Annotated in this window: 48 protein-coding genes and 2 pseudogenes (1 of these 50 running past the window's edge); 20 read left to right on the forward strand and 30 right to left on the reverse strand. The window is 74.4% G+C overall.

The features are described 5' to 3' along the window. Nucleotides 1–1,107: 1,107 nt before the first annotated feature. The 3 genes from gcl (at nt 1,108) to AB0J08_RS28505 (ending at nt 4,256) form a co-directional block, all read left to right on the forward strand. Complete coding sequence (gene gcl / locus AB0J08_RS28495; RefSeq protein WP_360640563.1) at nt 1,108–2,886, forward strand: glyoxylate carboligase; 1,779 nt, start codon at nt 1,108–1,110, stop codon at nt 2,884–2,886. Nucleotides 2,887–3,191: 305 nt separating this feature from the next. Continuing rightward, the gene (locus AB0J08_RS28500) at nt 3,192–3,698 is read left to right on the forward strand and encodes a pyridoxamine 5'-phosphate oxidase family protein (protein ID WP_360640408.1); all 507 of its coding nucleotides are present in this window, start codon (nt 3,192–3,194) and stop codon (nt 3,696–3,698) included. 69 nt (nt 3,699–3,767) lie between these two features. Continuing rightward, nucleotides 3,768–4,256, forward strand: coding sequence for a glutathione peroxidase (locus AB0J08_RS28505; protein ID WP_360640411.1), 489 nt, complete (start codon nt 3,768–3,770; stop codon nt 4,254–4,256). Between the two features lie 155 nt (nt 4,257–4,411). On the opposite strand, the gene AB0J08_RS28510 is transcribed toward AB0J08_RS28505, so the two are convergent. The 4 genes from AB0J08_RS28510 to AB0J08_RS28525 form a co-directional block, all read right to left on the reverse strand. Then, entirely contained in the window at nt 4,412–5,638 is a 1,227-nt protein-coding gene (locus AB0J08_RS28510; protein WP_360640414.1) for a SpoIIE family protein phosphatase, read from the reverse strand. A gap of 158 nt (nt 5,639–5,796) precedes the next feature. Further along, nucleotides 5,797–6,636 carry a hypothetical protein gene (locus AB0J08_RS28515; protein ID WP_360640417.1) on the reverse strand — a complete coding sequence of 280 codons (840 nt, stop codon included), beginning with the start codon at nt 6,634–6,636 and terminating at the stop codon, nt 5,797–5,799. A gap of 57 nt (nt 6,637–6,693) precedes the next feature. Continuing rightward, the gene (locus tag AB0J08_RS28520; RefSeq protein WP_360640420.1) at nt 6,694–8,658 is read right to left on the reverse strand and encodes a serine/threonine-protein kinase; all 1,965 of its coding nucleotides are present in this window, start codon (nt 8,656–8,658) and stop codon (nt 6,694–6,696) included. Between the two features lie 185 nt (nt 8,659–8,843). Further along, nucleotides 8,844–9,776: a LysR substrate-binding domain-containing protein gene (locus AB0J08_RS28525; protein WP_360640423.1), complete on the reverse strand. Its 933-nt coding sequence runs from the start codon at nt 9,774–9,776 to the stop codon at nt 8,844–8,846. A 120-nt stretch (nt 9,777–9,896) separates the two neighbouring features. On the opposite strand from AB0J08_RS28525, the gene AB0J08_RS28530 reads away from it, so the two are divergent. Genes AB0J08_RS28530 through AB0J08_RS28540 form a run of 3 tightly spaced genes read left to right on the forward strand, consistent with a single transcriptional unit; the run spans nt 9,897 to nt 13,278 of the window. After that, entirely contained in the window at nt 9,897–10,601 is a 705-nt protein-coding gene (locus tag AB0J08_RS28530) for a succinate dehydrogenase cytochrome b subunit (RefSeq protein WP_360640426.1), read from the forward strand. Next, nucleotides 10,598–12,544 carry a fumarate reductase/succinate dehydrogenase flavoprotein subunit gene (locus AB0J08_RS28535; protein ID WP_360640429.1) on the forward strand — a complete coding sequence of 649 codons (1,947 nt, stop codon included), beginning with the start codon at nt 10,598–10,600 and terminating at the stop codon, nt 12,542–12,544. The genes AB0J08_RS28530 and AB0J08_RS28535 overlap by 4 nt, the downstream gene beginning before the upstream one ends. After that, a complete protein-coding gene (locus AB0J08_RS28540) occupies nt 12,541–13,278 on the forward strand; it encodes a succinate dehydrogenase/fumarate reductase iron-sulfur subunit (RefSeq protein WP_360640432.1) in 738 nt (245 codons plus the stop codon). Before AB0J08_RS28535 ends, AB0J08_RS28540 begins: the two co-directional genes overlap by 4 nt. Before the next feature lie 8 nt (nt 13,279–13,286). Here the strand turns inward: AB0J08_RS28540 and AB0J08_RS28545 are convergent, their stop codons facing one another. After that, nucleotides 13,287–14,135 (reverse strand): restriction endonuclease, encoded by an 849-nt coding sequence (locus AB0J08_RS28545; RefSeq protein WP_360640435.1) that lies wholly within the window; start codon nt 14,133–14,135, stop codon nt 13,287–13,289. 464 nt (nt 14,136–14,599) lie between these two features. Between AB0J08_RS28545 and AB0J08_RS28550 the strand changes: the two genes are divergently transcribed. Beyond that, on the forward strand, nt 14,600–14,902 hold the full coding sequence (locus AB0J08_RS28550) for a hypothetical protein (protein WP_360640438.1): 303 nt from the start codon (nt 14,600–14,602) through the stop codon (nt 14,900–14,902). Between the two features lie 128 nt (nt 14,903–15,030). Here AB0J08_RS28550 and AB0J08_RS28555 read toward each other — a convergent pair whose 3' ends face one another. Then, complete coding sequence (locus AB0J08_RS28555) at nt 15,031–15,963, reverse strand: DUF2797 domain-containing protein (protein WP_360640441.1); 933 nt, start codon at nt 15,961–15,963, stop codon at nt 15,031–15,033. Nucleotides 15,964–16,218: 255 nt separating this feature from the next. Here AB0J08_RS28555 and AB0J08_RS28560 point away from each other — a divergent pair, with 255 nt between their 5' ends. The 4 genes from AB0J08_RS28560 (at nt 16,219) to AB0J08_RS28575 (ending at nt 20,714) form a co-directional block, all read left to right on the forward strand. Beyond that, nucleotides 16,219–16,437, forward strand: a complete 219-nt coding sequence (locus tag AB0J08_RS28560) for a hypothetical protein (RefSeq protein ID WP_360640443.1) — start codon at nt 16,219–16,221, stop codon at nt 16,435–16,437. Between the two features lie 61 nt (nt 16,438–16,498). Next, on the forward strand, nt 16,499–17,185 hold the full coding sequence (locus AB0J08_RS28565; RefSeq protein WP_360640446.1) for a maleylpyruvate isomerase N-terminal domain-containing protein: 687 nt from the start codon (nt 16,499–16,501) through the stop codon (nt 17,183–17,185). 141 nt (nt 17,186–17,326) lie between these two features. Continuing rightward, complete coding sequence (locus tag AB0J08_RS28570) at nt 17,327–18,346, forward strand: NAD(P)-dependent alcohol dehydrogenase (RefSeq protein WP_360640449.1); 1,020 nt, start codon at nt 17,327–17,329, stop codon at nt 18,344–18,346. A 142-nt stretch (nt 18,347–18,488) separates the two neighbouring features. Beyond that, the gene (locus AB0J08_RS28575; protein WP_360640452.1) at nt 18,489–20,714 is read left to right on the forward strand and encodes a restriction endonuclease; all 2,226 of its coding nucleotides are present in this window, start codon (nt 18,489–18,491) and stop codon (nt 20,712–20,714) included. A gap of 218 nt (nt 20,715–20,932) precedes the next feature. Here the strand turns inward: AB0J08_RS28575 and AB0J08_RS28580 are convergent, their stop codons facing one another. Next, the gene (locus tag AB0J08_RS28580; protein WP_360640455.1) at nt 20,933–21,580 is read right to left on the reverse strand and encodes an HNH endonuclease family protein; all 648 of its coding nucleotides are present in this window, start codon (nt 21,578–21,580) and stop codon (nt 20,933–20,935) included. 306 nt (nt 21,581–21,886) lie between these two features. On the opposite strand from AB0J08_RS28580, the gene AB0J08_RS28585 reads away from it, so the two are divergent. After that, entirely contained in the window at nt 21,887–22,165 is a 279-nt protein-coding gene (locus tag AB0J08_RS28585; RefSeq protein ID WP_360640458.1) for a hypothetical protein, read from the forward strand. Nucleotides 22,166–22,276: 111 nt separating this feature from the next. Here AB0J08_RS28585 and efeU read toward each other — a convergent pair whose 3' ends face one another. The 4 genes from efeU to AB0J08_RS28605 form a co-directional block, all read right to left on the reverse strand. After that, nucleotides 22,277–23,128, reverse strand: coding sequence for an iron uptake transporter permease EfeU (gene efeU, locus AB0J08_RS28590; protein ID WP_360640461.1), 852 nt, complete (start codon nt 23,126–23,128; stop codon nt 22,277–22,279). A 51-nt stretch (nt 23,129–23,179) separates the two neighbouring features. Continuing rightward, on the reverse strand, nt 23,180–24,505 hold the full coding sequence (efeB, locus tag AB0J08_RS28595; protein ID WP_360640464.1) for an iron uptake transporter deferrochelatase/peroxidase subunit: 1,326 nt from the start codon (nt 24,503–24,505) through the stop codon (nt 23,180–23,182). 109 nt (nt 24,506–24,614) lie between these two features. Next, nucleotides 24,615–25,760, reverse strand: coding sequence for an iron uptake system protein EfeO (gene efeO, locus AB0J08_RS28600; protein ID WP_360640468.1), 1,146 nt, complete (start codon nt 25,758–25,760; stop codon nt 24,615–24,617). A 288-nt stretch (nt 25,761–26,048) separates the two neighbouring features. Then, nucleotides 26,049–26,873, reverse strand: coding sequence for an ATP-binding cassette domain-containing protein (locus AB0J08_RS28605; RefSeq protein ID WP_360640471.1), 825 nt, complete (start codon nt 26,871–26,873; stop codon nt 26,049–26,051). Nucleotides 26,874–27,150: 277 nt separating this feature from the next. Between AB0J08_RS28605 and AB0J08_RS28610 the strand changes: the two genes are divergently transcribed. Beyond that, nucleotides 27,151–29,283, forward strand: coding sequence for an amino acid adenylation domain-containing protein (locus tag AB0J08_RS28610; protein WP_360640474.1), 2,133 nt, complete (start codon nt 27,151–27,153; stop codon nt 29,281–29,283). A gap of 127 nt (nt 29,284–29,410) precedes the next feature. On the opposite strand, the gene AB0J08_RS28615 is transcribed toward AB0J08_RS28610, so the two are convergent. Together AB0J08_RS28615 and AB0J08_RS28620 are read right to left on the reverse strand one after the other, a co-directional pair. After that, complete coding sequence (locus AB0J08_RS28615) at nt 29,411–30,739, reverse strand: hypothetical protein (RefSeq protein ID WP_360640477.1); 1,329 nt, start codon at nt 30,737–30,739, stop codon at nt 29,411–29,413. A 199-nt stretch (nt 30,740–30,938) separates the two neighbouring features. Further along, the gene (locus AB0J08_RS28620; protein ID WP_360640480.1) at nt 30,939–31,337 is read right to left on the reverse strand and encodes a GNAT family N-acetyltransferase; all 399 of its coding nucleotides are present in this window, start codon (nt 31,335–31,337) and stop codon (nt 30,939–30,941) included. A 155-nt stretch (nt 31,338–31,492) separates the two neighbouring features. Between AB0J08_RS28620 and AB0J08_RS28625 the strand changes: the two genes are divergently transcribed. Next, the gene (locus tag AB0J08_RS28625) at nt 31,493–33,085 is read left to right on the forward strand and encodes a M4 family metallopeptidase (protein ID WP_360640483.1); all 1,593 of its coding nucleotides are present in this window, start codon (nt 31,493–31,495) and stop codon (nt 33,083–33,085) included. 125 nt (nt 33,086–33,210) lie between these two features. Here the strand turns inward: AB0J08_RS28625 and AB0J08_RS28630 are convergent, their stop codons facing one another. The 5 genes and pseudogenes from AB0J08_RS28630 to AB0J08_RS28650 all read right to left on the reverse strand — a co-directional run bounded on the left by AB0J08_RS28630 (nt 33,211) and on the right by AB0J08_RS28650 (nt 37,813). Continuing rightward, a complete protein-coding gene (locus tag AB0J08_RS28630) occupies nt 33,211–34,170 on the reverse strand; it encodes a D-2-hydroxyacid dehydrogenase family protein (RefSeq protein ID WP_360640486.1) in 960 nt (319 codons plus the stop codon). A 140-nt stretch (nt 34,171–34,310) separates the two neighbouring features. Then, nucleotides 34,311–35,354 (reverse strand): annotated as a pseudogene (locus AB0J08_RS28635) (alcohol dehydrogenase catalytic domain-containing protein). Continuing rightward, nucleotides 35,347–35,493 carry a hypothetical protein gene (locus AB0J08_RS28640; RefSeq protein ID WP_360640489.1) on the reverse strand — a complete coding sequence of 49 codons (147 nt, stop codon included), beginning with the start codon at nt 35,491–35,493 and terminating at the stop codon, nt 35,347–35,349. The pseudogene AB0J08_RS28635 and the gene AB0J08_RS28640 overlap by 8 nt, the downstream one beginning before the upstream one ends. Nucleotides 35,494–35,508: 15 nt before the next feature. Continuing rightward, entirely contained in the window at nt 35,509–37,203 is a 1,695-nt protein-coding gene (locus tag AB0J08_RS28645) for a glycerophosphodiester phosphodiesterase family protein (protein ID WP_360640492.1), read from the reverse strand. Between the two features lie 217 nt (nt 37,204–37,420). Next, nucleotides 37,421–37,813, reverse strand: a complete 393-nt coding sequence (locus AB0J08_RS28650; RefSeq protein ID WP_360640495.1) for a hypothetical protein — start codon at nt 37,811–37,813, stop codon at nt 37,421–37,423. A gap of 333 nt (nt 37,814–38,146) precedes the next feature. On the opposite strand from AB0J08_RS28650, the gene AB0J08_RS28655 reads away from it, so the two are divergent. Both AB0J08_RS28655 and AB0J08_RS28660 read left to right on the forward strand, forming a co-directional pair. After that, nucleotides 38,147–38,728: a TetR/AcrR family transcriptional regulator gene (locus AB0J08_RS28655; protein WP_360640498.1), complete on the forward strand. Its 582-nt coding sequence runs from the start codon at nt 38,147–38,149 to the stop codon at nt 38,726–38,728. Nucleotides 38,729–39,059: 331 nt separating this feature from the next. Beyond that, nucleotides 39,060–40,253, forward strand: a complete 1,194-nt coding sequence (locus tag AB0J08_RS28660; RefSeq protein WP_360640501.1) for an SDR family oxidoreductase — start codon at nt 39,060–39,062, stop codon at nt 40,251–40,253. A gap of 247 nt (nt 40,254–40,500) precedes the next feature. On the opposite strand, the pseudogene AB0J08_RS28665 reads toward AB0J08_RS28660, so the two are convergent. The 4 genes and pseudogenes from AB0J08_RS28665 to AB0J08_RS28680 form a co-directional block, all read right to left on the reverse strand. Then, nucleotides 40,501–40,626, reverse strand: a pseudogene (locus AB0J08_RS28665) (aminoglycoside phosphotransferase family protein); the annotation flags it as partial. A 203-nt stretch (nt 40,627–40,829) separates the two neighbouring features. Then, nucleotides 40,830–41,261: a DUF5959 family protein gene (locus AB0J08_RS28670; RefSeq protein WP_360640566.1), complete on the reverse strand. Its 432-nt coding sequence runs from the start codon at nt 41,259–41,261 to the stop codon at nt 40,830–40,832. 278 nt (nt 41,262–41,539) lie between these two features. Continuing rightward, nucleotides 41,540–42,157: a class I SAM-dependent methyltransferase gene (locus AB0J08_RS28675; RefSeq protein WP_360640504.1), complete on the reverse strand. Its 618-nt coding sequence runs from the start codon at nt 42,155–42,157 to the stop codon at nt 41,540–41,542. A gap of 435 nt (nt 42,158–42,592) precedes the next feature. Then, complete coding sequence (locus tag AB0J08_RS28680) at nt 42,593–42,823, reverse strand: hypothetical protein (RefSeq protein WP_360640507.1); 231 nt, start codon at nt 42,821–42,823, stop codon at nt 42,593–42,595. Nucleotides 42,824–43,099: 276 nt separating this feature from the next. Between AB0J08_RS28680 and AB0J08_RS28685 the strand changes: the two genes are divergently transcribed. After that, complete coding sequence (locus tag AB0J08_RS28685) at nt 43,100–43,804, forward strand: hypothetical protein (RefSeq protein WP_360640509.1); 705 nt, start codon at nt 43,100–43,102, stop codon at nt 43,802–43,804. Nucleotides 43,805–43,861: 57 nt separating this feature from the next. Here the strand turns inward: AB0J08_RS28685 and AB0J08_RS28690 are convergent, their stop codons facing one another. The 4 genes from AB0J08_RS28690 to AB0J08_RS28705 form a co-directional block, all read right to left on the reverse strand. Next, entirely contained in the window at nt 43,862–46,111 is a 2,250-nt protein-coding gene (locus AB0J08_RS28690; protein WP_360640512.1) for an acyltransferase family protein, read from the reverse strand. A 172-nt stretch (nt 46,112–46,283) separates the two neighbouring features. After that, complete coding sequence (locus tag AB0J08_RS28695; RefSeq protein WP_360640515.1) at nt 46,284–48,071, reverse strand: glycosyltransferase family 2 protein; 1,788 nt, start codon at nt 48,069–48,071, stop codon at nt 46,284–46,286. 155 nt (nt 48,072–48,226) lie between these two features. Next, entirely contained in the window at nt 48,227–48,796 is a 570-nt protein-coding gene (locus AB0J08_RS28700; protein ID WP_360640518.1) for a GNAT family N-acetyltransferase, read from the reverse strand. Between the two features lie 116 nt (nt 48,797–48,912). Beyond that, the gene (locus AB0J08_RS28705; protein ID WP_360640521.1) at nt 48,913–50,328 is read right to left on the reverse strand and encodes an NAD(P)/FAD-dependent oxidoreductase; all 1,416 of its coding nucleotides are present in this window, start codon (nt 50,326–50,328) and stop codon (nt 48,913–48,915) included. Nucleotides 50,329–50,618: 290 nt separating this feature from the next. Here AB0J08_RS28705 and AB0J08_RS28710 point away from each other — a divergent pair, with 290 nt between their 5' ends. The 3 genes from AB0J08_RS28710 to AB0J08_RS28720 all read left to right on the forward strand — a co-directional run bounded on the left by AB0J08_RS28710 (nt 50,619) and on the right by AB0J08_RS28720 (nt 53,222). Then, complete coding sequence (locus tag AB0J08_RS28710; protein WP_360640524.1) at nt 50,619–51,560, forward strand: lysozyme; 942 nt, start codon at nt 50,619–50,621, stop codon at nt 51,558–51,560. Between the two features lie 446 nt (nt 51,561–52,006). Beyond that, nucleotides 52,007–52,375: a PRC-barrel domain-containing protein gene (locus AB0J08_RS28715; RefSeq protein ID WP_360640527.1), complete on the forward strand. Its 369-nt coding sequence runs from the start codon at nt 52,007–52,009 to the stop codon at nt 52,373–52,375. A 256-nt stretch (nt 52,376–52,631) separates the two neighbouring features. Next, a complete protein-coding gene (locus tag AB0J08_RS28720) occupies nt 52,632–53,222 on the forward strand; it encodes a hypothetical protein (RefSeq protein WP_360640530.1) in 591 nt (196 codons plus the stop codon). Between the two features lie 143 nt (nt 53,223–53,365). On the opposite strand, the gene AB0J08_RS28725 is transcribed toward AB0J08_RS28720, so the two are convergent. The 4 genes from AB0J08_RS28725 to AB0J08_RS28740 all read right to left on the reverse strand — a co-directional run. Next, complete coding sequence (locus AB0J08_RS28725) at nt 53,366–53,584, reverse strand: hypothetical protein (RefSeq protein WP_360640533.1); 219 nt, start codon at nt 53,582–53,584, stop codon at nt 53,366–53,368. A gap of 87 nt (nt 53,585–53,671) precedes the next feature. Further along, nucleotides 53,672–54,085: a hypothetical protein gene (locus AB0J08_RS28730; protein ID WP_360640536.1), complete on the reverse strand. Its 414-nt coding sequence runs from the start codon at nt 54,083–54,085 to the stop codon at nt 53,672–53,674. Between the two features lie 154 nt (nt 54,086–54,239). Beyond that, complete coding sequence (locus AB0J08_RS28735; protein ID WP_360640539.1) at nt 54,240–55,517, reverse strand: VWA-like domain-containing protein; 1,278 nt, start codon at nt 55,515–55,517, stop codon at nt 54,240–54,242. Continuing rightward, on the reverse strand, nt 55,514–56,501 hold the 3' portion of the coding sequence (locus tag AB0J08_RS28740) for a MoxR family ATPase (RefSeq protein ID WP_360640569.1). Its footprint extends 269 nt past the window's final position; 988 of the gene's 1,257 nt are visible here — the last part of the coding sequence; the start codon falls outside the window, past its right edge; its stop codon occupies nt 55,514–55,516. The genes AB0J08_RS28735 and AB0J08_RS28740 overlap by 4 nt, the downstream gene beginning before the upstream one ends.

The following is a 56,501-nucleotide window of genomic DNA, read 5'->3' on the forward strand; positions in this document are numbered from 1 at the left end:
TCGACGTGCTGTGGGCGATGCTGCGTGACAAGAGGCTGTTCACCTCCGCCCCGCCGGTCACGCAGACGGCTTGACACGGTCATTGAGATTCCTTCCGCGCACCCGCCGACGGGGCGGACGCGCTGCTGGGGGTGGACGGCCGACCGGACCGGACACGGCTCGGCCGACCGAGCGGGCGGGCGGGCGGGGCAGCGACGGGCAGCAGGGACAGCGACGGGCCAGCGGGCGGGCCAGTGGGCGACAGGCAGCAGAGACAGCGACGGGCGGGCAAGCGGCGACAGGCGCGGCGGTGGGTGATTCGCCGCGTCGCGGACCGCGGGTGATACCTCGGTGGGGCACCCGACGGCGTCCGCGGCTCGCACGGCGCGGCGGCGTCGGTACGGCGGCCGCCGCCCAGGTTGGCCGGGTGGCGGCGGTGGGTGTCGGGGCGGGGCGGGTGCGAGTCAGGGGCTGTTCGTCGATCGGCTGCGTGCGGACCGGGCGGACCGGTCCTGGACGGGACCCGACGGCCGGAACTCCCCCGCTCCCGGTCGATCCCAAATCCCCCTGCTGCGGCCCGAGTTGAACATGGCAACCATGACGGGTCCGGCGTGCCTCCGACGGTACCCGGGGGCCCAGGCGAGGCCTACCTCGCACACCGTCCCTTCACCCAAGCGGCACACGAGGGTCACTTTCAGCCCCGGACCTGGGCTCCCGTCGGGTACGCACGTGCGAATGGCGAACCTGCACACGAACTAGGCCGGCCCGGGAGGCAGCCGTTCCACCGGCTTCCGCGGGGCGTGCCGCCGGACGCCTTGCACGAAGGGACGACCGCGGGGCCCGTCCGACCCCGGCGGCCTGGAGGAACGGGCGATGGATCGGCGGCAGCCGCCGTGACAGCCTGGCCCGACAGCCGGCCGGCCTCTTTCCGCGCCCGCCACCTGCGGTTTCCCGCCACTCCCCACCGCACAGCTGCTTCCACATTCTGTTGAAACCCCCCTTGACGCCCCGAAGGGCGCCGCCTTACTTTGTTTCCGCATACAGAAACCGTTCTTCCGTATGGTGGAATTCTGGAGATGAGCCCTCCGACCCACTGCGGGCCGACGCAGGAGAAACCCGATGCCTCGTATGACAGCCGCCCGCGCGGCAGTGGAGATCCTCAAGCTCGAAGGCGTTGAGGTCGCGTTCGGCGTGCCGGGCGCAGCGATCAACCCCTTCTACAAGGCCCTCAAGGAGGGCGGCGGCATCCGCCACACGCTGGCCCGACACGTCGAGGGCGCCTCCCACATGGCGGAGGGCTACACGCGCGCCAAGGCCGGCAACATCGGCGTCTGCATCGGCACCTCCGGCCCGGCCGGCACCGACATGATCACGGGCCTCTACTCGGCGATCGCCGACTCGATCCCGATCCTGTGCATCACCGGCCAGGCCCCGGTCTCCAAGCTGCACAAGGAGGACTTCCAGGCGGTCGACATCTCCTCGATCGCCAAGCCGGTCACCAAGAAGGCCACCACCGTGCTGGAGGCCGCGCAGGTCCCGGGCGTGTTCCAGGAGGCCTTCCACCTGATGCGCTCCGGCCGTCCGGGCCCGGTCCTCATCGACCTGCCGATCGACGTCCAGCTGACCGAGATCGAGTTCGACCCCGAGACCTACCAGCCGCTGCCGGTCTACAAGCCGCAGGCCAGCCGGGCCCAGGCCGAGAAGGCGATCCGGTTCCTGCTGGAGTCCGAGCGTCCGCTGATCGTCGCCGGCGGCGGCATCATCAACGCCGACGCCTCCGACCTGCTGGTCGAGTTCGCCGAGCTGACCGGCGTGCCGGTCATCTCCACCCTGATGGGCTGGGGCACCATCCCCGACGACCACGCGCTGAGCGCCGGCATGGTCGGCGTCCAGACCTCGCACCGCTACGGGAACGCGACGTTCCTGGAGTCGGACTTCGTCCTCGGCATCGGCAACCGCTGGGCCAACCGCCACACCGGGTACAACCTGGAGGCGTACACCAAGGGCCGCACGTTCGTCCACGTCGACATCGAGCCCACCCAGATCGGCAAGATCTTCGCTCCGGACTTCGGCATCGCCTCCGATGCCAAGGCCGCGCTGGAGCTCTTCATCGAGGTCGCCGAGGAGCTCAAGGCCGAGGGCCGGCTGCCCGATTTCACCGCCTGGGCCGCCTCCGCCCAGGAGCGCAAGGCCACCCTGCTGCGCCGCACGCACTTCGACGACATCCCGATGAAGCCGCAGCGCGTCTACGAGGAGATGAACAAGGCCTTCGGCCCGGAGACCCGCTACGTCACCACGATCGGCCTCTCCCAGATCGCCGGCGCGCAGATGCTCCACGTCTACAAGCCGCGCCACTGGATCAACTGCGGCCAGGCCGGCCCGCTCGGCTGGACCATCCCGGCCGCGATCGGTGCCGCCGTCGCCGACCCGCAGACCCCGATCGTCGCGCTGTCCGGCGACTACGACTTCCAGTTCATGATCGAGGAGCTGGCGGTCGCCGCCCAGCACAAGGTCCCCTACGTCCACGTCCTCGTGAACAACGCGTACCTGGGCCTGATCCGCCAGGCGCAGGGCGGCCTGGACATCAACTTCCAGGTCAACCTGGAGTTCGAGAACATCAACACCCCGGAGCTCGGCGTCTACGGCGTCGACCACGTCAAGGTCGCCGAGGGCCTGGGCGTCAAGGCCATCCGCGTCACCGACCCGAACGAGCTGGGCGCCGCCTTCGAGGAGGCCAAGAAGCTCGCCGCCGAGCACAGCGTCCCGGTCGTGGTCGAGGCCATCCTGGAGCGCATCACCAACATCTCGATGAGCAAGACCGTCGACATGAGCGACGTCACCGAGTTCGAGGAGCTCGCCACGCTGCCGGAGCACGCCCCCACGGCGATCAAGCCGCTGGCGCTCTGAGCCGCGCGGGTCCGGCGCCCCGGCGGGCGCCGGACCGCCGCCGCCCGCCGCGAGCCCTCGGGCGGTTGGGCCCGGGCCGTTGGGCGCGGCGGTCGGCCCGGCGGTCGGCCCGGCGGTCGGCCCGGCGGTCGGCCCGGCGGTCGGGCGCGGGTCGCGCGCCGGTCGCGTTGCCGGCTCGCGACCGGCGCGCGCACCCGTCCGTCCCGGGTGACCGCGTTCGACACCGGGACCGTGCGGGTACGTACCGGCGGACCGCCCGCGCGCGACCGCAGCACGCGGGCCTCCGTACCCCGGGAGGCCACTCCGTGCCCTTCACCATGAGCATCGCCGAGCGCGAGACCTTTCTGGCCGGCCCGCACGTCGGCGTCCTGGCCGTCCGCGACGACGGCGGCCGGTCGGCCGGGAGCCTGCTGGCCGTCCCGATCTGGTACTCCTACCGGCCCGGCGGCGTCCTCACCGTCCTCACCGGCCGCGACTCCGCCAAGGCCCACCGGATCCGCGCCGCCCGCCGCTTCGCGCTCTGCGCCCAGCAGGAGGAACCGCCCTGCCGGTACGTGAGCGTGGAGGGCCCGGTGGTGGCGATCGAGGACGAGATCGACCCCGCCGAACGGGCCGCGATGGCCCACCGCTACATGCCGCCGGCCACCGCCCGCGCCTACCTCGCCGCCACCGCCGAGCAGCTGACCGCCGACATCGCCATCCGGATGCGCCCCGAGCGCTGGCACAGCGCCGACTTCGCCGCCGTCGCCGCCCGCTTCGACGCCGGGTCCACCCGAACGGGGACGGAACACCCGGAGCCCGGTCGTGGTTGACCCCGGCGGGGCGACTACCGTTCCGTGACGAGTCCTGTCCCGACACCCGACCATCCGAAGGGGACTTCCGTGAGCCTGTACGACATCCCGCTGCGCACCCTGTCCGGCGAGGCCACCTCGCTGGGCGACTACAAGGGCAAGGCGCTGCTGATCGTCAACGTCGCCTCCAAGTGCGGCCTGACGCCCCAGTACGCCGGCCTGGAGCGCCTCCAGGAGCGCTACGCCGCGCGCGGCTTCACCGTGCTGGGCTTCCCGTCGAACCAGTTCGCCGGGCAGGAGCCGGGCAGCGCCGAGGAGATCCAGACCTTCTGCTCCACCACCTACGGCGTCTCCTTCCCGCTGTTCGAGAAGGCGGACGTCAACGGCGACGACCAGCACCCGCTCTACGCACAGCTGACCCGGACCGCCGACGCCGAGGGCCAGGCCGGGGACGTGGCCTGGAACTTCGAGAAGTTCCTCGTCTCGCCCGACGGCACCGTGGCCGCCCGGATCCGGCCCCGCACCGAGCCGGAGTCGGCCGAGGTCATCGCCGCGATCGAGGCCGTTCTGCCGGCCTGACCCACACCGCCGCACCGCGCGGGCCCGGGACACCCCGTCCCGGGCCCGCGCGCGGTTGCGGACGCTCGACCGGGTGCCCGGGGGCGGGCCCTCATGACGGCGTGGCCGGGGTGGGCCGTCGGCGCCGGACGACTGAGGGCGTGGCCGGGGGGCCGTCAGAGCCGGACGACGACCAGGGCCGTGTCGTCGGTGGCGCCGCCGTGCGGCAGCAGGTCGTGCAGGAGGGCGTCGGCCAGGGGTTCGGGGGCGGTGCCGCGGTGGAGGGCGAGGGAGTCGGCGAGGCGGGCGAGGCCGGTGTCGATGTCCTCACGACGGCGCTCGACCAGCCCGTCGGTGTACAGCACGAGCGTGTCGCCCTCATCGAACGTGACGGTCGCCTCCGGGCGGGGCACGGGTTCGGGGCGGGCACCGAGCGGCGGGTCGGTGGCCCGGTCCAGGAACTCGATGGTGCCGTCGGTGTGCAGCAGGGCGGGCGGGGGGTGGCCCGCACTGCTGTAGGTGATCGTGTGCGTGCCCCAGTCGATGTGGGTCTCCACCGCCGTGGCGCTCTCGGCACCGTCGACCGAGCGCGCGTACAGGCCGAGAACCTCCAGCGCCTGGGCGGGCCCCTCGGCCACCAGTACGGCCGCGCTCAACGCGCTGCGGAGCAGTCCCATCACGCCGGCCGCCCTGAGGCCGTGGCCGACGACGTCACCGACGGCCACCCCGATGCGGTCGCCGGGCAGGTCGACCAGGTCGTACCAGTCCCCGCACACGTTCAACGCGCCCACCGCGGGTCGGTACCGCACGGCAGCCGGATGGTGGCCCACCGGTCGCGGGGCGGGCAGCATCGCCTCCTGCAGCGCGAGAGCCACTTCGCGCTCCCTGGAGTGGGCCTGCCGCAGCCGCTCGTTGACGTCCTGCAGCTCGCGGGCCCGCGTGTAGAGCTCCGCCTCCAGTACCCGGGCCCGGCCGCCGCCCTGGCCACCACGGGCCGTGATGAGCTCGGTCACCTCCTCCACCCGGTGCACGAGCAGGACCACCCGGCCGTCGGGCCCGAGCACCGGAGCGTTCACCGGACTCCAGTACCGCTCCGTCCAACTGCCCGGCCGTTCCGGGGACTCGACGTCGTAGCGCTGCAGCGCCATGGCGTCGCGCTCCCCGGTGGCCAGCACCCGCATCAGCGACGCGCGCAGATTCCGCGCGCCGGTCGCCGCGGCGTCGTTCGGGTTGTCGGGGAAGACGTCGAAGAGGTACCGGCCGATCAACGCGGCACGCGGACGGCCCGACATCCGCACGAACTCCTCGTTCACCTCCGCGTACACCAGGTCGGGGGTCAGCAGCGCCACCATGCCGGGAAGCGCCTGGAACACGGCCGCATAGTCGATGTCCGCGCCGTTCATGCTCAGCCCACCTCACCGTGCGCCGGAGTCGTCCGGTTCAACGATAGGAGCAGAAGCGGGGAGGCCGCCGGACGAGCCCTGCCCTGGCGGACGGGCCCTGCCCCGGCGGACGGCAGGTGCGCGGGGTTCTCGCCCCGGTCCGGGCCGGTCCCGAGCGCTCAGGGGCAGCGGTAGGCGAACGAGGCGGTCGCGGTGCGGGGGGCCGGGGAGAGGATCTCCAGGGTCGCGGCGGCCTGGAGCGAGCCTTGGCCCTCGAAGCTCCAGCGGAGCACCAGGTCGGTACGGTGCGCGCCGGAGCCGACCTCCTGGGTGATCTCGCCAGAGGTGGTGCCGTCGCTCCGCAGCCAGTGGTAGCGGACGGTGCCGGCGCCGCCGTCGGTCTCCACCGCGGCCGTGATCACCGCCGTGCCGCCGCAGCCGGGGCCCGCCGGATCGGTGGTCACGCCGACGCCGGTGACCGCCAGGGCGGGCGTGGTGAAGCGCCAGAACAGGAAGGCCAGGACGGCCAGGACCGCCGACAGCACCGCCACCGGGACCAGCCACCGCCACACCCGACGCGGGCGGGGCTGCTGCGGTGCCCGCGGCACGGCGGTGCCGTGCCAGACCGCGGCGGCCTGCGGCGGGACACCGGGGCCGAACCGCCGCAACTCGCCCGGGGCGAGCGGCTGTTCGCTCGGCGGCTGTTCACCCGGCGGCGGCTCGACGAGCGTGGTGGTCCCGGTCGGCTCCGGTGCGCCGCCCCAGACCCCGGGGTCCAGGAACGTCGCACTCGCGGCCTCGGCGTCGTCGCGCCGAACGGTCGCCTCGGCCTCGTTGAGCCGAACGGTGACCTCGGCCCCGTTGAGCCGAACGGTCCCCTCGGCCCCGTTGAGCCGAACGGTCGCCTCGGCGGCGGGTCGCGCCGTCCGGTCTGCGCCGTCCGGACCGGTGGCGAGCCGAACGGTCCGGTCTGCGGCCGCTCCCGGTGCCGGGGCGGAGTCGGGGCGGGGCGTGGACATGGCTGCTCCAGGAGACGCGACGGGGAGGGGTCGTTGGGGCCGGGGACCGGTACGGCGTCAGCGGGGCGGGTCGCAGAGGTAGGCCGCCATCGTGGCCGACGTCCTGCCCGGCTTCGCCGCCGCCGGCGTGGTGCCGACGCTCACGCCCCAGGTCGGGAAGGTGTCGGTCGAGCCGAAGTCGTGCGGCCGGGTGACGGTGGCGCGGCCGTCTCGGACCGCCACCGTGTCGGTCGCGACAATGATCGTCCCCCGGCCCGAGGTGTGGAACCAGCTCAGCGTCAAGGTGCCGGTACCGGCGCCCTGGGCGACCACGGTGACGGTCGCGGTCAGGCTCCACCGGCCGCTGCAGGTCAGCGAGTCCAGGTTCACCGTGGTAACGGCGACGGCCGCCGGGGCGACGGTCGCCGTCGAGGTCGGGGTCGGGGCGGCGGTCGCGGTCGGTACGGGGGCGGTCGAGGTGGGCGGGGCCGACGGGGGCGCGGCCGTCGGAGCCCCGCCACCGGACGGGGCCGACGGCGGGGCGGAGGTGGGGGCGACCGTCGCGGGCGAGGTCCCCTTGGTGCTGGGCGTCTTACCGGTCGGCGTGGCCGTGGGCGAGGTGCTCGGGCTGCCGGGGATCACCGACGGCGACACCGACGGGCCGGACGGCTCGCCGCTCGGAAGGTCCGCGGCGCTGCTCGCGGCGGGCGGGGGAGCTTCCGTCGGGTCGGGCCCGCCAAGCGTGGTGGTGGCCTCCGGGGAGGCGCCGCCAACCACCGTGCGGGCACCGCCGTCGGCGGCCCCCGCCATCGCCATGCCGGCCAGCGTGGCCAGGGTCAGAGTGCCGGCCACGACCCCGGCGAGCGCCTTGCCCCGGCTGCCGAGGCGCGCCCCGCGACGGGCCGGCGCGGTCCGGCTCAGCGTCTGCCGGACCAGCGTCTCCCGGACTGTGGCGGCGGCCGGGGCGGTGCCGCCCGCCAGGACGGTGTGGGCCAGTGAGGTGCCGCCGGCCGCACCGCCGGCGCCGGGCAGCAGCAGCGCGAGCAGCGCCACCAGCGCCGTCAGGTCGAGGCGGCCCCGCTCCTCCCACTGCGGCCCGTACCCGGCCGACGCGACGGCCTCCAGCTCCTCGACCAGTTCGGCCGCGCTCCCGGGCCGGGCCTGCGGATCCTTGGCCAGGCCCGCGAGGATCAGCGGCCTGACCGGGTCGGGCGCCAGCTCGGCCGGGATCGGGGCCTCGGTGTGCTGGACGGCGAGCTCGGCGATCGTGGCGCCCTCGTACGGGCGGGTGCCGGTGAGGCATTCGAAGAAGGTGACGGTGGCGGCGTAGACGTCACCGGCCGGGGAGGCCGGCCGCCCCGCCCACTGCTCGGGCGGCATGTAGGCGGGGGTACCGGACACGTCGCGGTCGTCGCCGCTCGGGACGGCGATGCCGAAGTCGACGAGCTTGGAGGTGCCGTGGACGTCGACAAGGACGTTGGCGGGCTTGTAGTCGCGGTGCACCACACCGGCCTCGTGGGCGGCCGCCAGGCCCAGCAGCGAGCCCTTCAGGACGACCAGCGCGGCCTCCGGGGTGGTGGCGCCCTCCGCCCGGAGCAGGTCGCGCAGCGCGATCCCGTCCACCAGCTCCATCACGATGGCCGCGCCCCGCTCACCCTCGACGTACTCGTAGAGCCGGGTGACGTGCGGGGAGTCGATGGCCGCGAGGACCTCGGCCTCCTCCCGCAGGGCGGGGGTGCCGACCGAGCTGTGCAGGTACTTGATCGCGACGGGGTGGCCGGTCGCGCGGTGGCGGGCGAGCACGACCCGACCGCTCGCGCCGGAGCCGAGCTCCCGCTCGTGGAGGTAGTCGGGGATCTCCCAGGGGCGCTCGTCCTCGATCGCCGGAGCCCGGTCCTGCGGAGCCCCGTCCTGCGGCGCCCCGTCCTGCAGCGCCCCGTCGTGCGGACTGTCGGTCGGGCGGGCGCCGGCCGGGGAAGCCCCGCCGGTGGGAGCGTCGCCGCTCCCGGTCCGTCTGCCGTCCTGCTGCTTCCCGTCGTCCATCGCGTCGCACTCTCCCCGTGACTGCCTTCTCGGCCCTGCGGCGTCGCACCCTACGACACCGTGGCCACTCCCTGGGACGCGGCCCGTGAACAGCGGGTTCCGGGGTCGCGCAGCCGTCAGGTCACGATTCGGGTGATTCGCACACCGTGCCAACCGTTCGCCCGTGCCACCCGCCTCCGGCCCGGTCACGGCTCCAGCAGCAGCCGGGTGCCCGGCGGCAGCTCGCCCGCCCGGGCCGCGTCGCGCAGGTGGCGCAGCAGGGTCTCGCGCAGCGCGTCCGCCGCCCGGGTGAGCGGCACCTCGTGCCCGTGCGCGACGGCGATCGTCCGCCCCAGCCCCGGCCCGGCGAACGGGGTCACGGCCAGCCCCGAGCGGGCCGCCACCATGCCGGGCACCACGGCCGGCCCGAGCCCGGCCCGGACGAAGCCCAGCACCGCGTCCATCTCCCCGCCCTCCACCGCGAACTCCGGCTCGAAGCCGGCCTCCCGGCAGGCGGCCAGCGTCGCCTCCCGCACGTCGTAGCCCTCCCGGAACATCACCAGCGGCCGGCCGCGCAGCTCCGCCACCCTGACCCGGCGGCGCCGTCCGGCCGTGGCGGCCCGGGCCACCAGGACCAGTTCCTCGTGCAGCAGCTCGGTGACGGCGAGCGCCGGCGCCGCCTCCCCGCTCGGCGGGGTGATGATCAGCGCGACGTCCAGCTCCCCCGCCGCCAGCGTCCGGACCAGGTCGCGCGAGCCGCCCTCGCGGACCACCAGCGCCACCCCCGGGTAGCGGTCGCGGAAGACCCGCAGGACGTCGGGCACCAGGCTGGTGCACAGGCTCGGCGGTGCTCCCAGCCGGACCCGGCCGCGGCGCAGCTGCACCGTCTCCTGGACGGCCAGCCGGGCGCTCTCGGTGTCCGCGAGGATGCGCCGGGCCAGCGGCAGCAGGGCGTCCCCGGCGTCGGTGAGGGCGATGTTGCCCCGGGTACGGTGGAACAGCTCAGCACCCAACTCCCGCTCCAGGGAACGGATCTGCTGGGAGAGGGAGGGCTGCGCCACATGCGCCGCCTCGGCCGCGCGGGTGAAGTGGCGGGTCTCGGCGACGGCGAGGAAGTAGCGGAGTTGCTGCAGCTGCACCCGCCCAGGATAGGCGCGCGCCCCACGCACCCCCAGCGCACCCGCCATAGGCCCCGGCTATCGCGGTGAGCCGCAGCATGTCTTGGACGTACCGTCGGGCCCGTCCCTACCGTTGTCGCCATGACAACCGCGACTCGGACGGCCCGGCATCCGTCCACCCTGGCGACCCTGTGGCGGTCGACCGTCGGCAAGAAGGCGGTCATGGCCGTCAGCGGACTGGTCATGCTGCTCTACCTGGTCGCGCACATGCTGGGCAACCTCAAGGTGTTCTTCGGCCCGGACGACCTCAACGGCTACGCGCACTGGCTGCGCACCCTCGGTCAGCCGGTCCTGCACCACGAGTGGTTCCTGTGGATCGCCCGGGTCGGCCTGCTGGCGGCCGTCGGGCTGCACGGCGTGGCCGCGTACCAGCTCAGCCGGCGTGACCTCGCGGCCCGGCCCGGCAAGTACGTGCACCGGCGGCGGCGGAGCAGCTACGCGACCCGGACGATGCGCTGGGGCGGGGTGATCCTGGCGCTGTTCATCGTCTGGCACATCCTGGACCTCACCACGCTCACCGTGAACCCGGCCGCCGAGCACGGCCACCCGTACCAGAACATCGTGGCCTCCTTCTCGCACTGGTACAGCTGCGTGATCTACATCGTCGCGATGCTCGCCGTCGGCCTGCACATCCGGCACGGCTTCTGGAGCGCCGCACAGACCCTCGGCGCCAACAACGCCCGCCGGGACCGCGCGTTGAAACTGACCGCCAACGGCCTGGCGCTGGTGCTGACCGTCGGCTTCCTGTCCGTCCCCGTGGCCGTGATGACCGGAGTGGTGAGTTGACCCCCTACAGCGAGTACACCGTGGGCGACCCGGTCGCCGACACCAGGGCTCCCGCCGGGCCGATCGAACAGCGCTGGGACCAACGGCGGTTCGACGCCAAGCTGGTCAACCCGGCCAACCGGCGCAAGCACACCGTGATCGTGGTCGGTACCGGCCTGGCCGGCGGCGCGGCCGGCGCCACCCTGGCCGAACAGGGCTACCACGTGGTCCAGTTCTGCTTCCAGGACTCCCCCCGGCGGGCCCACTCGATCGCCGCCCAGGGCGGCATCAACGCCGCCAAGAACTACCGCAACGACGGCGACTCCGTCCGCCGGCTCTTCTACGACACCGTCAAGGGCGGCGACTTCCGGGCCCGCGAGTCCAACGTGCACCGGCTGGCCCAGGTGTCGGTGGAGATCATCGACCAGTGCGTGGCCCAGGGCGTCCCCTTCGCCCGCGAGTACGGCGGCCTGCTCGACACCCGCTCCTTCGGCGGCGTCCAGGTCTCCCGCACCTTCTACGCCCGCGGCCAGACCGGCCAGCAGCTGCTGCTCGGCGCGTACCAGGCGCTGTCGCGCCAGATCGCCGCCGGCAACGTGGAGATGCACGCGCGCACCGAGATGCTCGACCTCCTGGTGGTCGACGGGCGGGCGCGCGGCATCGTCGCGCGCGACCTGGTGACCGGCGCGATCACCACCCACACCGCCGACGCGGTGGTGCTGGCCAGCGGCGGCTACGGCAACGTCTTCTACCTGTCCACCAACGCCAAGAACTCCAACGCCACGGCGGTCTGGCGCGCCCACCGGCGCGGCGCCTGGTTCGCCAACCCCTGCTTCACCCAGATCCACCCGACGTGCATCCCGCGCTCCGGCGAGCACCAGTCCAAGCTGACCCTGATGAGCGAGTCGCTGCGCAACGACGGCCGGATCTGGGTGCCGAAGGCCAAGGGCGACACCCGGCCGCCGGCCGAGATCCCCGAGGCCGAGCGGGACTACTACCTGGAGCGGATCTACCCCGCCTTCGGCAACCTGGTGCCGCGCGACATCGCCTCCCGGGCCGCCAAGAACGTCTGCGACGAGGGCCGCGGCGTCGGCCCGGGAGGCCAGGGCGTCTACCTGGACTTCGCCGACGCCATCCGGCGGCTCGGCCGCGACGCGGTGGCCGCCAAGTACGGCAACCTGTTCGAGATGTACGAGCGGATCACCGCCGAGGACCCGTACCGGGTGCCGATGCGGATCTACCCGGCGATCCACTACACGATGGGCGGGCTCTGGGTCGACTACGACCTGCAGACCACCGTCCCGGGCCTGTTCGCCATCGGCGAGGCCAACTTCTCCGACCACGGCGCCAACCGGCTCGGCGCCAGCGCCCTGATGCAGGGCCTCGCCGACGGCTACTTCGTCCTCCCGCCGACCCTCAACGACTACCTGGCCCGCAACCCGCTGCCCGCCGTCCCGGCCGACCACGCCGAGATCGCCTCGGTCGAGGCCGAGGTGACGGACCGGCTGAACCTGATCCTGGCGGTCGGCGGCGACCGGACGCCGGACTCCTTCCACCGCGAACTCGGCGAACTCCTCTGGGACGAGTGCGGGATGGCCCGGGACGAGGCCGGCCTGCGCCGCGCCCTCGCCCGGATCCCCGAGCTGCGCGAGGAGTTCTGGCGCCGGATCCGGGTGCCCGGCACCGGGGAGGAGTTCAACCAGTCGCTGGAGAAGGCCAACCGGCTGGTCGACTACTTCGAACTGGCCGAGCTCATGTGCCTGGACGCCCTGCACCGCGCCGAGTCCTGCGGTGGCCACTTCCGGACCGAGAGCCAGACCGAGGACGGCGAGGCGGCCCGGCGCGACGACACCTTCTCCTACGCCGCGGCCTGGGAGTTCACCGACACCGGCAGCGCCCCCGTCCTCCACCGCGAGCACCTCGACTTCGAGCACGTCCACCCCACCCAGCGGAGCTACGCGTGAACCTCACCCTTCGGATCTGGCGCCAGGCGGGCCCGGACGCCCCCGGCTCGATGACCACCTACCAGGTCGACGGGATCAGCCCGGACATGTCCTTCCTGGAGATGCTCGACACCCTCAACGAGGAGCTGATCACCCGCGGCGACACGCCGGTGGCCTTCGACCACGACTGCCGCGAGGGCATCTGCGGCGCCTGCGGCATGGTCATCAACGGCGAGGCCCACGGCCCCGAGCGGACCACCACCTGCCAGCTGCACATGCGGCACTTCACCGACGGCGACACGATCGACATCGAGCCCTGGCGGGCCGCCGCCTTCCCGGTCGTCAGGGACCTGGTGGTGGACCGCTCCGCGTTCGACCGCATCATCGGCTCCGGCGGCTACATCACCGCCCCCACCGGCAGCGCCCCCGACGCCCATGCCACGCCGGTGCCCAAGGAGACCGCCGACACGGCCTTCGAACACGCCGAGTGCATCGGCTGCGGGGCCTGCGTCGCCGCCTGCCCCAACGGCTCGGCGATGCTCTTCACCTCCGCCAAGGTCGTCCACCTCAACGTGCTCCCCCAGGGCGCGCCCGAGCGCAGGTCCCGGGTGCGCGACATGGTCGCCACGATGGACGCCGAGGGGTTCGGCGGCTGCACCAACACCGGCGAGTGCGCCACCGCCTGCCCCAAGGGCATCCCGCTGCCCAGCATCGCGGCGATGAACCGGGAGTTCCTCCGCAGCGCGGCGGGCTGAGCGTACGGTCACCGGGCCTCCGGGCGTGCGGGCTCCTCCGGACGTGCGGGCTCCTCCGGGCGGGAGGGGCCCGCACTGCCCGGCCGGTCGCCCGGCGACCCTCCGGACGGTATGGCGAGGTCCACGGTCCGGTAGAGGTGGTCCGCGTCCTCCGACCACCTGCGCAGGGCGTCACGGTCGATGAGCCCGATGCCGTGCCTGGCTCCCCACTGGACCGCGTCCCGGGTGAAGGAACCGTTGGTCACGACCAGGGACTCCTTGGCTCCGTAGACCGCCTCGGCGGTGCCCTTGATCTGGTAGAGCACCCGTGCCGAGACCTTCGCACCCGTCGTCGTGTGCTTGCACTGGACCGCGATCGCGCCTGCGCCGGTGCGGGCCAGTACGTCGACGGCCTGGTCCCCCTTGCCGCCGATCACCTCGGCCCGCAGGCCGTCGCGTGCCATCAGGCGGCGGACCAGCTCCTCGAAGCCGGCGGGCGACACCGCGTCGATCTCGGCCATCGACGGGCCGTAGGCCGACCTCCGCTCCTCGCGGCTCAGCTCCAGGCCGGCGATCCAGGCCGCCTTGCGGTCCGCCTCGTACCGGAGCTCACGCCGCCGCAGCTCCCGGTTCTCCTCGACGAGCCTGCGGACCTCCTCCTGGTGGCTCCGCAGCCTGCGCCGGTACGCGGCATTCGCCATGATCTCGACCGGCAGGGCGACCAGCAGGCCCACCGTCAGCGCGGCCGAGACGTCCTGGATCCTCATGAACCCGCTACCGGGCTCCGCCGAGGCCGGCGGGAGCCCGTGGGAGAGGTTGTTGAGGACCGGCACCGCGAGCGTGCCCAGGACGATCAGGGCGAGCTTCCACCCGCTCACCCTCCGGTAGGGAAACTCCGGCCTCTGCCGCATGTGCCGCACCCCGCTCGTTCGCCGTTCCGACCCCTTCCGGGGAGCATGCCGCACGGTTCTGACAATCCGGCCGGCCGCCGCCCCCGGTGCCTTGGCGCGTGCTGCCCGGTGCTCCCTGGCCGGCCTCGTCCGAACATCCGTCGGGGCAGTGCCGGGACGGACGGGGCGCACGGGCCGGCGTGTGCGCCCCGCGCGGGTGATGGTTCCCCCGGACCAGTGCTGTACCCCGGGAATTCGCGCTACGGTGGTCCCCGCGCCAAGGAGGGTCATATGCCCGAGGTTCAGTCCTGTGCAGGGTGCGGGGGGTCCGGGGGGACCGAGAAGACCGAGGCGACGGTCGAACTGGACGAGGAAGGCAGCATGGTGGCGAAGCTCAACACCTTCTGGTCGCCGTGCGGTCGGTGCCACGGATCCGGAACGGTGATCGTCGGATGAGGCTGGTCCTGGAGTGCGTCGAGTGCGGCGGCCACTATCTGCCGCCGGAGAGCCTGGTGTACCCGGACGGGCCCGCCTCGGCGATCTGGTGCACGGCCTGCCAGACGGCGAAGCGGACGGCGGGCGTCCGTGAGGACCCGCTGCTGGCGCGGGTCGCGCTGGCCGCCGCCCGGGCCGCACTGGCCCATCGCGCCGCCGACGACGCCGGGCCCGCGCGGGCCGACGTCCGGCCGTCCCGGCCGCCGCTGTCGCGCCGGGCGCGGTCCGGGCCGGGCGGGGTGCGCAGCAAGCTGGGCTGAGCCCGGTCACCGGCCGGGGCGGCGGGGCCCTCCCTTCGGCTTCGGCGACCACCGGCTTCGGCGACCACCGGCTGCCGAGCGCCGTCAGCCGCCCGTCACCCCGTCGCCCGTGGCCAGCCGCCCGTCGATCAGAACAGCGCCTCCTGGGTGTCCGGCTCCGCCGGGCGGACCCGGGGGCTGACGATCAGGCCCGACGCCGGGCGGCCGGCCGCCGGGACGAGCGTCCAGCCGGTGAGCCGGCGGGTGTCGAGCAGCAGCGGTTCGGCGCCGTCGGGCTGGTCGAGCAGCAGGTACCGCCCGATCGGCGGGCGCAGCCGCCCGGCGACCACCGCGCCGGGGGCGAGGGCGTCGATCTGCCCGTACGCCGCGGGCGCGCCGTCGGCCAGTCCGAAGATCTCGACCTGGTCGACGACCGGGTGGCCGGGAAGCAGCTCCACCGCGTGCCCGTCCAGCAGTCGGTGGGCCCGGACGCGGGCCTCTTCGAGGAGGGCGCGGCGCCCTTCGGCATCGCCGTGCCGCCACCAGTGCGCCGTCTTCGCCCGGCCGGTGAACCGCTCGCGGGCCATCCCCGAGGCGGCGACGGTGAGCTCGGCCCGGCGGACGGCGGGCAGGGCCCCGCGGGCGGCGAACGTCCAGGCGAGCGCGCCCTGTTCGAGCAGCCGGGCGGTGCCGCGCTGCTCGGCGGTCAGGCCGACCTTCAGCAGCCCCTCGCCGAACCAGGCGAGGTACAGCCGGTAGGTGCGGCCGTCGTCGAGGATCTGGTCCCGGGCGAGCGCCAGCCCGCGGTCGACGCTCTGGCAGGCGGCGCACTGGACCGCTCCGCCGTCCGGCTCGATGGCGGCGTGGTGCGGGCACGGCGTGCGCTCGCTCGCCCCCACCAGCCAGGCCCCGGTGCAGCGGCGCGGCCCGCCGAGCAGCCAGCCGATCCGCGCCCCCGCCGCCGCCACCCGCTCGTGCACCCGGTGCCCCTGGACGGCGCCGAGCACCGGCCGCCCGTCGCGCCAGTGCAGCCCGGTGGAGATCCACCCGCCGCCCGCCTGCTGCGGTACTTTCACGCTCACCGGCCCGTCACCCGTCCGTCCGCCCGTCCGAACCAGCGAGGCTACCCGCTCCCTCCGACAGTGCGCCCGTGAGCTGCCCCGACGATGGGAACGGACGGCCTCCGAGCGGGCCCGCCGCCGGCACTCGAACCGGTGATCACCCGTACGCGCGGCATCCGGCCGGGCCCTGCCGTCGTTGCTCCGGGCATGAGCCATACGAACCCGCCCCGTGTCCTGCACATCGTCTCCGCCGGCCCCGAAGGAACGCCCCGGGCCGTGGAATTGACGCAGTCGTGGGACAGCAGCGCCGCCGAGCGGGCCGCCGACGCGCTGGACGCGCTGCGCACCGTCGAGGTCCCCGTGGGCGCCGTGCGGGCCGCTCTGCTGATCCTGGCCGACCTCGTGCGCCGGCCCGGCGAGAGCGAGGAGATGCGGGCCGCGGCACGCGATGTGTGCGCCGTCCTGGCCGGGCTGACCGACGCCCTGACGGCCTGAGGGGAGCACACCCGCAGGGTATCGAGGGACGACCCGCCGTCTGGCGGGGTACCGTCACGCCATGATCGACAGCACTCACGGGCCGAACCCCGCTCCCGATCCCGCTCCCGGGCCGGTCACCGCCGACGACCTCGCGCTCACCCTGCGGCTCGCCGCCGCCACCCTGCGCGGCGCGCCCGCCGACGCCGACTGGTCCCGCCCGGCCGGGACGCTCGCCTGGGACTGCTGGGCCACCGTCGAGCACCTGGCCGACGACCTGCTCGCCTACGCGGCCCAGCTCGGCCCGCAGGCCCCGCCGACGGACCGCTACGTGCCGTTCCGGTCGGTCCGGCTGTCCCCGGGCGCGCCGAACAGTTTCGTCTACGCCCTGCGCGAGACCGGCCCGGACGGATTGGTCGAGGTCCTGGAGGCGAGCGGCGCGCTGATGGTCGCGATCGCGCGCACCGCCTCGCCGGACACCCGCGCCTACCACCCGTGGGGCCTCGCCGACCCGGCCGGGTTCACCGCGATGAGCCTGGTGGAGACGCTGGTCCACCTGTACGACGTCACCCAGGGGCTGGGGCTGCCGTGGGAGCCTCCGGCGGACGTCTGCCGGCGCACGCTCGCCCGGCTCTTCCCCGACGTCCGGCCCGACCCGGTCGCCGGTCCGTGGCCGACCCTGCTCTGGGCCACCGGCCGCGGCGAGCTCCCCGGCCGCCCCCCGCGCACCGACTGGCGCTGGTACGCGGGGGTCCGCACCGCCGGGTAGGTCCGGCCCGGTCGATCCCGGCGGATCGGCGCGGCCGGTCCATCTCGTCATTCCCCGCCGGGAATTGGCGCGGCGCACGGTAACGGCCAGGATCGGCCGGGGCCGGGGAGCCCCGGCCGAGCCCGACGGAAGAGGACCAGCATGCGCGCGTACCGTCTCGACGAACCCGGCCGGCCCGACGGCCTGGTCCTGCACCACGGCGAGCCGGCCGACCCGGGGCCCACCGGCGTGCTGGTGAGGGTGCACGCCGCCGCGCTCAACCGCCGCGACGCCCTGATCCTCTCCGGCCGCTACCCGCTGCCCGCCCGGCCCGGGGTGATCGCCCTCAGCGACGGAGCGGGCGAGGTGGTCGCCGTCGGAGCGGAGGTGACCAGGTTCCGCGTGGGCGACCGGGTGACCGGCAGCTACTTCCCGCGCTGGACGGACGGCCGGCTCCGGCCCGACCTCGCCGACCAGCTCGGCTGCACCGTCGACGGCCTGCTCACCGAGTACGCCGTGCTGGACGAGCAGGCGCTCGCCGCCGTACCCGCGCACCTCGCCTGGGCCGAGGCCGCCGCGCTGAGCTGCGCCGGGGTGGCCGCCTGGCGCGCCCTGACCGGCGGCGGCCCGCTGCTCCCCGGCGCGACCGTGCTCACCCTGGGCGGCGGGGACGTCTCGCTGTGCGCCGTGCAGTTCGCCAAGGCGCACGGCTGCCGGGTGCTCGCGGTCAGCGGGAGCGCCGCGGGTGCCGAGCGGCTCGCCGCCCTCGGCGCGGACCACGTCCTGGACCGCCGTCGCACCCCGGAGTGGTCCGCGGAGGTCCGGCGGCTGACCGGCGGCGCCGGCGCCGACCTGGTGGTCGAGACCCACGGCCCGGCCACCATCGACCAGTCGGTGCGCGCCGCCGCGCTGTACGGGCAGATCGTGCTGCTCTGGGTCGTCTCCGACGAGCCGGCCGCGCTGCGGATCACCGACGAGGCGTACGCGGGGTCGCTGGCGACGATCCGCCGGGAGTTCGTCGGCAGTCGCACCGACCTGGAGGCGATGCTCCGTGCGGTCGGACAGCACGGGCTGCGTCCGGCGATCGGGCGGGAGTTCGGCTTCGACGAGGTGCCGGACGCCTACCGGCACTTCCTCGCCCGGGAGACCGTCGGGAAGGTCGTGATCCGGGTGGCCGGGTGACGCCGGGTCGCTCCGGACGCCTTCGCAGGTCATGGGCGCTTGGCCGGTTCACCCGTCCACGTTCTATTGTGGCGGGCGCGGCGGCGGCGCGGCCGGGAGGCGGCGCGCGGGCGCGGCCGGGCGCGAGGCGAAGGGGTGGACGGTGGCGGGGCGGCGGAACAACGGTGTGCTGGCGGTCTGGGCGGAGACGCAGCGACAGGAGCAGCGCCGGGAGGAGGCGCGGTGGCGCGCCCAGGCGACCGAGCAGCGCCGGCGCGAACGCGAGGAACGCGAGGCCCAGCGGGCGGCCGCCCGGGGCGAGCGTGAGGCGCTGCGCGCGTACCAGCAGTCGCGGGAGGCGGAGGCGGCCCGGCAGACGGCCGAACTGGACGGCCGGGTCGATGAGTTGAGGGGCCTGCTGGCAGCCGGGCTGGGCCGGGCGGCGTTCAGTCCGCAGGCCCTGCTGGCGCCCCGGACGCTGCCGCCGTTCGAGCCGGGCCGGCTCGGCGAACCGGTGCCGATGCCCGACCAGGCGCACTACTCGGTGCCGCCGCCGGACGCCGCCCAGGCCCGCAACCCGGCGGTCCGGCGGCAGTACGAACAGTACGTGGCGCAGGCCCGGGCCCGGTTCGAGCAGGACTGGTACGCGGCGCAGGCGGCCGAGGCGGACCGGCAGCGCCGACTGGCCGAGTACCACCGGCAGTACCTGGACTGGGTGGCCCAGCACCGCCGCCAGGACGAGGAACGAGCCTCCCGCACGCAGGAGTTGCTGCGCCGGCTGCGCTCCGGCGAGGCGGCGGCGGTGCAGGAGTACTTCACCGCGGTGCTGTACGCCTCGGCGGGCTGGCCGGAGGGGTTCCCGCACCGGCTGGTCGCGGCCTGGGAGGCCTCGACCCGCCAACTGGTCGTCAACTGGGAGCTGCCCGGCGCGGACGTCGTCCCGGCCGCCGCCCGGGTGCGGTACGTGAAGACGGACGACCGGGAGGCCGAGGTGGCCCGCCCGGCCACCGAGCGCAAGGCGCTCTACCGCGAGGTCCTGGCGCAGAGCGCGCTGCGGGTGGTCGCCGAACTCTTCCGCGCGGACGCGGACGGCCAGCTGGCGTCGGTGGTGCTCAACGGCTTCGTGCGCGGCATCGACCCGGCGACCGGCCGGGAGGCCGAGCGCTTCCTGTCCACGGTCACCGTGGACCGGTCCGAGTTCGCCGGTCTGGCGCTGGACCGGGTGGCGGCCGTGGAGTGCTTCCAGGGGCTCGGGGGCGTCCTGTCCGCCCGGCCGGAGCGACTGGACGAGGTACGGCCGGACCGGCTGCCCGAGACGGTCGGCGGCAGCCTCGCCGGACAGGGCGGCGAGGACGAGCCGGACCTCTTCGAGATGGACCCGATCGAGTTCGAGGAACTGATCGCCGAACTGTTCCGGCTGCGCGGCTTCCGGGTGATGACCACCGCGCGCAGCGGGGACGCCGGGGTGGACGTGGTGGCCGAGGACCTCGACCCGGTGACCGGTGGACGGATCGTCATCCAGGCCAAGCGCTACCGCTCGACGGTCTCCCCCACCGCCGTCCGGGACCTCGACTCGACCGTGCGCCACCACGGCGCGATCAAGGGCATCCTGGTGACCACGGCCGGCTTCGGGCCCGGCTCCTACGAGTACATCCGCAACAAGCCGCTGAGCCTGGTGAGCGGGCCGGAGCTGGTCGAGCTGCTGGCCGAACAGGGGCTGCGCGGCCGGCTCGGCGGCGGTGGCGGCGGTCCGGCCGGTGCGGCGGCCCGCGCCGACGGCGGTGGTGGCGCGAACGGCGGCGACCGGGGCGGGCCCGAGCGCGCCACCGGGCCCGGGCCCGCCGCCGACGCCGGCGGCGCGGCGGGCGACGACCGCCCGACCACGGTGCGGCTCTCCTGGCAGAGCCGCACGGCCGGCGGGGACGCGGTGGAGCTCGACGTCTCCGCCTTCCTCTGCGCCGCCGGACGGGTGGTCAGCGACGAGCACTTCGTCTTCTTCAACAACCCGCAGGACCCGGACGGCGCGGTCCGCCTGCACCCCACCCGCTCCAAGCCGGGCGAGCCCGTCCGGGAGGCCGAACTCAGCCTGCACCTCGGCCGGGTGGCGGCGCACGTGGACGAGGTGGCGGTCGCGGTCTCCACCGAGGAGGAGGAGCCCCCCGCGCTGCCGCTCGGCTACGTGCACGGGCTGGCCCTGACCGCCACGTTCGGCCCGGACGCCGCCGGGCCGCAGCACTGGGCGGCCGTCACCGCCGGGGTGCCGGACACCGCGCTGGTGGTCGGCTCGTTCCGCCGCACCGGCGGCGGATGGCGGTTCACCCCGGCCGGGGCGGCGGTGGCGGGCGGGCTGGCCGGGCTCGCACAGCGCTGGGGCGTCGCCGTCGAGTAGCCCGCCGGGTGTCCGCCCCGAGGGCGGGACCTCAGGGCCCACGTCCTACCCGAGGAGGGGAGCACCCCTCGCCGGATCGTCGGGACGGCGGGGGGTCCACGGGGACGGGGAGACCCGCGTCAAGAGCCGGTGGCCGCCCGCCCCGCTCCACGGACCGGGTAGGCGCCGCCCGCCGGGAACGTTCCCGGCGGGCGGCGCCTACCGGCAGGAACGATTCCTCAGCAACCGTTGAGGATCGAGGTGAGCGCGCTCTTCTCCGCGCTGTCCACGGTCAGGCCGTAGAAGTACTTCACCTGCACCCAGGCGCGGGCGTAGGTGCAGCGGTAGGAGGTCTGCGGCAGCCAGTGGGCCGGGTCCTGGTCGCCCTTGGAGCGGTTGGAGCTCGCGGAGACGGCGATCAGCTGCGGGCGGGTCAGGTCGTTGGCGAAGGCCTTGCGCTGGTCCGTGGTCCACGCCCAGGCGCCGGAACGCCAGGCCTCGGCCAGCGGCACCAGGTGGTCGATGTCGAAGGTGGAGGCGCTGGTGGTCGTCACGTTGTCGTAGACCGAGGTCCAGTTGCCGCTGACGGAGGCGCAGGCGGAGTCGGTGACCACGCCGCTGCCGTCGCGCTTGAGGACCGTCTCACGGGTGTTGCAGGTGCCGGCGATGGTGATCCAGTGCGGGAACAGCGTCCGGTCGTAGGTGTCGTCGTGGGACTCCGCGGTCGCCGGGAGGGAGGCCAGGTAGGAGCGGGCCGTCGCGGCCGAGACCGGGGTGGGCAGGGCGGCCTGAGCGCTACCGGCGCCGGCCAGCAGGGCGGTGAGGGCGAGCAGCAGGGCGCCGAGGGCGGCCGGCAGGGAGCGGTGCAGCGTGCGTATCGCAGGCATACGGGGACTCCAGAATCGGTGTGAGGGCAGGCGGAAGCCCCCGGGCGGAGCGGCCCGGGCTGGCAACCAGCATGGCGCGACAGGGGTTTACGCGGGTAGACCCCGGAGGTGAACTTTTTTGACCGGCGGTCAGCTCGCGGCCGGGCGCCGCACGGGCCCGCACGGCGCCGGAGGGTGCCGCACGGCCTGTGTACCGGGGTGCGGCCCGCGCGGGGAGTGCGGGCGCAGGGAGTGCGGGCGCGGGGGTCGGGGCGCTGCGTGGCACGATGGTCCGGTACGAGGCGCGAACGCCGGAGGGGGCGGGCCATGGAGCACAGCAGAGTGACGGGCGAGGATCCGGACGGGCACCAGCACGTCGTACGGATCGTCTCCCGCCGGGCCGACTCCGTCCGGGTCGTCTGCGACACCTGCGGCTACAGCAAGTGGTCGGTGGTGGGCGCGCGGGGCAAGGCCGAGCGGCACCTCGGGCAGGAGCACGAAGCGGAGTACCTCCGCCAGGAGTTCCCGGTGGCGCGCTGGGTCATGACGGCGATCGGTCTCGCCGTCCTCGTCGTCTTCCTGTTCACCTACGGACCTCTCCGGTAGCGCCGGGCGCCTGAGCCCGGGGCTTCCGGCGGTGCGGAGCCCCGAAACGCCGAACCGCCCCGTCCGGCGGGTGCCGGGCGGGGCGGTCGGGGTGCCGCGGTGGGGCCGTGGTCAGGCGGCGGGCTTCGCGGAGCCGGTCTTCGAGGCGACGGGCTTGGGGGGCCTGGCGCCGAAGAGCCCGAAGAACACCGCCAGCGTCGGGACGAGGTACAGCGCCCAGACGACCACCTGCAGGACCGTCGGGTCGGGCTGGAAGTTGAACACGCCCTTCAGCAGGGTGCCGTACCAGCTGTCCTTCGGGATGGTGCTGCTGATGTCGAAGGCCAGGTCGTGCAGACCGCCGAGCCAGCCGGCCTCCTGGAGGTCGTGCACGCCGTAGGCGAGCACGCCGGCCGCGACGACGACCAGCATCGCGCCGGTCCAGGTGAAGAACCTGGCCAGGTTGATCTTGAGCGCGCCCCGGTAGAACAGCCAGCCCAGCACCACCGAGGTGAGCAGGCCCAGCGCCGCTCCGATGACCGGGTTGTAGCCGTCGTCGGTGGCCTGCACCGCCGACCAGATGAACAACGCCGTCTCCAGCCCCTCCCGGCCCACCGCCAGGAACGACGTGGTCACCAGCGCGAGGGCGCCCATCGCCACGGCCGCGTCCAGCTTGCCGTGCAGTTCGGCCTTCAGGTGGCGGGCGGTGCGGCGCATCCAGAACACCATCCAGGTGACCAGGGCGACGGAGACGATCGACAGCGTGCCGCCGAGGGCCTCCTGGGCCTCGAAGGTCAGCTGCGAGGAGCCGAACTGCAGGACCGCGCCGAAGGCCATGCTGAGGACCACCGCGGCCGCCACCCCCGACCAGACCGGCGGGAGCTTGTCCCGGCGGTCGGTCTTGACCAGATAGGCGATCAGGATGCAGACGACGAGGCTGGCTTCGAGGCCCTCGCGCAGGCCGATCAGGTAGTTGCCGAACACGCTGGCTCCTGGAGGGGTGTGGTGGTGGTACGTGGGGAAGGGCGCGCCAGGTCAGCCGAAGAGCGCCTGGCCCCACCACTCGCCGGGCTTGCGCACGCCCGCCGGGCAGGCGAAGTGGGCGGAACCGACGTGCTGGATGTACTCGTTGAGCTTGTCGCTGGAGGCCAGCCGCTGCTGGAGCGGGACGAACGCCTTGCGGCTGTCGCGCTGGTAGGCGAGGAAGAACAGGCCGGCGTCCAGGCGGCCGAGGCCGTCGGTGCCGTCGGTGAAGGAGAAGCCGCGGCGCAGGATCATCAGGCCGTTGTTGGTGTCCGGGTGGGCCAGGCGCACGTGGGAGTCCTCGGGCATCGCCTTCAGGTCCGGGGCGTCGTGCTCCTTGGGCCTGCCGTACGGGGCGCCCTCGCCCTTGGTGCGGCCGAAGACGTCCTCCTGCTCCTTGAGCGAGGTGCGGTCCCAGGTCTCGATGTGCATCCGGATCCGCCGGGCGACCAGGTAGGAGCCGCCGGTCATCCACTCCGGGCCCTCCCCCGGGCCCACCCAGACGTGCTCGGCCAGCTTCGCCGTGTCGCTGCCGGCGATGTTGTGGGTGCCGTCCTTGAAGCCCATCATGTTGCGCGGCGTCTGCGCGTCCGGGGTGGTGGAGGAGGTCTTGCCGAAACCCAGCTGCGACCAGCGGATGTTGACCGTGCCCATGCCGATCCGGGCCAGGTTGCGGATCGCGTGCACGGCGACCTGCGGGTCGTCCGCGCAGGCCTGGACGCACAGGTCGCCGCCGGAGCGCTGCGGGTCGAGCTTGTCGCCCTTGAAGTTCGGCAGGTCGATCAGCGCCTCCGGGCGCCTCGCCTTCAGGCCGAAACGGTCCACGCCGTCCTTCTCGAACAGCCCCGGGCCGAAACCGATCGTGAGGGTGAGCCGGGAGGCGGGCAGGCCCAGGGCCTCACCCGTGTCGTCCGGCGGCGCCTCCGGCAGACCGGTCGCCGCGCCCGTACCGACCTCACGGCCGCCGGTCATCGCGGCCGCCGCCTTCGTCCACTCCTTCAGCATCTTCACCAGCGACTCACGGGTCGCGCTCGCCGACACGTCGAACGCGGCGAAGTGCAGGCGGTCCTGGACCGGCGTGGCGATCCCCGCCTGGTGCTCACCGTAGAAGGGGACGTCCGCGGCGGTGGCCGGCGCCGCGGGGGTGTCCTCGTCCTGCCGGGTCGCGGCGGCGACCGAACCCACCGCCGCCGCACCGAGCGCGACACCCGCACCCGCCCAACCGATCACCGCACGACGACTCACCGGGCTGCGGCCCGCACCGTCGCGCTCACTCGTGGCGGCCTCGACGTCGGTGCCGGCCGGCGTCCCGTTCTGCTGCTGGTTCTCGGCGTCCATCGACAGGCGGACCCTTCTCTGTACTGACTCACGGATGCCGTGGCGGCCGCTGGGGCCGCCACGGCGGTGGGCTGGCGACCGGCGGGACCGGGCGCCTTCCGGGCGGGTGTTACTTGACGACCACGGCGGCGGCCAGCTTCGACAGCGGCTCGCCCAGCGAGTTCACCGCGTCGGAGAAGGTCTTGCGCTCGGCCTCGGTGACCTTGTCGTAGGAGGTGTAGCCGCCGTCGGCCTGCTTGTACTTGGCCAGCAGCGTCTGGATCGCGGCGAACTCCGAGTCCAGGGTCTTGGCCAGCTCGGCGTCCTTCTCCGCGGCGACCGGCTTGAGCAGCTCGTAGGCCTTCTTCGCACCCTCGACGTTGGCGGCGAAGTCCGCCAGGTCGGTGTGGCTGTAGCGGTCCTCCTCACCGGTGATCTTGCCGGTGGCGACCTCGTCCAGCAGCTCCTTGGCGCCGTTGGCCATGCTGGTCGCGGTGATCTCCGCCTCGGGGATCTTCTTCTGCCAGTCCTTCAGGTCCGCCACCAGCTGGTCGGCAAGCTTCTTCTCGTCGTCACCGATCGTGGCGTCGGCCCAGAGGGACTTCTCCAGCTTGTGCCAGCCGGTCCAGTCCTGGCCGGCCTCCAGACCGTCCTCGCGGGTGTCGGTCTTCGGGTCGACGTCACCGAAGCTCTCCGCGACCGGCTCGGTGCGCTCCCAACCGGTGCGCGACGGCGCGAACAGCGACTTCGCCTTCTCCAGGTCCCCGCCCTTGATCGCGGCGGCGAACGCCTCGACGGCCGGGATGGTGGCGTCGGCCTGCTCCTGCGCGTAGACGCGGTAGGCGTCGACCGCGGCGGTCAGCCGGGGGTCGGACGGGGCGGCGGAGGCACCGGCGCCACCGGTGACCGTGATCTTCTGCCGGATGCCGTCGCCGACCATGCCCGGCTTGCAGGCGATCTCGTACGACCCGGCCTTGATCTCGGCGTTGATGCTGGCCTTGGTACCGGGGCCGATGTTCTCGCGCTCGGTGATGATCTTGTCGCCGTCGCCGTAGACGTAGACCTCGGTGGTCTTCGACCCCTTGTTCGCTATGTCGATCACGACGTGGCCGGCCGGGAAACTCGTCTTGGAGACCTCACAGGCCGTGTCGGTGGCGTTCACCTTCACGGCGTCGGCGGAGGCCTTGTCGTCCTTCTTCTGCGAGCAACCGGCCAGCGCGGCGGTCGTCACAGCAAGGGTGAGCAGCGCGGCTGCGGTGGAACGACGGGCGGACATGAGGGCTCCAGCGGGGAAGGCAGACGGTTCAGGGCATGACTGAGAGTGGGTACGGGAACCGGGGCCACCGGTGCCCCCCACCCACTTAGCTAAGGCATACCTTAGGGACATCTGATTTCGCCGTCTACACCGGGGCCCGCCTTCGATCCACGCAGGTGGGGACGGGCCGGGCGGGCGGCGTGCCGTCAGCCCACCGACTAATTCCGGCCACCACCGGCCGGGCCCGAGGGACGCCGCCCGGGCGCATCCCGCCGGCCCGCCTTCCGCGACCCGCCACCGCGGCCGCCCTCAGCGGCCGGGCGTCCGGCGGGCGGCCGCGCGGGCGCTCCAGCGGCCCTCGTGCCGGCTGATCCGGATCGGGTGACCGAAACAGGCACTGACCAGCTCGGTGGTCATCACCTCGTCCACCGGACCGGCCGCGACGCACTCGCCGTCGCGCAACAGCAGTGCGTGCGTCGTGCTCTCCGGCAGCTCCTCCAGATGGTGCGTGACCAGCACGCTGGCCAGCTCCGGGTGCTGATGGCGCAGCAGGTCCAGGCTGTCCAGCAGCAGCTCGCGGGCGGTCAGATCGAGCCCGGTGGCGGGCTCGTCGAGCAGCAGCAGCCGCGGGCTGGGCATCAGGGCGCGGGCGATCAGCGCCCGGCCCCGCTCCCCCTGGGAGAGCGTGGGCCAGGGCGACTCCGCCAGCGCCGTCATACCGAGCGTCTCGATCAGCCGCTCGCCGCGGTCGAGCTCCTCGGGGGAGGGCTTGCGGTGCAGGTCCGGTTCGATGGTGTTGGTGAGACCGGTGAGCACCACCTCGCGCACGGTGAGCGGCGAGCGCAGCGGGTGGCGCGGGTTGACGTGGCCGAGGTGGGCGCGCAGCTCGCGGATGTCGACCCGGCCGAGCCGTCGGCCCAGGACGTCCACCTCGCCCCGGGTGGGGTGGGAGACCGCGCCGAGCAGCGCCAGCAGGGTCGACTTGCCGGCGCCGTTCGCACCGAGCAGCGCCCAGTGCTCGCCGGGCTCGATGGTGAGGTCGATCCCGCGCAGCAGGTGGCGGCCGTCCCGGACGACGTCGACGTCCCGGGTGCGCAGCAGCGGGCCGGCGGGCAGCGGATCGGACGTGCTCATGGCGGGCGGGCCTCCGTGGGGTTGGCGCCGGACAGGGTGCGGGCTCGGCACCGCACCGGGTGGGCAGGCACCGGCCGTCCGCGTGCAGAGTACAACCGTCGAACGGACGGCGGCCGGGAGCGTCCGAGGTGTGGACGGGGCCCGGCGCGCCCCTGGCCCGGGGCGCGCGGGGGCGGGGACGGGGCGCGGGCCGGCCGGCCGGTCTGCACGCCCCTGTTCTCGGACGGCAGTTGGCGGGAGGATCGGAGCGAAGCACGATGTGAAGGGGGCTGGACGGATGGGGTGGGACGCGGAGCCGGTGGGGCGCGCCGGGACGCTGCACGGGCGGTTCGAGGAGCAGGCACGGCGGGCGCCGGAGGCGGTCGCCGTCCGCTGCGGCGCCGGGGAGCTGACCTACGGGGAGCTGGACGCGCGGGCGGACCGGCTGGCCCGCCACCTGGTGGCGGTCGGGCTGGAGCCGGGCAGCCGGGCGGCGGTCGCACTGGGCCGGGGCACGGAGGTGTTCGTCGCCCTGCTCGCGGTGCTGAAGGCCGGCGGCGCGTACGTACCGCTGGAGCCGGGGGCACCCGACCCGCTGCTGCGGCATGTGCTCACGGAGGCCGATCCGGCCGTGGTGGTGACCGAGGAGAGCCACCGGGTGCGACTGTCGGACGCCGGCGGGCGTGCCGTGGTCTGCGTCGACTCGGCGGCCGGGGCGGTCGCGGCACAGCCCGCCGGTCCGCCGACGGTGGCCACCGGACCGGACGACCTGGCCTGCGTCTTCTTCACCTCCGGCTCGACCGGCCTGCCCCGGGGCGCGCTGATCGAGCACCGCAACCTGCTAGCCGCCCACCGGGGCTGGCGCGCGGTGTACGGGCTCCGCGCCGACGACCGGATCCTGCAGACGGCGAGCCTGGAGTTCGACGTCTTCACCGCGGACTGGGTGCGCGCACTGTGCACCGGCGCCACCCTGGTGGTCGCGCCGCGCAACCTCACCCTGGACCGCAGCGCCGACATCGCCGACCTGCCCGCCCTGGTGGCGGCCGAGGGCATCACCGTGCTGGAGCTGAACGTCCGCACCGCGCGGCGGCTCCGGGCGCACCTCACCGCGTCCGGCGGCGCGCTGCCCGGGGTGCGGCTGCTCACCGTCGGCGCCGAGAAGTGGTACCTGGACGAGCAGTTGGGCCTGCAGCGACTGCTCGGCCCGGACGTCCGGGTACTGAACGTGTACGGCCTCGCCGAGGCGTCCGTGGACAGTACGTACTTCGACGCGGCCGGCGCGACGGGCGGAGAGGGCAGTGAGCGGGTCTCGCTGGTCGGCGAGCCGTTCCCCGGCGCCCGGGTCCATGTGCTCGGCCCGGACGGCGGGCCCGCCCCGGGCGGGGCGGTCGGGGAGATCGCCGTGGCCGGTGCGGGCCTGGGCCGGGGCTATCTGAACCGGCCCGACGAGACGGCCCGCCGGTTCCGCCCCGCGGCCTTCGACCCGGACGGCCGGGTCCTGCTGACCGGCGACCTCGGGCGGGTCCGCGAGGACGGCGTGCTGGAGTTCACCGCCCGCGCCGAGGCCGTGGTCGGGCCGGTCGACTCCGTCCGGGCCACCGACGTGGTCAAGCGGGTCACCGCGGCCGCGGCCGCCGAGGGCGTGCTGCGCTCGCACCCGGCGGTCCGGGAGGCCGCCGTCGCCGAGGTGGAGCCGGAGCCGGGGCGGCGCGCCCTGGTCGGGTACGCGGTCACCGGCCCGGAGGCCGACGGGGCCGACGCGTGGTCGCTCTCCGCCCATCTGACGAAGCGCCTGCCCGCCGGCGAACTGCCCACCGCGGTGGTGCCGCTGCCCGCGCTCCCCCGGACCAGGGCCGGCAAGCTCGACCGCGGCTCCCTGCCGCTGCCGGCGCCGCGCGACTCCACCGGTCCCCGAACCGGGAAGGGCGGCTCGGGCGGCTCGCGCGGTCACAAGGGCGGGGGCGGCAAGGCCGGGGGCGGCCGGGCGGGCGAGGCCAGGGAGACCGGTCTCACCGGATGCGGCTGGGCCTTCCTCGCCCTGCCCTTCGCCCTCGCGGCCTGGCTGCTCACCGACTCCTTCTGGCCGGGCTCCACCGACCTCTCCGCGGTGCCCGACACGTACAGCGGCTGGTTCCGCATCCTGTACCTCGCCGAGTGGGTCTCGTTCGGCCTGGGCGCGGCCTTCCTGGTGGCCGGACCGGCGGTGATCGCCAGGTACGGCCGGCCGCCCGGGCTCTCGATCGCCGCCCACCTGTCGGTGTTCTGGCTGCTGGCCTCCTGGTGGCCGCAGGACAACCTGTACCGGACCAGCTCGCCCACGGACTGGCCGCGGCAGGCGGTGCTGGTCTACGTCTTCAACATCGCGCTGATGGCCGCGGCCCTGATCGTGGCCCGCTTCCTCGCCTGGCGGCCGCCGTCCGAGCGGAAGTGAGGCACCCTCGGCTCCCCGGGCTCCCAGGGCTCCCGGGGAGCTCTCGGTATGTGCGGCGCGGGGCCGCTCAGCGCGGGGCCGCTCAGCACAGGGCCGCTCAGCACAGGGCCGCTCAGCACAGGGCCGCTCAGCGCAGGGCCTCGAACATCCGGCCCAGCGCGTGGTTTCCCGCACCGATCAGCGCCTGCGCCGCGTCCAGCGCCTCGACCCCGCGTGCGGCGAGCGCCAGACCGACGGCGGGCTCCGGCTCGTAGCCCGCCGTCGGCACCAGCGGCAGGACGGTGGCGCCGAGGCGGGCGCAGTGCGGGCGCAGCCGGTCCAGGTGGTCGTGGAGCGCCTCCTGGGAGATCCGGGCGCCGAGCGGCAGCGCGTCCAGAGTGCGGACCAGATGACCGGGGCCACGGACCAGGTCCAACCGGGCCCGCAGCACGAACGCGATCGCGGGCCCGGTGAGCCGTAGGTTGATCTCGGTCGGGGCGAGCCGGCGCTCCCGGTCGGTGACGAAGTCGACGTCGTACCAACCGCGGTGGCCCTCGGCGGCGAGCCGCTCGCCCACCGCGAGTCCGAACCGTTCGGCGGTCGCCGCCGCACCCGGCGGCACCACGCCCGGACCGACCGTCACCCCCTGGTAGCGGGTGCCGTCCACCGCCATCTCACCGACGCCGACCGGGTGGACGCGACCGTCGTCGCCGACCACCGCGTCGAAGGTGAGGTCGCGCAGACGGTCGGCACGGCCGCCGTCGACGTACTCCTCCAGCAGGAGGTCCCCACCGGGCGGCAGCAGTTCGGCCCGGGCCAGCCGGCGCAGCAGGGCCCGGGCACCGCCGGCCGCGAACAGCTCCTGCGGGGTCACGACGGCCGTTCCGTAGCCGCCGACGCCGTGCGGGCTCTTCAGCACCGTGGTCAGGCCGCGACTCGCGCGGACGGTGAGCCGGCGGGCGGCGCGGCGCGGGGAGCCCGGCTGCTCCTGGCGGGGAACGACGATCCCGGGGTGCGCCGGGGCCAGTTCGGTGAACAGCCCGTGCGCCGCCGCCTTGGACTCGTAGCGCCGCACGGCCGACAGCTCGGGCCCCTCCCCCTGGGCGGCCGTCCGCCCCCAGGGCAGCACCGGCAGGCCGCCGGCGGCGATCCGCTCCGCCAGCGCCGGCCGTCCGGCGAGTGCCCGCGCGAGCGTCTCCTGCGGGGCGACCCCGCTGTACAGCTCTACCGGCCCCCACTCCAACTCCCGGGCGAGCCAGTCGATCCAGGCCCGCTCGACCTCGCCCGGCAGGACCACCAGCGCCGGCTCGGGGCTGTAGCAGCTCGCCATGCCGGCGTAGTGGTGCGCCTGCCGCAGGCGCCGGGCCCGCTGGGCGGCGTCCACCCCGGGCGCGAAGAACTGCTCGTTGAAGTCGGCGACGTTGCCGAGATGCACCGCCCGCCGTCCGCCCGTCCAGGCCCCCAGCCATCCGTCCATCCCGCGAGCGTACGGCCCGGCGGGGGCCGGCCGCAGGGGGTCGGAGGCAGCGGCCGGAGGTGGACGGGTCGCGGGCATGGACGCGGGCGCGGTCGCGGGCATGGACGCGGGCGCGGTCGCGGGCAGGACGCGAGCCGGACGCGGGAGCCGTCGCGCGCTGGACGCGAGCCGGACGCGGGAGCCGTCGCGAGCGCGAGCCTCAGAGCCGGAGGAGGCCGGCGTCGGTGCGGCGGAAGCCGCAAGCGTCCAGATAGAAGGGGCGCAGGTGTTCCTCGAAGTCCACGTGCAGCCACTCGCAGCCGGCGGAGCGGGCGGCCTCGGCGGCGGTGGCGACCAGCCCGGCACCGATGCCGCCGTGCCGGGTGGCGCGGGCGACGACGGCGTCCAGCAGGAAGGCGTGGGCGCCGCCGTCCCAGGCGACGTTGACGAAGCCGGCCAGGGCGCCGCCGGCCGGGCGGGCGCAGACCCAGCCGAGGCTGTGCCGCTCCAGGCGGGCACGCCAGTCGATCGGCCCGGCGGGCCCGCCGAATCCCTCGGCGTGCAGGGCGGTGAGTTCGTCGTTGCCGAAGACCCCGCGCCAGCTGTACCGGATCGTCATGGCCGCCCCCTCCAGCACTCCTTCACGACCGATCAGGTTTGATCAGTACAGGACACAGATTGGTCAAGATCTGATCGAATGTCTAGCCGAGCTTGGCAGCTCACCGTCAATCTCTGATCCAGCTCTTCCCTGCAGCTACCCCGACTGGAGTCAGAGTGAGCCCCACCTCCTCTCAGCGCCGCCACCTCGCGGCCGGAGCCCTCGCGGTCACCGCCGCCCTCGTCGCCGTCACCTTCCAGGCCGGCACGGCATCCGCCGCCCCCGCCGACCGGGCCGCGGCGATCGCCCTGGCCAGGGCCAACGTCACCCACAACGCGGGGGTGTTCGGCTTCGGCGACGGTCAGGACCTTCAGGTCAAGGACGTCGTCATCGACGCCGACGGCACCCAGCACGTGCGCTTCGACCGCACCTTTCAGGGTCTGCCCGTCATCGGCGGCGACCTGGTGGTGCACCAGGACGCGCGCGGCCGGCTCAAGGACTCCTCCCGCGCGGCGGCCCACGACGCCGCGGTGAAGTCCATCGTCCCGGGCGTCCCGGCGCAGACCACCGCGAGCCGCGCCCTGCAGGCCGCGCCGACCATCGGCGCCGCGACCAGCTCCCCCGAGCTGGTCGTCTGGGCCGCCGACGGCACGCCCCGGCTCGCCTGGAAGACCACCGTCGCCGGCATCGGCGACCACGGCCAGCCCGCCGGAAAGGTCGTCGTCACCGACGCCTCCACCGGCGAGCAGATCGAGACCTACGACTCCGAGCACCAGGCCAGCGGCACCGGCCACTCCGAGTACACCGGCGACATCACCATCGACACCACCGCGCAGTCCGGCGGGTACGCGCTGATAGACCCGGTGCGCAAGCACGTCACCAAGGACGCCCACAACGTCTCGGCGAACTCGCTCAACGCGAGTTCCGGGACGCTCTTCACCGACACGGACAACGTCTGGGGCGACGGGCGGAAGTTCTCCACCGACCGCGCCACCGCGGCCGTCGACGCCCACGCCAACACCGCCTGGACGTACGACTACTACAAGAACACCTTCGGCCGCAACGGCATCAAGAACGACGGCAAGGGCGCCACCGTCTTCGTCCACGTCGGCAGCAGCTGGGACAACGCCCAGTGGTCCGACAGCTGCTTCTGCATGATGACCGGTGACGGCGACGGCACCACCGACCCCGAGCAGGTCGACCTCGACACCATGGGCCACGAGATGACCCACGGCGTCACCAGCGCCACCGCCAACCTCCGCTACAGCGGCGAGTCCGGCGGCCTCAACGAGGCCACCAGCGACATCTTCGGCACCATGGTCGAGTGGTACGCCAACAACGCGGTGGACACCCCCGACTACCTCTTCAGCGACCAGTCCACCCCGCCGTGGCTGCGCCGGATGGACAAGCCCTCGCTGGACGGCCGGTCCGCCGACTGCTGGAGCCGCAAGGTCGGCCAGCTCGACGTGCACAACTCCTCGGGCGTCGGCAACCACTGGTTCTACCTGGCCAGTGAGGGCAGCGGCAGCAAGACCATCAACGGTTACACCTACAACAGCCCCACCTGCAACGGCTCCACGGTGACCGGCATCGGCAACCAGGCGGTCGCCAAGATCTGGTACCGCGCGCTGACCGTCTACATGACCTCCACCACGGACTACAAGGGCGCCCGCACGGCGTCCCTGAACGCGGCCAAGGACCTGTACGGCGCCACCAGCACCGAGTACAAGGCCGTCGCGGCCGCCTGGAGCGCCGTCTCGGTCGGCTGACGACCCGCTCTCGGCACCACAGCGGCGGCCCGCCGCTCCGGGCGGTCTCCCGGGGCGGCGGGCCGCTTCCACGTGCTCGGCGAGGCTGCCGGTCCGCCTCCCGAGCCGATCGGCCGCTGAACCGATCAGCCCAGGGCGCGGACCGGGGAGCCCGCCAGGAACGCCTCGATGTCCTCCACCGCCTGCCCGTAGTACGTGCGGTAGGTGTCGCCCGAGACATAGCCGAGGTGCGGGGTCGCCAGCAGCCGGGGCGCGGTGCGCAGCGGGTGGTCTGCCGGCAGCGGTTCGACGTCGAAGACGTCCACCGCCGCACCCGCGATCCGGCCCTCGGTCAGCGCGGCGAGCAACGCCTCCTGGTCGACGATCGCCGCCCGCGAGGTGTTCACCAGGTACGCCTGCGGCTTCATCACCGCGAACTCGGCCTTGCCGAGCAGGCCACGGCTGCGATCGCCCAGCACCAGGTGCACGGAGACGAAGTCGCTCTCACGCAGTAGCTCCTCCTTGGAGGCGACGCGCCGGACACCGACCGCCGCGGCCCGCTCCTCGGTCAGGTTCGGGCTCCAGGCGACCACGTCCATGCCGAACGCGAGGCCCACCCGGGCCACCAGGGCGCCGATCTTCCCCAGGCCGAGGAGCCCGAGCCGTCGCCCGGCCAGGTCGGCGCCGAGGGTGCTCTGCCACGGACCACCCGTGCGCAGCGCGTTGTTCTCGGTGACGATGCCCCGGGCGAGACCGAGCAGCAGCGCCCAGGTCAGCTCCACCGGCGGCGTGGCGGAGCTCGCCGTACCGCAGACCGTCACCCCGTGCGCACGGGCGGCCGCGTAGTCGATCACCGTGTTGCGCATCCCGGAGGCGACCAGCAGCCGCAACCGGGGCAACCGGGCGAACAGTTCGGCCGGGAAGGCCACCCGCTCGCGCAAGGTCACGATGATGTCGAAGCCGGCGACGGCGTCGACCAGTTCGTCCGCCGAGTCGAAGTGTGCGGGGAAGGCCGTCAGTTCCACCCGGTCGGTCACCGGCGACCAGTCGACGATGCTCGTGGCGACACCCTGGTAGTCGTCGAGTACGGCGCAGCGAAGTTTCATCCCCGTACTCTCGCAGACCGCCCCGGGGAGCGGGACGGCCCCCGGAACGCGCCACTCGCTGAACGGACGGCCTCGCGGTACGGACGGCCTCGCTGAACGGACGGCCTCGCGGTCCGGTGCCGTGGCGGCTGCGTGCGGGCTCAGCGGGTGGCGAGGTCGCGGACGAAGACGGGCTTGAGGTGTCTCTCGGGCAGTGCGGAAGGCAGGTCTTCCCAGTCGAGAACGTGGGAGACGACCCGCGCGGGGTCGACCGCGCCGGAGCCGGCGAGGGCGAGGGCGTCGGGGATGTGGGCGCGGACGTTGTCCCGGGCGATGCGCAGGGTGACGCCGGTGAGGTACATGTCGAGCAGGGGCAGCCCGCCGGGGCGGAAGTGGTTGCCGGCCGATTCGCAGAAGCCCTCTGGAGCGAGGGACTTGACGGCGAGGGCGAGTTGGTCGACGCGGCCGGTGGCCTCCACCGCGCGGTCGAAGCCGTGGCGGATCGGCTCGATCGCCTCGGCGGTGCGCGCCCCGAAGGTCTCGGCGAGCGCGCGGTGGGCCGGGTCGGGGTCGACGTACAGGACGTCGCAGGCGCCGAGGGCGCGGGCGACGTCGCACACGTACAAGCCGATGCTGCCGCGTGCGATGACCAGGACGCGGGCGCCGGGACGGTTCCTCAGGTGCGGGGCGACCAGGCGCCAGGCCAGGGACCACTTGTCGCCGGCGGAGGCCATGGCGACCGGGTCGAGACCGGGCGGGAGGGGGACGAGCATGGCGTCGGCGTAGGGGACGTGGACCAGGTCGGAGAAGAGCCCGCCCCAGTTGCCGCCGATCGGCGCTCCGTACACGGCCATGTGCGGCACCGACGTGCAGTGGGCGGTCAGCCCGGTCCGGCACTGGTCGCAGGTGCCGCAGCTGATCGACCGGGGCACGACGACCAGGTCGCCGGGGGTGACGGTGGTGACCGTGTCACCGGTCTCGACGACGCGGGCGACGCACTCACGGCCGAGGGCGAACGGCGGGTCGAGGCTGAGCTGCAGGTGCGACCGGCGCCGCGTGGCGTGGCCGGCCAGGATCGAGGAGTCCACGTCGCAGGAGGTGGCGGCGACCGGCGCGACGATCGCCTACCGGCCGGAGGCGAGCACCGGGTCCGGGGCCTCGCGCCACTCCACGGTGTCGCGCGCGACGTAGGTCAGCTCACGCACCGGTCGCCGCCTCCGTGCCGCTCCCGGCGCGCAGGGTGTGGCTGCCGAGCGCGAGCCCGGTGGCGTCGAGCAGGGCACCGGGTGCCAGCTCCTGGCCGCCCAGGGTCAGCCGTACCGTCTCCGCCCCGCTCGACCGCACCGCGACGGCGGCCTGCTACCGCTGCGAACGGTCCAGCGTACTGCCGGCGGCCGGTGAGGTGATCGCCACCTTCGGCGCGACCGGCGGCGCCACGCTACCGCCCTGCAGCCAGGCGGAGTTCCAACCGGCCAGCTCAGCCGGGCGGTTGGTGATGATGCCGTCCACGCCGGCGGCCTCCAGGGCCTTCCAGCGGGCCGCCGCGTCGACCGTCCAGACGTTGACGGCCACCCCGGCCGCGTGCAGCTCCCTCACCACGCCGATCCGGGGCGACAGGGCGCCGTCGGCCGGGTTGTAGACCGCCAGGCCGAGCTCCTTCGAGATCGCCACCGGGTCGGCGTCCAGCTCGCTGCGGAGCAGGCCGAGCGGCAGTTCGGGCGCCAGCTCGCGGGTGAAACGCAGGGCGTCCACCTCGAAACTCTGGACCAGGACGCGGTCGGCCATGCCGTGGTCGCGGATCTCCTTGACGATCCGGGCCACCTCGTCGCGGCTGTGCCTGCCCTTGATCTCCAGCAGCAGACCGCCGCCACGGCTGCGGAGGTCGTCCAGCTGGGCGGCCAGGGTCGGCACGCGCGCACCCGCGTAGGCCGGGCCGAACCAGGATCCGGCGTCCAGCGCGTCGAGCTGTGCGGCCGTCAGGTCACGGATCCGGCCCTTGCCGTCGGTCGTGCGGTCGACGGTGTCGTCGTGCAGGACGTAGGGGACGCCGTCCCTGCTCGGCTGGACGTCGTTCTCGATCCACTCGGCACCGCCGCGGCGGGCGATTTCGTCGGAGACCAGGGTGTTCTCCGGAGCCGCCGAGGAGGCACCGCGGTGGGCGAACACGGTCAGCGGCGAACCGGCCGGGCGGATCCAGGCCCCCGGGGCGAGGGCGGTAACCTTGACGTCGTCGAACGACACCTTCGCGCCGTTCACCACCAGCGCCTGGCCGCCGTCCGCGCTGCGGACGACCTGGGTGGTGCGCAGCACCTCCTTGCCCTCGAAGACCCAGCGGGCGCTGCCGCCGTGCACGTCGACGGCGATCCGCACGTCGCGACCGGTGCCGGCCGCGGTCGGGGCGGCGGCGGTGTCGGTGACGTTCCACGCGTTGCCGGGGGTGCGCCGGGCGAACTCCAGGCCGTTGGCGGCGGTGGTGCCGGCGCGCATGGTGGCGATGGACCACGGAGCCGAACCGCTCGCCGGGACGTCCAGGCCCAGGGCCGCCCAACGGGCGGTGTCCTGGACGGTGTCGAAGCGGGCGGTGGCCTCGAAGCGGAAGTCGTCCAGGTGGCGGCCGAAGGTGATCCGGCTCTGCTGGCCGGAGTTGGCGGAGGCGCCGACCAGACGACCGTTCTCCACCTTCCAGTCGCCTTCGACGGCGTTCCACCCGGCCGGGAGACCGGCATCGGCGAAGCTCTCGGAGACCACCACCTCGCCGGGCGCGGGCGTGGCACCGGCCGACCCGCTGTCGGTGGGCGTGGCGGCAACGGACGCGGAGGCCGCGGGCGCACCGGGCGTGGCGGACACGGCGGGTGCGGTCAGCGCGGCGGTGGTGAGGCCAAGCGCGGTGGCGACCACGGCGACGAGCAGTCCGGCGGGGCGACCCGTCGGGCGACCAACGGCCGGACGGCGGAATGCGACGCGACGGCCACTCCGACGGGAGGCGGCCGGGTGCGCCGCGTGGGGGTGGGCGACGTCCGGGTGGGCGACGTGGAGGTGGTGACCCTGTGTCATGCTCGCCAGGTTAGGGACAGCGGCCGAACCGGAAACCACAGCTCCGTCAATCGCCCGTGACCATTGACCGTACTCCGCCCTGGATTTTGCAGCGCACGGGGGCGGCGACGGGGCGCTCCGGCCTGGTCGGACCTTGATCGTTGCCAGCTGACCGTCCACCGGCGGGGACCTCCGTGGTCGTCAGCCGAGCCCGGATCGTGCTGCTCCTTCGTGTGACCTACCAGAGGGTCGACGGACCCGCGAGCACCCAGCCGGCATCGGTGGGCTTGACCCAGAAGCCCAAGGCCACCTCGATCGTCCGCGCGCGGTAGGTGATCTCGACATAGGGATGGCTGCCGGCGGGGCCCCAGGCGAAGTCCCCGAGACCGAGTTCGCCGAGCCAGGACAAGTCCTGCTCCCACTCGCCGGCGGCACGGCTGCCACTCGCCTCGTCGGCTTCGGCGCTCGCTCCGACCGAACCGTCCCACAGCGACTCGAGCACGTGCCGAACCGAGGCGTGCTCGACGAGCTGTTCGGCCTCGGAGATCCTCCCGGCTCGGAGGAGGCTGAAGTAGCGGCGAACGACCGCTTCGACGTCGTTCCTGGCAGGGCGCTCCGTCCAGATCTTCACCGTCGGAACAGTAGAGGCTGGGTGGCGCGCCGCCGAACGGATTTCACCGTGGAAATCGCCGGTGCTGGGACTGGAGCCGGCTTCTCGGGCCGGCCGCAGGCACGATCGCGGGCGGGAGATCGTCCGTCAGCGGGACACCTCGGTGCCCGCCGACACGAGCGGCGCGCAGGAACTGGGGATCTGCAGGACCCGGGGATGCGCAGGAACCGGGGAGCGTGGCGGGCGTTCATGCGGAGCTTGGTGAGGGTGTCCAGTTCTCAGGCCCGCGAAGCCGTGCTCGTTCGCCTGGCCGGGTGTCGACAGAAATATACAGACCGGTCTACTGTTTCCCGCATGGGAGTCAAGGGAGAAGAAACGCGCGCCCGGCTGATCGCCGGGACGCGCAACCTGATCGAGGCACAGGGCTACTTCGGCACCGGCCTCAACCAGATCGTGGCGGAGAGCGGCGCACCGCGCGGCTCGCTCTACTTCCACTTCCCCGAAGGCAAGGACCAGCTGGTCGCCGCCGCCCTCGTCCAGGCCGGACAGGAGGTCGAGGAACTCCTCCGGACGCCGGTCGGGCGCGACGCGGACGCGACGGCACTCGTCGACCGCCTCGTCGAGGTCTTCGCCGCCCGCCTGGAGGAGTCCGACTACACCAAGGGCTGCCCCGTCGCGACCGTCGGCCTGGAGGTGGCGGGCGGCAACGAGGTGCTGCGCCGCGTCTGCGCCGAGGTGTACGGGAGCTGGCAACGCGTCCTCACCGAACGGCTGGTCGCCGACGGCTTCGGCCCGGCCGAGGCGGAGACCGCCTCGGGTCAGGCGCTCGCCCTGCTCGAAGGTGCCGTACTGCTCGCCCGGGTACGGCGCGACCGCCGCCCCCTGGAGGACGCCCGGCACGCCGTCCGGCACCTGCTCGGCGCCAAGCGGAAGTGACCGACCCGGAGCCGGTCCATCACCCCAGGCGCAACCCTGCTGTACCGGCGCGCGCCTGACTTCGCGAGCTCACGGGCCCGCTGAGTCACGGGCTCACGGGCGGTGTCGCAGGCCCGGCTCCGCCGCTGCGCACGGCCCTGCCCTGCCCTGCCCACATTCACACGCCCCTCCGGCCAACGCATACCCGAGAAATATACCGACTGGTCTACTTAATAATGCCTCCCCTGACTTCGCTCGCCTCCACCCCTCGCCCACCTCCCCATCTCCCTCTACACTCAGGCATCGGCCAAAAATATACAGACCGGTCTACTTAAAAAGGAGCTCCTCCCTCATGCCCACCACCCCCACCCGGCCACCCCAGCCCCAGTCCCAGCCCCAATCCGAGCCCCAGCCGCGCACCCTGGTCCTCGGCGCAACCGGCTTCCTCGGTCGGTGGCTGGTCCTCGAACTCCTCGGCCGTGGCGAACCGGTGGCCGCCGGCATCCGGGGCGGCCGCGGATCCGCACGGGACGAGCAACTGCGCCGATGGCTGACCGAGCACGGCGCCGACGACTCCGCACTGACCACCGTCGCCGCCGACCTCACCCGTCCCGGCCTCGGCCTGACCGCACCGGACGAGTCCCGACTGGCCGATGTCCGCGACGCCCACAACCTCGCCGCCCTCTACCGCTTCGGCCTGCACCGCGCCGAGGCGCACGCCGCCAACGTCGACGGCGCCCTGCACGCGCTGCACTGGGCCGCCGCCCGGCCGGCGCTCCGACGGTTCGTCCACGTCTCCGGCTACCGGGTCGGTCGGGGCGCCGCACCGAGGTACCCGCTACCAGCCGCCCAGACCGACGCGCTGTACCGCCGCCTCGGCGCCTACGAGGCCTCCAAGCAGTTGGGCGACGCCGCCGTCCGTGTTACGGCCGCCCGGCTCGGCGTGCCGCTCACCACGGTCAATCCGAGCAGCGTGATCGGCCACTCGGTCACCGGCGAGGCCGGGCAGTACCTCGGACTGGCCGAGCTGATCCGTCAACTCGCCGACCGCCGACTGCCGTTGCTCCCCGGTTCGGCACGGACTTTCCTGCCGGTGGTCGCGGTCGACCATCTGGCCCGGTTCCTCGCCGCCGTGCCGGAGTTCGACGACGGTCCGGCGCACTTCCACACCGTGCTCGACCCCGCGACGCCACGCCTGCCCGAACTCGTGGCACTGGTGGCCGAGCACCTCGGAGTGCCCGCGCCGCGCGCGCTCGTCCCGGTCGCCCTGGTCCGCAGGCTGCCCCGCGCCCTGACCGGCGCCGACCCGGAGACGCTCGGCTTCCTCTCCGAGGACAGCTACGACACCGCCTCCGCCGACCGGTTGGCCCGGGCCGCGGGCCTGCGGCACCCGCCCGTCGCCGAGGTGCTGCGGCGCTGGGCGACCCGCCTGGTCGCCGACGGCTTCGGCGAGGTCGGCAGCGGCGTGGGTGCCGACACCACGCCCCGCCGCGGCCGAATCGGCATGGTCGGCCGGACCGGCCGCCCCGGCAGCCGGCGTCGCTGAAGAGCGACCGATCACCGCCTGGCCGACCGCCTCGACCGGTCGGCCAGGCGGTTCGCCCCGACCCTCGACCGGTCCGGCGGCCGGCCACCCACCCCTGCCGGGCAGAGCGTCGGACCCCGCTCGGCCGCACGTCACCGAGCACTCCGGCGGTACCCGGCCCCGGGCAGATCAGCTCCCCTTGAGGTGCCCCGAGGGTGCGGGGCACCGAGAAGAGGACGACCGCGCGCCGCCCGTGGGAGGTCAAGGACGGGTCGAAGCCGTACTCGACCAGCCGACGGACCGCCGGCAGGCCTCGCAGCGACCACCACGCACGGATCACGTCGAGGTTGAGGTCGACGTCGCCGCCGGAGCCGGTGCCGACGTCGCGGAGGCGCGAGGACGTAGGCCGACACCGAGTCCTCGTCCACGACACCGATCGCTTCGGCCATCCCCGGCACAGAAACGGCGCGGGACTCGGCTCCCAACCCCGGCTTGTGGTAGGTGCGTTCGCCCGCCTGCACCGGTTTCGTCGGCTGCGGATCCGGTGGGAGGTCCGTGACGACGTTCATGAAGCCTTCCGGCGCCTCGGCTGTGGGCTCAGCTGCCGTCGGGGGCTTGATCGTCTCCCTGTCCTGACAGCATCGGGAACCAGTAGCTCGTCACCCGGTGCAGACGCCGACGGTGGTCGGCGATCCAGTCGTCCGGCGGGACGAGCGGGACCCGCACGCTGACCATGGACCCGGACTCGTCCGCCACGACCACCTCCGGGCAGTCACGCTCGCCGGCGAGCTGGATGAAGATCGACGGTCCTCTGCCCATCTCCATCCAGCCCACGTCTTCGCCGGCGTCGAGCCGGTCCAGCGCGTCGGCCCAGCCGTCCAGCTTCAGGGCGTACAACGCCAGGTCGGTACGGCCGGACACGAAGCGCGTCCTGACGACGATCTCGGCGTCCAGTCCGGCCGTCCATCCGGGGTTACGTCCCAGGACGTTGACCGAGACGCTGTTCCCCTCGTCATCGGCGAGGGAGATGAGCTCCCTCGGCGGACTGTCGCCATGGCCGACCTTTCCTCAGCGAGTGTGCTTCGGGGATCCTCGCGGGTCGGCGGGCAGATTTCACCTCGTCTCGTGGATGTCACCCGGCTCGCCGAAGACCGGTCGAGGACGTTCCTGGCCTCGCCCCCACGGGCCGCTGCGCCAACCGCACGCCCACCGGCCCCGCAGGACACCGCCCCACCGACCCGGCCGAACACAGCCCGGTCTCCCTGACGAGACCCCAGGGACGCCCCCGTCACCCCCAGCGGGCGGCCTCACCCCACCCGGGCACCCGCCCGCTCGAACCCGAGCAGGCTCCAGCTCACCCCCGGGCGGCCGTGCAGGTCCGTACGACCGGCGCGGGCCAGCAGGTCCAGTCCGTTCTCCCGGGCGAGTGCGACGGTCTCCTCGGCCGAGACGTCGAACATCCGACGGCCGGGCGGGACGGGCCCGTGACGCAGCGAGAGCAGCACCCGGCCGGCGGGCGCGAGCAGGCTGGCGAGCGCCCCCATCGCCAACGGGCGCTCCTGGTCGGCCAGATGCATCCAGACGGCGGTCAGCAGGATCAGGTCGAAGCGCTCGCCCGAGGCGCCGAGGACGGCCGCCTCGGGCAACGCGTCGTCCACCCAGTGGATCTCGCTGGCGGCATGGATCCGCTGGCCGATCCGGCGCAGCTCAGCGGTGGGCTCCGCCGCGACCACCCGGTGACCGAGGGCCGCCAGGGCGGCCGCGTCCCGGCCGGTGCCGGCGCCGATGTCGAGGACGGCGCTCGGCGCCCCGGGAACGAGGTGCAGCAGCTCGCGGTGCACCTCCTCGAAGGTCACCTCCTCGTACTGCACGGCGAGTTGCTCCGCCGCCTCGGCGTATCCCTCGGTGCCGGCCGGTCCGTTCACGTCTCCCCCTGGTACGTCGGGCGGCTCCGGTCAGGCCTGGTCGCCCCGTCACCGCCAGGACGATCTTCTCCCGGTTGCCACGGCGCTCCAAACTCCGGTGCGCGGCGGCGGCCGCCGACAGCGCGAGCCCGACCACCGCGATCCTCCCGCAGGTCGGGGCGCGGGTCGTAGCCGTGGTCCAGCAGGTCGGCGATCTGGAGGTCGCGGACGGAGATGCTCTTCGGGCAGAAGTGCCGGGTGCCGACGACGCCGGGCTCCTGGCCCGGGTCAAGAGTGGAGCACCCGGCCTGCTCATGCTCTTCCTGGACGACCCCCAGGCCCGTCGCCGCCGCTGGTGCGCCATGGACCGCCGTGACGACCTCGCCGAGAGCGCTGGCTACCGCGCCCGCGCCCCTCCCCCACCGGGCCCGGCCGGGCTCGGGCGACAGGTCCGGGTCAGGCCTCGCCGGGGTGCCAGGCCGGCCACTCCCAGGGCCGGTCGGCCCAGTGGACACGGGTCTCGTCCCGTGGATCGAGATCGGGGAAGAGCTGATGAACGCGCGGCTCGAACTCCTCCGGAGCCAGCGGCTCCCAGCCGTGGCCCTCGAAGTGGACCAGGCGGTAGCGGCTGTCGGTGCGGAACTCGGCGACCTCGACCAGGGGCTTTGACGTGCTGTTCGTTTCCATGCCACCAGCATGTGGCGGACCTCCGGCGCCCGCACCCGGGGCACGGCAGGCAGCGTACGGCCGGGGAAGGACTGCGGCACGGAACCCTCTTCCGGGTCATGTCCCGGCGTCGGTGCGCTCGTTGAGTACGGCGAACGGGTCGGCGAACGGGTCGGCGAACAGGTCCGCGAACAGGTCCGCGACAGGCTCGGCACCCGGCCAGTGGCGCAGCAGCGCGGCAGGCAGTCAGCGGCGCGGCACGGCGCGGCAATGGTTCGGCAGCAGGAGGACGAAGGCATGAGCGGGCAGCGCGTGGACGGGCAGTGGCAGTGGCCGACGCAGGCATGGGAGCCGCCACCGGTGCCCGTCGCACCACCGGCGGCGCCCGCGCCGCCACCACCGCCCGCCGCCGCGGCTGCGGCCCGCCGCCGTCCCCGCCGGGCCTGGGCGGCCGCGGCCGCCGGGATCGTCGCCGTGCTGGCGTCCGTCCTGGTGATGTGCGGACCGGGGTCGGGCGACGAGCTGTCCGGCGTGGTGGCGTTCCCCGGGGCGTCGCCGTCACCGTCGCCCGCGCCGTCGGTTCCCTCCGTCCCCGATCTGGTGCCGGTGCCGGCGCTGCCGACCGCCACCCCGGCTCCCTCGCCGGAGGCGGCTCCGAGCGCGGTGAGTCCGGCCGCGCCCGGGGCGGAGCGGGCGGGGGTGGACGGCGGGTCCGCGGCGGCGCGCTCCGCCGACGCCCGGCCGGGGCCGAGCCGGACGCCGCGCCCGGCGCCGGCCCGCAGCCCGCAGGCTCCTGGGGCCACGGCGCCGCCGCCGGCACCCTCGCCCGCCGGGGGCACGACCCCGGGTGGAGCGACCCCGGGCGGAGCCATCCCGGGCGGAGCGCCCCCCCGGCGGGGCGGCCCCGGCCGGGGGGGCTCGATCTGCGACCAGGCCGAGCGCTTCGGCCGCTGGCCGGCCGGCTCGGAGCAGGCACGGCTCTGCCACAGCATCTACGGCTGAGCAGCGGTCCCCGCCCGCACCGAACCCGCCCGCACCCCCTCGGCAGCGAGCCCGCCCTCACCCCGTCGGCAGCAGCCCCTGGTCCAGCCGGGGCGCCAGCACCCTGGCCAGCGTGTCGGTGATGTGCCCCGCGTCCCGGTAGAGCACCACACCCTCCAGTACCGCCGGGCAGTCCGGCCCGGTGCCGGGGCAGAGCAGCGGTCCGAGGTCCAGCACCCGGACGCGGTAGCGCTCGGCGAGCCCGCCGTCGAGCAGCGGGTCCTGCTCGAAGGCCGTCTCCCTGGGGAAGAAGCAGGCGTCCGAGCGGCCGTCCGAGGCGGCCAGGCAGGTCGGGACGTCCTTGCCGGGCATCGGTGTGTCCGCCAGGTAGGCGAGCGGCGCGCCGATCGCCGAGAGGCGGTCCAGCGTGCGGTTCCAGCCCTCGGCGCGCTCCGGCTGACTGCCGTACCGGTTGAGGCCGGCCATCACGATCAGACGCGGCCTGGGGCCGGTCGCCAGCCGGGTGAGGGTGTTCTCGCGCCAGCGGTCGCACTCGTCGAAGGTCCGGCCGAGGACGTTGTTGCGCACGGTCAGGGTGGCCAGCGGGCAGCCCGGCTTGACCAGTACCTCCAGGCCCCAGTTCCGCTGCTCGGCCAGGGCCAGCGCGGCCGAGATCCACTGGCCTGCGTGCGAGTCGCCGAGCAGCACGATCCGGTCGGGGCTGTTCTCCGCGCCGAACAGGCAGCGCGGGCTGCTGTCGGCGCCGAGCGGGATCTCGCAGCCGCGGCCGGGCGGGAAGTCCTCCCGGGCCCGGGCCAGCGGGGGTGTCAGGCTCAGGACGCGGCTGCCGGGGGCCAGCAGGGCGGGGCCGTCGACCGCGCCGGCCGGGACGGCGACGGGCCCGTCGGTGTCGCCGAGCGCCCGGACGGTCCCGCCGCCCAGGACCAGTCCGGCGATCAGCGGGATCACCAGGGCGCTGGCCCCGACCGCCAGGCCCCGGCGCGGTGCCGGGCTGCTGCCGAAGCGCAGCGGCTGCTCGACCAGCCGCATGGTCAGCCAGGCGGGGAGGGCGCTCGCGGTGGTGAGCGCGACCAGGGTGGCCCACGGCAGGGCGCCGTAACGGGCCTGGGCGATGGTCAGTACCGGCCAGTGCCAGAGGTACCACGCGTAGGAGAGTCGGCCGGCGGCACGCAGCGGGCGGGCGGCGAGCAGCCGTCCCACGTCGGTGGCGCCGAGCGCGCGGTGCGCCGGGCCGGCGAGCAGCACGGCGGCGGTGCCGAGCACGGGCAGCAGCGCGGCGCTCCCGGGGTAGGGGGTGTTGCGGTCGTAGTGGAGGACCGCGACCAGGACCGCGGCCGCACCGCCCCAGCCGAGCAGGCGCAGCGCCCGGCCGACTGCGCGTCCGGAGCGGTGGCCCCGCGGCAGCCACCGGGCCAGGGCCGAGCCGAGCATGGCCGCGCAGGCCCCGGCGGCGAACTCCCAGAGCCGACCGGCGGTGGAGAAGTAGCCGAGCGGCGCGGAGCCGGCCGTCCAGCGGATGCAGAGCAGCAGCGAGACGCCACCGATCGCGGTGGTCGCGACGGCGATCGCCGCGGTGCGACGGCGCCCCGTCAGGTGGCGGGCGAGGCCGAGCAGCAGCACGCCCCAGAGTAGGTAGAACTGGTTCTCCACGCCGAGCGACCAGAAGTGCTGGAGCGGGCTCGGGTCTCGTTCGGCTCCGAGGTAGTCGGTCTGCTGCCCGACGAACCGCCAGTTGGCGAACTGACCGGCGGACGCGATCAGGTCGCGGGCCAGGTCGGTGCCGCGCAGGGGGTCGAGCAGTGCGCCGCCGGCGAGCGCGGTGGCGACCAGGACGACGGCGGCGGCGGGCAGGATGCGGCGGGCGCGGCGGGCGGCGAAGTCCCGGAGGCCGATCGGCCGGGCCAGCAGCAGGCCGGTGATCAGGAATCCGGAGATGACGAAGAAGACGTCGACGCCGACGTAGCCGCCGGTGAGGGCCGGCACGGCGGCGTGGAAGGCCAGGACGGCGAGCACGGCGACGCCGCGCAGTCCCTCGATGTCGGGGCGGAAGGCCGCCCGCTTGCGGGGCTCCTCGGTCGGCTGCGCCGCCACGGCGGTGCCGGCCGCGGTCAGCTGCCCGAGATCGGTCGCCCGGCCGGGACGGGCGCCTGCCGACACGACGACGGCGACGTCGGTCACACCGGCGGGCTCCGACACGGCGGCGGTGGCCGCGACGGCAACGGTGGCGGGCGCGACGGGCCCGGCTCCAGGAACGGGCAGGGGTACGGCGCGCGACGGTTCGGCGCTCGGTGGTACGGCCGTTGACACGGCGGGGCTCCTTGCAGTGCTGGCAGCGGTGGTTCGGGACCGCCGGGCCGATGGGGCGGCCGGGGCGGTGGGGTCCGCGCCGGTGGGGCGACGCGCAAGGAAAAGCGGCAGGGACGCGCGGAACAGGGTGGTGGAACGGGGTGGAACGAGCGCCGAGCGGGTCGATCAGGTGTCAGAAGAGCAGCGGGTCGGCCCAGCCGGAGGCCAGCAGGCCGCAGAGCAGCAGCACCGCGGTGACCGCGACGGCCTCGGCCTGCCCGAAGCGCAGGTCGGCAGCGCGGTCGGCGGCACGGTCGGCAGCCGTCCGGTCGGCGGTGGCCGTGGCCAGGGCCGCCCGGGCGGTGGTGCGCCGGGCGGGCGCGGCGACGTCGGCGCCCTTGCCACCGCGCAGCAGCGGCCAGAGCGAGCGAACGAGCGGGATCATCGTGTGCGCGGTGAGCCCGAGCAGCCCGACCAGTGCCCAGTACGGCTGCCAGCCGTGCAGCGCGACGGCCCGGGCGAGGCCCACGGCACCGGCGATGACGACGAGGCCGAGCCAGCCGACCCCGATCCGGGCGACCGTGCGGGCCAGCGAACTCCCGCCGGAGACGGCGCCGGTGGGCACCCAGTCGGCGCTGCGGCGGCGCAGCGCGTGCGCGATGGCGACCACGTGGCAGAGCCCGCCCAGGAGTTGGACCCGGGTGACCTCGAAGCGCCAGCGGGTGCGGGACATCGCGGGCAGCAGGACCAGGGCGACCCAGATCGGCGGCAGGAACGGCAGGACCTGCCAGGGCTCGATCTCGTCGGGTGCGAAGAACAGCATGATCAGGGCCGGCAGCGGGATGGCGAAGACGTTCACCGCGCTGGTGAGGTAGCCGAGGATGCCGTTCCAGAAGCAGAGCCGGGCCGAGCGGCTGAGCGGCCCGCTGCGGAAGCCGGGGTCGCCGACCAGGGCGAGCGAGCCGAGGCACCAGCGGTACTGCTGGCTGATGAAGGCGGGCAGGCCGGTGGGCGACATGCCCTTGGCGACCAGCGCGGGGACGTAGCGGGTGGTCCACCCGGCGCGGGCCAGCGAGAGGCCGGTGTAGAGGTCCTCGCTGTGGTCGATCTCGGCGAAGCCGCCGACCCGCTCCAGCGCGGCGCGGCGGTAGAGCGCGTTGGTGCCGCAGCAGACGGTGCCGTCCTGGGCGTCCCGGGAGGGCTGGATCCAGCGGTAGAAGATCTCCTGGGTCGCTCCGGCGGCCCGCTCCAGCCACGACATGTCCGGGTCGGTGTCGAAGCACTGGGGGCTCTGCACGATGCCGACCTCGGGGGTGTCGAGGTAGGGCACCAGGTGCCGCAGGAAGTCCGGGCGCGGGCAGAAGTCGGCGTCGAGGACGGCGATGATGTCGCCGGTGCCCTCGGCCAGGCCGTGGTTGAGGTTGCCGGCCTTCTTGAACCGGCCCCGGTCGGGCCGGGCCCGGTACTGGAAGCCGTAGGACTCGGCGAGTTCGCGCACCTCGGGGCGGGCGGCGTCGTCCAGGACCAGGACGGTCAGCTCGCCCGGCCAGCGGACGGCGGCGGTGTGGCGGTACGCGTTGTCCAGCACGGCCAGCGGCTCACCGGCGGTCGGCAGCAGCAGATCGACGCCGGGGTGCCGGGCCGGCTGCCAGGCGCGCAGCAGCAGGTCGTGCGAGTCACGGGTGAACCGGCGCGCGCGCTGGCCGTCGGCGAGGGAGAGCACCCAGGTGACGGCGTTGAGGACGGTCAGCGCCAGGAAGGGCCAGAGCAGCGGCCGGCTGAGTGCGAAGAGGCCGAGCGTGACGGTCGCGCCGGTGTAGGAGAGGGTGGCGCAGAGCAGCACCCAGCGGCGCTGCGGGCCGAAGTACCAGTAGAGCTCCTGGTCGTCGGGCGGGCTGGGCAGGCGCAGCGAGTCGTCCGCGGGTGTGCGGCGCGGACCGGTGTCGGATGCGGGCATGGCGGTGCCATGGAGTACGGGCATGCGGAGATGGCCCCCCTGGGCTCGGACGGAACGTGGCCGTTCGTCCGCCAGCCTCTCACATTGGCCTAGACCAATCATGAACGAGGTGTGACATCTCCGCATCGCCGCAGGTCAGAACTTTGACATTGCGTCACCGCGCTGACTATTCGTCACCATTACCGTTCGGTAAGGTCCTTCACCAGCTTCTCGAACCGCAGGTCGGGGCGGCGCGGGATGCCGAAGCGCTCGTCACCGTAGGGGAACGGCGAGTGGATGCCGGTGCGGTGGAAGCCCCGGCGCTCGTACCAGGCGATCAGGTCGGCACGCTGCTCGATCACCGTCATCTCCAGCTCGACGGCGCCCCACTCCTGCCCCGCGATCCGCGCGGCCTCCGACAGCACGGCCCGGCCGACGCCGCCGCCCTGCTGACCGGGGCTCACCGAGAACATCCCGAAGTAGGCCGTCCGGCCCCGGCGTTCGAGCTGGCAGCAGGCGACCAGCTCGCCGGCCCGCTCGACCAGCAGCACCACACCGTCCGGGTGCGTCACGGCGGCGGTGACGCCCTCGACATCGGTGCGCTGGCCGTCCAGCAGGTCGGCCTCGGTGGTCCAGCCGGCCCGGCTGGCGTCGCCGCGGTAGGCGGACTCGACGAGGGCGAGCAACGCGGGCACATCGGCCACGGTCGCGGTACGGAAGACGAGCCCGTCCGTCTCGGGCCGGGCGGTGTCTGGAGTGGTCGCGGGCACGGTGGTCCTCTTCTCGACGGTGGGGCGGCGGCCGTTCGGGTGCCGACTCCCGCATCGTGCCACAGCGCCGCCCCGCCCCCGCGGCGGCTCCGGCCGTGGCCGGCGCCGCCCGCGCGTCACCCGCGCGCCCGCCGCAGGGCGGCGCGGGCCGCGTTGGCACCGCACATCCCGTGGACCCCGGCACCCGGCGGGGTCGCGGCCGAGCAGAGGAAGACTCCGGGGATGCCCGTGTCGTACGGGTGCAGCGCGACCCTCGGACGCAGCACCGTCTGGACGGGATCGTTGGCGCCGGTGCCGATGTCCCCGCCGACGTAGTTGGGGTTGCGCCGCTCCAGCTCCCGGGGAGCCGTGGCGACGGAGGCGAGGATCCGCTCCCGGAACCCGGGCGCGAACCGCTCGATCCCGGCGACGAGCACGTCCTGCGCGTCGCCGGACCAGCCGTGCGGTACGTGCGCGTACGCATGGACGGGGTGGACGCCGCCGGCCGAGCGGCCGGGGTCGGCAAGGTACTGCTGGGCCACCACCAGGAACGGCCGCCGCGGCATCCTCCCCCGGGCCACCTCCCGTTCGGCGAAGGCCACCTCCTCCAACGTGCCGCCGACGTGGACGGTGCCGGCCCGGCGGCAGTGCGCGTTGCGCCACGGGACGCCGTCCGCCACGGCGAAGTCCATCTTGAAGGCCGCCGGTCCGTGCCGGTACCGCAGGTACGCGCGCCGGACGGGCCGGGGGAGCGCGGAGCCGCAGATCGCCGCGGCCGCGCGGGGGGCCACGTCGAGCAGGACGATCGGGCAGGGGTGCAGCTCGGCCAGCGAGACCACCCGCACCCCGGTCTCGATGCGGCCGCCCAGCTCGCGCAGCCGCCCGGCCAGGGCGGCCGTGATCGCCCCCGAGCCGCCCTCGGCGACCGCCCAGCCGCCGTGGTGCGCGGCGGCGAGCAGCAGCAGGCCGGCCGCGGAGGTGAGCGGCCGGTCCAGCGGCTGGAAGCTGTGCGCCGCGGCCCCGGCGAACAGGGCGCGGGCCCGTTCGGTGCGCCAGCGGCGGGCGAGGGCGGTCGCCGGCCACAGCGCCCGGGCGCCGAACCGGGCGAGTGACAGGGGGTGCGCGGGCAGCCGCAGGAGCGGGCGCATGACGTCCTCGGCCAGCTCGTCGAAGCCGTCGGCCAGGGGGGCGAAGAGGCGCAGCCACGCCGGACCGTCCTGCCCCAGGGTGCGCGCGGTGGCCCGCACGGACCGGACGGCGGTGGCCGCGTCGCCGCCGGCCAGGGGGTGGGCCAGGTCGACCTCGGGCAGGCGCCAGCGCAGGCCGTGCCGGGCGAGGTCGGCGGAGCGCAGGAACGGCGAGGCCACACCGAAGGGGTGCACGGCGGAGCAGTGGTCGTGCAGCAGGCCGGGGAGGGTGACCTCCCCGCTCCTGGCGCCGCCGCCGATCCTCGGGCCGGCTTCCAGGACGGTCACGGCGAGACCGCGTTCGGCCAGCGTCACGGCGGCGGCGAGGCCGTTGGGGCCGGAACCGACCACGATCGCGTCGCTCATACCGGGCCTCCCGTCGGTGCGCCGCCCTGTCCCGGTCCGCGCCCCTGCGGCGCGCGGGCCCACGAGGCCAGCGTGGCGGACGGCCCGGCCCGGCGCACGTCCGGGGCCCGCCCGCACCCGCTCCCGCGCCCGTTCGCACGCCATGGTGCCGCGCCCACCTGAGCGGTACCTCCACGAGGTGACCGGGGCACCTGGCCGCCCTGGCAAGGACATGGCTAATCTGCTCCCGTCCGAGTCAACTCCCGGGCACCAAAGGCCCCATGGGCCCTCACCGGACCAGAGGAGTGTTCATGCACAGCACTTCCCGCTCCGCCCGCCCCACCGGTACCGCCGCACCGTCGAAAACCCGCCGTCTGCCCGTCCTGGCCGCACTCGCCGCAGCGGTCGCACTGGTCACCGGCGTGACAGCGCCGGCCTACGCGGCCGCACCCGCACCCGCACCCGCACCCGCACCCGGCGAGCAGGCCCCCGGCGGGCAGGCCGACAGCGCCGAACAGGGCGACCGGCACCTCCCCGCCATCCACCCCGAGCTCGACTTCGCCGGCTCCACCGTCGCCGCCCACGAGGGAAGAGAGAGCACCGCGGGCGTCCCCGCCCTCGCCGTCACCCAGACCCCCGGACTGGACGTCTCCAGCTACCAGGGCAACGTCAACTGGGCCTCGGTGAAGGCGAACGGCGCCCGCTTCGCCTACGTCAAGGCCACCGAGGGCACCACCTACACCAACCCGTACTTCGCCCAGCAGTACAACGGCTCCTACAACGCCGGCCTGATCCGCGGCGCCTACCACTTCGCCCTGCCGGACCGCTCCTCCGGCTCGTCCCAGGCCACCTGGTTCGTGAACCACGGCGGCGGCTGGTCCCGCGACGGCAAGACCCTGCCGCCCGCCCTCGACATCGAGTACAACCCCTACGGCGCCACCTGCTACGGCCTCAGCCAGAGCGCCATGGTCAGCTGGATCCGCTCCTTCAGCGACACCGTCCACTCCCGCACCGGGCGCTACCCGACGATCTACACCACCACCAACTGGTGGTCCCAGTGCACCGGCGACAACGGCGGCTTCGGCACCACCAACCCGCTCTGGATAGCCCGCTACTCCTCCTCCGTCGGCACCCTCCCGAACGGCTGGAGCTACCAGACCTTCTGGCAGTACGCCGACGCCGGCACGTTCCCCGGCGACCAGAACCTCTTCAACGGCGCCTACGACCGCCTCCAGGCCCTCGCCAACGGCTGACCGTGACCACGGGTGATGGTGTCGTCGGCGGATCCGGCCCGCCGGCCGGCTGACGCTCCGACCGTCCGGTCGGACTCCCCGGCCGTCGGCGACACCGTCACGCACGCGTGGTGCGGTCGAACTCATTCGACGGCCCGGGGCGCGCAGTTCTCGCGCCCCGGGCCGTCGGCTTCGCCGTGACCTCCGCCGCCGGTCGACGGAGGTCCGCTCCGTACGCCTTCGAACTCCCGTGACAGGACGGGCGGGTGACCGCGGCCGGGACGGTCGGGCCGGAGCAGCGCTCTCGCGATCCGTCCCGGACCGCCGAACTCGCGCTCGTCGTCGGGACCGGCCGGTGATGTACGACGGCAGCGCTCGCGCATGAACCCGGCGACCCGGGGCAGCCGATGGGGCGAACGCCGCCGGGACACCCCCGGCCCGGCACACTGTGCGGAAAGGAGACGACTGTGAGCAGCGACGTCAACATCTGGGAGTTCCGCTCCACGTCCGGCTACGTCACCGGGTCCGACCTCGTCGACTTCCGGGTGGAGGCGGTCGACGGACACATCGGCAGGATCGACAAGCTGTCCGAGCAGGCCGGCGACCGGTACCTGGTGGTGGACACCGGCCCGTGGATCTTCGGCAAGCACGTGCTGCTGCCCGCCGGCACCGTCGTCCAGGTCGACTTCGAGGAGCGGAAGGCGTACGTCGACCGGACGAAGGACGAGATCAGGAACGGACCGGAGTTCGACCGGCACGAGCACGACGGCGGCACCGACTACCAGGAGAAGTACACGGGCTACTACGGTCCCTTCTACGGCGGACCGGCGATCTGACCGGCCACCGAACGAACGGGGCCTCACCGCGGGCGCGGGACCGTACGCGCCCGCGGGAGCCCGGCCGGAGTCGACGGGCCCGGGCGGATTCGACGGACCCGGGCGGCCGTCCGGCGCGGACCGGCGGAACTTCTTCTCCGAGGCGTTGAGCACATCGGCCGCGCCCTCCGTACTGAAGGCGACGGACGGGATCCGCGGCTTCGGCGGCGGTGAGCGTCCGAACCGACCGAACGTCACGTCCTTGGGGGAGAAACCCATGCACGCTCTGCGCCGTACCGCCGCCTTCACCGCCGCCGCGGCGGCCGTCGTCCTGTTCGCCACCGCGTGCGACTCCGACACGGACACCGCCGCCGCGCCCGCGAGCAGCCCGAGCGCACCGGCCGCACCTGCCACGACCGGCGCGACGGGTGCCCCGGCCACGACCGGCGCACCGAGCGGGAACCAGGCCGCCCTGAAGGGCTCGCTGGCCACCGTCACCTCGCCGCAGTTCGGGCCGATCGTCGTCGACGGCCTGAACTACACGCTGTACCGCTTCGACAAGGACACCGCCCAGCCCTCCGCCTCCCACTGCAACGACGCCTGCGCCGTGAAGTGGCCGCCGGTGCCGGTGAGCGAGCAGGCCACCGTCAAGGGCGTGGACGCCAAGCTGGTCGGCTCGGTGACCAGGGCCGACGGGACCAAGCAGCTGACCCTCAACGGCTGGCCGCTGTACCGGTTCGCCGATGACAAGGCCCCGGGCGAGACCAAGGGGCAGGGGGTCGGGGGCACCTGGTTCATCAGCACCCCCGAGGGCGGGAAGGCCCAGGCGGCGGCCGCCCAGCCCACCGGCGGCGGCTCCGGCTACTGACGGACCGAGATCGACCGCTTCGAGGTCCGCACCGGCGACGGCAGGGAGTTCGTCGCCGTCCCCGTGCGGCCGGTCTGACGCGGGCGGGCACCCGGGTGGCGACCGTACCGGCCCACGGCCGCCACCCGGGTCCGTGCGGCGGCTCAGCCCAGCCGGGCAGCCAGCCGGCGCAGCGCGGACGGCAGGGCGGCGGAAGGGCGCCGCGCCCGGTCGGTGGCCCGTGCCACGGGTTGCTCCCCGAGCTCCGGGGAACCGGCGGACAGGTGCGCTGCCGACCGGGTGGCGGCCCCGACGGGCGAGGCGGTGCGGCTGGCCTCGGCGCGCACCAGCGCGCCCATGGCGGTGTAGACGTCGAAGGGCATGACGGATCTCCTGCGGTGTGGACCTGACGGTGGGCACGGCGGAGCGGCACTCGGGGCCGGAACCCCGGAGCGCGGCCCCGGGGCCTGTCAGCAGCGCAGGACGGTGCCCCGTCCGGCCCCGTCGGGGCGGTCGGGATCGGTGCCGGACCGGACCGCGGCGCGACCGGGCGACGTACCCGACGCACAGCCCGCCACCATCCGGGGCGCCGGCGGGAGCAGCCCCGGCAGCGGGGCGCGGGGGTGGCCGGCCCGGGGGGTGGACGCGGCGCCCGGAGTGCTCCCGTGATCGCGGCGGCGTTCGCCGGGCTCCGGGCAGTCGTCCGCGTCGAACGGCACGACGGGGGCGGCGGGGAACTCCTGGGCCGTCACACAGCGGTCGAGGGCGAGGCGGTGCGGCGAGTCGGCGGTGCCGGCCCCGGTCAGCAAGGCGAGGACGGCGGCCAGCAGCACCGCGAGGGCGCAGTGGGTCGCGAAGTCACCCTGCCGAGCCGTACGCCCCATGCGCGCCCTTCCGACGACGTCGCTGTCCAGCTAACCGCGCACTCCTCCCGGCACCCGCCCGGCCCACCCGACGGGGTGAGGGACTTCACTCCTCCGGACGACCCGGAGGACCCGGACGACCCGGACGGACGGGCAGGCAGGCGCCCGGCCGCACCTACCCGATGGTGACCACCCGGGCCCAGTCCGGCGGGGTGTCCGGTTCGTAGTCCGGGTCCTCCTCGTCCTGCGACCCGGTGACCGGCTCCCGGGGGAAGAGGCCGACCACCGTGCGGCACGGCGGCCGGGAGTCGGGCCAGGGTGTCTGTCCGTCGGTCAGGACCACGATGACGTCCGGTCGGGGCCGGGCCCGCAGTGCCCTGGCGAAGCCCGTTCGCAGGTCCGTCCCCCCGCCGCCCAGCAGCGGGATTCCCTCGGCCCGGCAGAGCGGGTGCGCGACCCGGGCCGCCGCGTCGCACGGCAGCACGGTGACCAGGTCGCGGCGACCGCCCACGGCCCGGGAGATCGCGGTCACTTCGAGCAACGCGCTGCCCAGTTCGGCGTCGCTGACCGACCCGGAGGTGTCGATCACCACGGCGACCCGGGGTGGTCGGCGCCGCAGACTCGGCAGCACGACGCCGGGCAGCCCGGCCGAGCGCCGCGACGGCCGGCCGTAAGTGTAGTCCTCGCCCGCGCCCGAGCCGGCCGCCGCCGTCCGGACCGCCGCGCCCAGCAACTCCCGCCACGCCTGCGGCGGGTGGAACGCGTCCTCCGCCCATCGCTGCCACGCCTGCGGGGCGCTGCCCGGCCGGCCCTTGATGCCCTGCGCGACCCGGAACCGTACCGCGTCCCGTTCCTGCGCGCTGAGGCCGTGCGCGCCGTCCGGTCCGAGCTCCCACCCCCGCTCCAGCCCGTCGGCGCCGCTGCCGCAGTCCAGCCAGGCCAGGTCCCGCGTCAGCGGCCCGAGGCTGAACAGGCGCAGGTAGTCCTCCATCAACTGCCCCTCGGGAAGCCCCAGGGAGTTCGGCCGGACGGCGCCCTCGGGTGCGACCAGCCCGTTGCCGAACACGTCGTCGTTGATCTCGAAGTCGGCGGCGATGTTCATCCGCAGCCGCTCGCCCGGGCCGGTCAGTCCGCGCTCCCGGGCCACCCGGTCGCTGCGCCCGTGGTGGTCGCGCAGCAGGTGCGAGACCTCGTGGACCCAGACCCCGGCCAGCTCCTCCACCGGCGTGCGCTCCACGAAGAACGGCGAGACGTAGCACCGCCAGTGCCGGTCCACGGCCATCGTCGGGATGCTCCGCGACTCCACGGTGTGCAGGGCGAACAGGGCCGTCGCCAGATAGGGCCGGACGTTGGCGGCGTGCAGCCGGGCGGCGTACAGCTTGTCGAGGTCCAGCGCCCGGGGGGTGTCCGGCGCCGCCGTCGCGTCCGGCAGCCCCGCTCTCTCCCGGCTCATCGGCCGGCCTTGGCCGCGACCCGGGCCACCGACCGGTCGGCCCGGGTCGACAGCGAGACCACCCCGGCGAGGCGCTCGATCGCGGCCGGGACGTCCCAGTCCGGCCGGCGCAGCGAGGCGAGGGTGGTCGCGGGGACGACGACCAGGTCCGGAGCGCCGGTCTCGGTCGCCCGGACCAGCAGCGACCACGCCGCGTCCCAGCGGGACTTCTCCGGGCGCTTGCGAACGGCGTCCACCACACCGTCGAGCACGGCCTGGCGCAGGTCCCCGCGCTCGGGCAGTTCGGCGCCCGCCGGGTCGGCGAGCAGTTCCTCCGGGTCCGGGAGGTCCATCCGGTCCAGGCTCGCCAGCAGCTCCAGGCCCGGTCCGTCCCCCACCGTGCCCCTGACCAGCAGGGAGAGGACGTCCCGCGAGGAGCCGGCCGCGGTCGCGAAGGCGATCAGGCACAGGGCCGTCTCCCAACTCCGGGGCGACGGCCAGGCGCCGCCCCGGCGGGCCTCGTCGGAGGGCAGTCGGTGAACGAGAGCGGGGCGGGCGGTGAGCAGGCCGCAGACCGCGCGGCGGGCGAAGGCGACGGACTCCGCCAGCCGCCGCGGGTCGAGCCGCGGCAGGACGGCCCGGGGCCACGTCCCGCCGAGGCCGCGGACCACCACGTCGTGCTCGTGGACCCACCGGAGGTGGACGAAGCGGTTGGCCAGCGGCGCACTCAGTTCCCAGCCGTCGGCCGCCGAGGAGCGCGGGTTGGCGGCGGCCACGATCCGGACTTCGGGCGGCAGTTGCAGGGCCCCGATCCGCCGTTCCAGGACGAGGCGGAGCAGCGCGGCCTGGACGGCCGGCGGCGCGGTGGACAGCTCGTCGAGGAAGAGCAGGCCCCGGCCGGCCCGGACCAGGCGCACGGCCCAGTCCGGCGGGGCCATCGGGACGCCCTGCTCCGCCGGATCGTCCCCGACGACGGGCAGTCCCGAGAAGTCGGACGGCTCGTGC

It is taken from the genome of Kitasatospora sp. NPDC050463 (genome assembly GCF_040655255.1).
GTDB lineage: Bacteria > Actinomycetota > Actinomycetes > Streptomycetales > Streptomycetaceae > Kitasatospora.

Bases quoted from the DNA above. Each gene is read 5' to 3' on its own strand.
- gcl (WP_360640563.1), top strand. From the start codon at position 1,108: ATGACAGCCGCCCGCGCGGCAGTGGAGATCCTCAAGCTCGAAGGCGTT.
- AB0J08_RS28510 (WP_360640414.1), bottom strand. From the start codon at position 5,638: ATGAACGGCGCGGACATCGACTATGCGGCCGTGTTCCAGGCGCTTCCC.
- AB0J08_RS28515 (WP_360640417.1), bottom strand. From the start codon at position 6,636: ATGTCCACGCCCCGCCCCGACTCCGCCCCGGCACCGGGAGCGGCCGCA.
- AB0J08_RS28520 (WP_360640420.1), bottom strand. From the start codon at position 8,658: ATGGACGACGGGAAGCAGCAGGACGGCAGACGGACCGGGAGCGGCGAC.
- AB0J08_RS28530 (WP_360640426.1), top strand. From the start codon at position 9,897: ATGACAACCGCGACTCGGACGGCCCGGCATCCGTCCACCCTGGCGACC.
- AB0J08_RS28550 (WP_360640438.1), top strand. From the start codon at position 14,600: ATGAGGCTGGTCCTGGAGTGCGTCGAGTGCGGCGGCCACTATCTGCCG.
- AB0J08_RS28565 (WP_360640446.1), top strand. From the start codon at position 16,499: ATGATCGACAGCACTCACGGGCCGAACCCCGCTCCCGATCCCGCTCCC.
- AB0J08_RS28570 (WP_360640449.1), top strand. From the start codon at position 17,327: ATGCGCGCGTACCGTCTCGACGAACCCGGCCGGCCCGACGGCCTGGTC.
- AB0J08_RS28580 (WP_360640455.1), bottom strand. From the start codon at position 21,580: ATGCCTGCGATACGCACGCTGCACCGCTCCCTGCCGGCCGCCCTCGGC.
- AB0J08_RS28585 (WP_360640458.1), top strand. From the start codon at position 21,887: ATGGAGCACAGCAGAGTGACGGGCGAGGATCCGGACGGGCACCAGCAC.
- efeB (WP_360640464.1), bottom strand. From the start codon at position 24,505: ATGGACGCCGAGAACCAGCAGCAGAACGGGACGCCGGCCGGCACCGAC.
- efeO (WP_360640468.1), bottom strand. From the start codon at position 25,760: ATGTCCGCCCGTCGTTCCACCGCAGCCGCGCTGCTCACCCTTGCTGTG.
- AB0J08_RS28605 (WP_360640471.1), bottom strand. From the start codon at position 26,873: ATGAGCACGTCCGATCCGCTGCCCGCCGGCCCGCTGCTGCGCACCCGG.
- AB0J08_RS28610 (WP_360640474.1), top strand. From the start codon at position 27,151: ATGGGGTGGGACGCGGAGCCGGTGGGGCGCGCCGGGACGCTGCACGGG.
- AB0J08_RS28615 (WP_360640477.1), bottom strand. From the start codon at position 30,739: ATGGACGGATGGCTGGGGGCCTGGACGGGCGGACGGCGGGCGGTGCAT.
- AB0J08_RS28620 (WP_360640480.1), bottom strand. From the start codon at position 31,337: ATGACGATCCGGTACAGCTGGCGCGGGGTCTTCGGCAACGACGAACTC.
- AB0J08_RS28630 (WP_360640486.1), bottom strand. From the start codon at position 34,170: ATGAAACTTCGCTGCGCCGTACTCGACGACTACCAGGGTGTCGCCACG.
- AB0J08_RS28645 (WP_360640492.1), bottom strand. From the start codon at position 37,203: ATGACACAGGGTCACCACCTCCACGTCGCCCACCCGGACGTCGCCCAC.
- AB0J08_RS28655 (WP_360640498.1), top strand. From the start codon at position 38,147: ATGGGAGTCAAGGGAGAAGAAACGCGCGCCCGGCTGATCGCCGGGACG.
- AB0J08_RS28660 (WP_360640501.1), top strand. From the start codon at position 39,060: ATGCCCACCACCCCCACCCGGCCACCCCAGCCCCAGTCCCAGCCCCAA.
- AB0J08_RS28680 (WP_360640507.1), bottom strand. From the start codon at position 42,823: ATGGAAACGAACAGCACGTCAAAGCCCCTGGTCGAGGTCGCCGAGTTC.
- AB0J08_RS28685 (WP_360640509.1), top strand. From the start codon at position 43,100: ATGAGCGGGCAGCGCGTGGACGGGCAGTGGCAGTGGCCGACGCAGGCA.
- AB0J08_RS28695 (WP_360640515.1), bottom strand. From the start codon at position 48,071: ATGCCCGTACTCCATGGCACCGCCATGCCCGCATCCGACACCGGTCCG.
- AB0J08_RS28705 (WP_360640521.1), bottom strand. From the start codon at position 50,328: ATGAGCGACGCGATCGTGGTCGGTTCCGGCCCCAACGGCCTCGCCGCC.
- AB0J08_RS28710 (WP_360640524.1), top strand. From the start codon at position 50,619: ATGCACAGCACTTCCCGCTCCGCCCGCCCCACCGGTACCGCCGCACCG.
- AB0J08_RS28720 (WP_360640530.1), top strand. From the start codon at position 52,632: ATGCACGCTCTGCGCCGTACCGCCGCCTTCACCGCCGCCGCGGCGGCC.
- AB0J08_RS28725 (WP_360640533.1), bottom strand. From the start codon at position 53,584: ATGCCCTTCGACGTCTACACCGCCATGGGCGCGCTGGTGCGCGCCGAG.
- AB0J08_RS28730 (WP_360640536.1), bottom strand. From the start codon at position 54,085: ATGGGGCGTACGGCTCGGCAGGGTGACTTCGCGACCCACTGCGCCCTC.
- AB0J08_RS28735 (WP_360640539.1), bottom strand. From the start codon at position 55,517: ATGAGCCGGGAGAGAGCGGGGCTGCCGGACGCGACGGCGGCGCCGGAC.